At 67.0% G+C, this 53,911-nt stretch carries 60 protein-coding genes (2 of these 60 cut by a window edge); 29 read left to right on the top strand and 31 right to left on the bottom strand.

The annotated features are described in order from the left end of the window. The 5 genes from atpA to Q8S30_RS12705 all read left to right on the top strand — a co-directional run. Positions 1-1,108: the 3' portion of a F0F1 ATP synthase subunit alpha gene (gene atpA, locus Q8S30_RS12725; protein ID WP_305666384.1), read on the top strand. It extends 431 nt beyond the left edge of the window; 1,108 of the gene's 1,539 nt are visible here — the last part of the coding sequence; its start codon lies off the left edge, out of view; the stop codon is at positions 1,106-1,108. Between the two features lie 20 nt (positions 1,109-1,128). Next, the gene (locus Q8S30_RS12720; RefSeq protein WP_305666383.1) at positions 1,129-1,998 is read left to right on the top strand and encodes a F0F1 ATP synthase subunit gamma; all 870 of its coding nucleotides are present in this window, start codon (positions 1,129-1,131) and stop codon (positions 1,996-1,998) included. Between the two features lie 18 nt (positions 1,999-2,016). Further along, positions 2,017-3,441 (top strand): F0F1 ATP synthase subunit beta, encoded by a 1,425-nt coding sequence (atpD, locus tag Q8S30_RS12715; RefSeq protein ID WP_161344971.1) that lies wholly within the window; start codon positions 2,017-2,019, stop codon positions 3,439-3,441. Positions 3,442-3,450: 9 nt separating this feature from the next. Continuing rightward, positions 3,451-3,882: a F0F1 ATP synthase subunit epsilon gene (locus tag Q8S30_RS12710; protein ID WP_305666382.1), complete on the top strand. Its 432-nt coding sequence runs from the start codon at positions 3,451-3,453 to the stop codon at positions 3,880-3,882. A 109-nt stretch (positions 3,883-3,991) separates the two neighbouring features. Then, on the top strand, positions 3,992-4,342 hold the full coding sequence (locus tag Q8S30_RS12705) for an H-type lectin domain-containing protein (RefSeq protein ID WP_305666381.1): 351 nt from the start codon (positions 3,992-3,994) through the stop codon (positions 4,340-4,342). Positions 4,343-4,355: 13 nt separating this feature from the next. Here Q8S30_RS12705 and Q8S30_RS12700 read toward each other — a convergent pair whose 3' ends face one another. Further along, complete coding sequence (locus Q8S30_RS12700; RefSeq protein ID WP_305666380.1) at positions 4,356-5,375, bottom strand: ribose-phosphate pyrophosphokinase; 1,020 nt, start codon at positions 5,373-5,375, stop codon at positions 4,356-4,358. A 149-nt stretch (positions 5,376-5,524) separates the two neighbouring features. Here Q8S30_RS12700 and Q8S30_RS12695 point away from each other — a divergent pair, with 149 nt between their 5' ends. Continuing rightward, entirely contained in the window at positions 5,525-6,343 is an 819-nt protein-coding gene (locus Q8S30_RS12695) for an alpha/beta fold hydrolase (protein WP_305666379.1), read from the top strand. On the opposite strand, the gene Q8S30_RS12690 is transcribed toward Q8S30_RS12695, so the two are convergent. The 8 genes from Q8S30_RS12690 to Q8S30_RS12655 form a co-directional block, all read right to left on the bottom strand. After that, complete coding sequence (locus Q8S30_RS12690) at positions 6,330-7,382, bottom strand: low specificity L-threonine aldolase (RefSeq protein ID WP_305666378.1); 1,053 nt, start codon at positions 7,380-7,382, stop codon at positions 6,330-6,332. The two genes, Q8S30_RS12695 and Q8S30_RS12690, sit on opposite strands and share 14 nt — an antisense overlap. After that, positions 7,383-7,841: a YcgN family cysteine cluster protein gene (locus tag Q8S30_RS12685; protein WP_305666377.1), complete on the bottom strand. Its 459-nt coding sequence runs from the start codon at positions 7,839-7,841 to the stop codon at positions 7,383-7,385. 46 nt (positions 7,842-7,887) lie between these two features. Beyond that, positions 7,888-8,814, bottom strand: coding sequence for a bifunctional riboflavin kinase/FAD synthetase (locus Q8S30_RS12680; RefSeq protein WP_305666376.1), 927 nt, complete (start codon positions 8,812-8,814; stop codon positions 7,888-7,890). Between the two features lie 31 nt (positions 8,815-8,845). Continuing rightward, positions 8,846-9,289, bottom strand: a complete 444-nt coding sequence (locus Q8S30_RS12675; protein WP_305666625.1) for a MaoC family dehydratase — start codon at positions 9,287-9,289, stop codon at positions 8,846-8,848. A gap of 143 nt (positions 9,290-9,432) precedes the next feature. Further along, on the bottom strand, positions 9,433-10,311 hold the full coding sequence (locus tag Q8S30_RS12670; protein WP_305666375.1) for a TIGR01459 family HAD-type hydrolase: 879 nt from the start codon (positions 10,309-10,311) through the stop codon (positions 9,433-9,435). A 122-nt stretch (positions 10,312-10,433) separates the two neighbouring features. Next, positions 10,434-11,351: a manganese-dependent inorganic pyrophosphatase gene (locus Q8S30_RS12665; RefSeq protein WP_305666374.1), complete on the bottom strand. Its 918-nt coding sequence runs from the start codon at positions 11,349-11,351 to the stop codon at positions 10,434-10,436. A gap of 219 nt (positions 11,352-11,570) precedes the next feature. Beyond that, on the bottom strand, positions 11,571-11,906 hold the full coding sequence (locus Q8S30_RS12660; protein WP_305666373.1) for a DUF4440 domain-containing protein: 336 nt from the start codon (positions 11,904-11,906) through the stop codon (positions 11,571-11,573). A gap of 34 nt (positions 11,907-11,940) precedes the next feature. Then, positions 11,941-12,999 (bottom strand): TraB/GumN family protein, encoded by a 1,059-nt coding sequence (locus Q8S30_RS12655; protein WP_305666372.1) that lies wholly within the window; start codon positions 12,997-12,999, stop codon positions 11,941-11,943. 227 nt (positions 13,000-13,226) lie between these two features. On the opposite strand from Q8S30_RS12655, the gene groES reads away from it, so the two are divergent. The 5 genes from groES to Q8S30_RS12630 all read left to right on the top strand — a co-directional run bounded on the left by groES (position 13,227) and on the right by Q8S30_RS12630 (position 18,145). Then, complete coding sequence (gene groES, locus Q8S30_RS12650; RefSeq protein ID WP_066810924.1) at positions 13,227-13,514, top strand: co-chaperone GroES; 288 nt, start codon at positions 13,227-13,229, stop codon at positions 13,512-13,514. Positions 13,515-13,625: 111 nt separating this feature from the next. Further along, positions 13,626-15,272 carry a chaperonin GroEL gene (groL, locus tag Q8S30_RS12645; RefSeq protein WP_305666371.1) on the top strand — a complete coding sequence of 549 codons (1,647 nt, stop codon included), beginning with the start codon at positions 13,626-13,628 and terminating at the stop codon, positions 15,270-15,272. Positions 15,273-15,433: 161 nt separating this feature from the next. Beyond that, entirely contained in the window at positions 15,434-16,258 is an 825-nt protein-coding gene (locus Q8S30_RS12640; RefSeq protein WP_305666370.1) for a GGDEF domain-containing protein, read from the top strand. An 84-nt stretch (positions 16,259-16,342) separates the two neighbouring features. Beyond that, positions 16,343-17,482, top strand: coding sequence for a putative zinc-binding metallopeptidase (locus Q8S30_RS12635; protein WP_305666369.1), 1,140 nt, complete (start codon positions 16,343-16,345; stop codon positions 17,480-17,482). 180 nt (positions 17,483-17,662) lie between these two features. Beyond that, positions 17,663-18,145 carry a GNAT family N-acetyltransferase gene (locus tag Q8S30_RS12630; protein ID WP_305666368.1) on the top strand — a complete coding sequence of 161 codons (483 nt, stop codon included), beginning with the start codon at positions 17,663-17,665 and terminating at the stop codon, positions 18,143-18,145. Here Q8S30_RS12630 and Q8S30_RS12625 read toward each other — a convergent pair. The 4 genes from Q8S30_RS12625 to Q8S30_RS12610 all read right to left on the bottom strand — a co-directional run bounded on the left by Q8S30_RS12625 (position 18,142) and on the right by Q8S30_RS12610 (position 20,545). Then, a complete protein-coding gene (locus tag Q8S30_RS12625) occupies positions 18,142-18,642 on the bottom strand; it encodes a GreA/GreB family elongation factor (RefSeq protein WP_305666367.1) in 501 nt (166 codons plus the stop codon). The genes Q8S30_RS12630 and Q8S30_RS12625 overlap by 4 nt on opposite strands. An 80-nt stretch (positions 18,643-18,722) precedes the next feature. Then, complete coding sequence (locus Q8S30_RS12620; protein ID WP_305666366.1) at positions 18,723-19,802, bottom strand: 5-(carboxyamino)imidazole ribonucleotide synthase; 1,080 nt, start codon at positions 19,800-19,802, stop codon at positions 18,723-18,725. After that, on the bottom strand, positions 19,795-20,280 hold the full coding sequence (purE, locus tag Q8S30_RS12615; protein ID WP_305666365.1) for a 5-(carboxyamino)imidazole ribonucleotide mutase: 486 nt from the start codon (positions 20,278-20,280) through the stop codon (positions 19,795-19,797). The genes Q8S30_RS12620 and purE overlap by 8 nt, the downstream gene beginning before the upstream one ends. 64 nt (positions 20,281-20,344) lie before the next feature. Further along, on the bottom strand, positions 20,345-20,545 hold the full coding sequence (locus tag Q8S30_RS12610; protein WP_371135512.1) for a YdcH family protein: 201 nt from the start codon (positions 20,543-20,545) through the stop codon (positions 20,345-20,347). A gap of 249 nt (positions 20,546-20,794) precedes the next feature. On the opposite strand from Q8S30_RS12610, the gene Q8S30_RS12605 reads away from it, so the two are divergent. Then, positions 20,795-21,208: an Hsp20 family protein gene (locus tag Q8S30_RS12605; protein WP_305666364.1), complete on the top strand. Its 414-nt coding sequence runs from the start codon at positions 20,795-20,797 to the stop codon at positions 21,206-21,208. An 18-nt stretch (positions 21,209-21,226) separates the two neighbouring features. Beyond that, complete coding sequence (locus Q8S30_RS12600; RefSeq protein WP_305666363.1) at positions 21,227-21,454, top strand: DUF1150 family protein; 228 nt, start codon at positions 21,227-21,229, stop codon at positions 21,452-21,454. A 110-nt stretch (positions 21,455-21,564) separates the two neighbouring features. Here the strand turns inward: Q8S30_RS12600 and Q8S30_RS12595 are convergent, their stop codons facing one another. From Q8S30_RS12595 to trxB, 4 genes are all read right to left on the bottom strand, one after another. After that, the gene (locus Q8S30_RS12595; RefSeq protein WP_305666362.1) at positions 21,565-22,002 is read right to left on the bottom strand and encodes a response regulator; all 438 of its coding nucleotides are present in this window, start codon (positions 22,000-22,002) and stop codon (positions 21,565-21,567) included. Positions 22,003-22,006: 4 nt separating this feature from the next. Further along, positions 22,007-23,239: an HWE histidine kinase domain-containing protein gene (locus tag Q8S30_RS12590; protein WP_305666361.1), complete on the bottom strand. Its 1,233-nt coding sequence runs from the start codon at positions 23,237-23,239 to the stop codon at positions 22,007-22,009. Between the two features lie 234 nt (positions 23,240-23,473). Then, entirely contained in the window at positions 23,474-25,183 is a 1,710-nt protein-coding gene (locus tag Q8S30_RS12585; RefSeq protein WP_305666360.1) for a bifunctional sulfate adenylyltransferase/adenylylsulfate kinase, read from the bottom strand. Positions 25,184-25,339: 156 nt separating this feature from the next. After that, entirely contained in the window at positions 25,340-26,284 is a 945-nt protein-coding gene (gene trxB, locus Q8S30_RS12580) for a thioredoxin-disulfide reductase (protein ID WP_305666359.1), read from the bottom strand. 304 nt (positions 26,285-26,588) lie between these two features. Here trxB and Q8S30_RS12575 point away from each other — a divergent pair, with 304 nt between their 5' ends. Beyond that, positions 26,589-27,089, top strand: coding sequence for an Lrp/AsnC family transcriptional regulator (locus Q8S30_RS12575; protein ID WP_305666358.1), 501 nt, complete (start codon positions 26,589-26,591; stop codon positions 27,087-27,089). 11 nt (positions 27,090-27,100) lie between these two features. On the opposite strand, the gene Q8S30_RS12570 is transcribed toward Q8S30_RS12575, so the two are convergent. From Q8S30_RS12570 to lgt, 5 genes are all read right to left on the bottom strand, one after another. Beyond that, the gene (locus tag Q8S30_RS12570; RefSeq protein WP_305666357.1) at positions 27,101-27,940 is read right to left on the bottom strand and encodes a Hint domain-containing protein; all 840 of its coding nucleotides are present in this window, start codon (positions 27,938-27,940) and stop codon (positions 27,101-27,103) included. Positions 27,941-28,172: 232 nt separating this feature from the next. After that, positions 28,173-28,334, bottom strand: coding sequence for a hypothetical protein (locus tag Q8S30_RS12565; protein WP_305666356.1), 162 nt, complete (start codon positions 28,332-28,334; stop codon positions 28,173-28,175). Positions 28,335-28,455: 121 nt separating this feature from the next. Continuing rightward, complete coding sequence (gene pgeF, locus Q8S30_RS12560; protein WP_305666355.1) at positions 28,456-29,211, bottom strand: peptidoglycan editing factor PgeF; 756 nt, start codon at positions 29,209-29,211, stop codon at positions 28,456-28,458. A gap of 4 nt (positions 29,212-29,215) precedes the next feature. Then, a complete protein-coding gene (locus Q8S30_RS12555; protein WP_305666354.1) occupies positions 29,216-30,295 on the bottom strand; it encodes a class I SAM-dependent methyltransferase in 1,080 nt (359 codons plus the stop codon). Beyond that, complete coding sequence (gene lgt / locus Q8S30_RS12550; RefSeq protein ID WP_305666353.1) at positions 30,292-31,188, bottom strand: prolipoprotein diacylglyceryl transferase; 897 nt, start codon at positions 31,186-31,188, stop codon at positions 30,292-30,294. The genes Q8S30_RS12555 and lgt overlap by 4 nt, the downstream gene beginning before the upstream one ends. A 174-nt stretch (positions 31,189-31,362) precedes the next feature. Between lgt and Q8S30_RS12545 the strand changes: the two genes are divergently transcribed. From Q8S30_RS12545 to Q8S30_RS12525, 5 genes are all read left to right on the top strand, one after another. After that, complete coding sequence (locus Q8S30_RS12545; RefSeq protein ID WP_305666352.1) at positions 31,363-31,614, top strand: accessory factor UbiK family protein; 252 nt, start codon at positions 31,363-31,365, stop codon at positions 31,612-31,614. Between the two features lie 230 nt (positions 31,615-31,844). Next, complete coding sequence (locus Q8S30_RS12540) at positions 31,845-32,348, top strand: YbjN domain-containing protein (protein WP_305666351.1); 504 nt, start codon at positions 31,845-31,847, stop codon at positions 32,346-32,348. Positions 32,349-32,386: 38 nt separating this feature from the next. Continuing rightward, positions 32,387-33,199: a pyrroline-5-carboxylate reductase gene (gene proC, locus Q8S30_RS12535; RefSeq protein WP_305666350.1), complete on the top strand. Its 813-nt coding sequence runs from the start codon at positions 32,387-32,389 to the stop codon at positions 33,197-33,199. After that, positions 33,196-33,552, top strand: a complete 357-nt coding sequence (locus Q8S30_RS12530) for a tRNA-binding protein (protein ID WP_305666349.1) — start codon at positions 33,196-33,198, stop codon at positions 33,550-33,552. The genes proC and Q8S30_RS12530 overlap by 4 nt, the downstream gene beginning before the upstream one ends. 75 nt (positions 33,553-33,627) lie before the next feature. Further along, positions 33,628-33,831, top strand: a complete 204-nt coding sequence (locus Q8S30_RS12525) for a CsbD family protein (RefSeq protein WP_305666348.1) — start codon at positions 33,628-33,630, stop codon at positions 33,829-33,831. Positions 33,832-33,874: 43 nt separating this feature from the next. Here the strand turns inward: Q8S30_RS12525 and Q8S30_RS12520 are convergent, their stop codons facing one another. After that, positions 33,875-34,462 (bottom strand): thymidine kinase, encoded by a 588-nt coding sequence (locus Q8S30_RS12520; RefSeq protein ID WP_305666347.1) that lies wholly within the window; start codon positions 34,460-34,462, stop codon positions 33,875-33,877. A 63-nt stretch (positions 34,463-34,525) separates the two neighbouring features. Beyond that, complete coding sequence (locus Q8S30_RS12515) at positions 34,526-35,833, bottom strand: DEAD/DEAH box helicase (RefSeq protein WP_305666346.1); 1,308 nt, start codon at positions 35,831-35,833, stop codon at positions 34,526-34,528. Between the two features lie 321 nt (positions 35,834-36,154). Between Q8S30_RS12515 and Q8S30_RS12510 the strand changes: the two genes are divergently transcribed. Continuing rightward, positions 36,155-36,751: a hypothetical protein gene (locus Q8S30_RS12510; RefSeq protein ID WP_305666345.1), complete on the top strand. Its 597-nt coding sequence runs from the start codon at positions 36,155-36,157 to the stop codon at positions 36,749-36,751. 107 nt (positions 36,752-36,858) lie between these two features. Further along, entirely contained in the window at positions 36,859-37,290 is a 432-nt protein-coding gene (locus Q8S30_RS12505) for a BrnA antitoxin family protein (protein ID WP_305666344.1), read from the top strand. Positions 37,291-37,640: 350 nt separating this feature from the next. On the opposite strand, the gene carB is transcribed toward Q8S30_RS12505, so the two are convergent. Beyond that, positions 37,641-40,970, bottom strand: a complete 3,330-nt coding sequence (gene carB, locus Q8S30_RS12500; protein ID WP_305666343.1) for a carbamoyl-phosphate synthase large subunit — start codon at positions 40,968-40,970, stop codon at positions 37,641-37,643. 184 nt (positions 40,971-41,154) lie between these two features. On the opposite strand from carB, the gene aspS reads away from it, so the two are divergent. From aspS to Q8S30_RS12480, 4 genes are all read left to right on the top strand, one after another. Continuing rightward, complete coding sequence (aspS, locus tag Q8S30_RS12495; RefSeq protein WP_305666342.1) at positions 41,155-43,179, top strand: aspartate--tRNA ligase; 2,025 nt, start codon at positions 41,155-41,157, stop codon at positions 43,177-43,179. Positions 43,180-43,326: 147 nt separating this feature from the next. Next, positions 43,327-44,715, top strand: coding sequence for a DUF1800 family protein (locus Q8S30_RS12490; protein ID WP_305666341.1), 1,389 nt, complete (start codon positions 43,327-43,329; stop codon positions 44,713-44,715). A gap of 9 nt (positions 44,716-44,724) precedes the next feature. Next, positions 44,725-45,912 (top strand): DUF1501 domain-containing protein, encoded by a 1,188-nt coding sequence (locus tag Q8S30_RS12485; protein WP_305666340.1) that lies wholly within the window; start codon positions 44,725-44,727, stop codon positions 45,910-45,912. Between the two features lie 279 nt (positions 45,913-46,191). Beyond that, complete coding sequence (locus tag Q8S30_RS12480; protein ID WP_371135511.1) at positions 46,192-46,902, top strand: GNAT family N-acetyltransferase; 711 nt, start codon at positions 46,192-46,194, stop codon at positions 46,900-46,902. Between the two features lie 347 nt (positions 46,903-47,249). Here Q8S30_RS12480 and Q8S30_RS12475 read toward each other — a convergent pair whose 3' ends face one another. Next, on the bottom strand, positions 47,250-48,065 hold the full coding sequence (locus Q8S30_RS12475; RefSeq protein ID WP_305666622.1) for a response regulator: 816 nt from the start codon (positions 48,063-48,065) through the stop codon (positions 47,250-47,252). A gap of 275 nt (positions 48,066-48,340) precedes the next feature. Between Q8S30_RS12475 and mce the strand changes: the two genes are divergently transcribed. Continuing rightward, complete coding sequence (mce, locus tag Q8S30_RS12470; RefSeq protein ID WP_305666339.1) at positions 48,341-48,745, top strand: methylmalonyl-CoA epimerase; 405 nt, start codon at positions 48,341-48,343, stop codon at positions 48,743-48,745. Further along, on the top strand, positions 48,745-49,044 hold the full coding sequence (locus Q8S30_RS12465; RefSeq protein ID WP_161345081.1) for a DUF1467 family protein: 300 nt from the start codon (positions 48,745-48,747) through the stop codon (positions 49,042-49,044). Before mce ends, Q8S30_RS12465 begins: the two co-directional genes overlap by 1 nt. Positions 49,045-49,047: 3 nt before the next feature. On the opposite strand, the gene Q8S30_RS12460 is transcribed toward Q8S30_RS12465, so the two are convergent. From Q8S30_RS12460 to Q8S30_RS12445, 4 genes are all read right to left on the bottom strand, one after another. Then, positions 49,048-49,599, bottom strand: coding sequence for a hypothetical protein (locus Q8S30_RS12460; protein ID WP_305666338.1), 552 nt, complete (start codon positions 49,597-49,599; stop codon positions 49,048-49,050). Positions 49,600-49,677: 78 nt separating this feature from the next. Beyond that, on the bottom strand, positions 49,678-50,394 hold the full coding sequence (locus Q8S30_RS12455; RefSeq protein ID WP_305666337.1) for an EI24 domain-containing protein: 717 nt from the start codon (positions 50,392-50,394) through the stop codon (positions 49,678-49,680). Then, a complete protein-coding gene (locus Q8S30_RS12450) occupies positions 50,379-50,954 on the bottom strand; it encodes a nitroreductase (protein WP_305666336.1) in 576 nt (191 codons plus the stop codon). Before Q8S30_RS12450 ends, Q8S30_RS12455 begins: the two co-directional genes overlap by 16 nt. A 17-nt stretch (positions 50,955-50,971) precedes the next feature. Beyond that, positions 50,972-52,075 (bottom strand): class II histone deacetylase, encoded by a 1,104-nt coding sequence (locus Q8S30_RS12445; protein ID WP_305666335.1) that lies wholly within the window; start codon positions 52,073-52,075, stop codon positions 50,972-50,974. A gap of 83 nt (positions 52,076-52,158) precedes the next feature. Here Q8S30_RS12445 and Q8S30_RS12440 point away from each other — a divergent pair, with 83 nt between their 5' ends. After that, positions 52,159-52,410: a DUF167 domain-containing protein gene (locus Q8S30_RS12440; protein WP_305666334.1), complete on the top strand. Its 252-nt coding sequence runs from the start codon at positions 52,159-52,161 to the stop codon at positions 52,408-52,410. Here Q8S30_RS12440 and Q8S30_RS12435 read toward each other — a convergent pair. Continuing rightward, positions 52,407-52,652: a hypothetical protein gene (locus Q8S30_RS12435; RefSeq protein WP_161345093.1), complete on the bottom strand. Its 246-nt coding sequence runs from the start codon at positions 52,650-52,652 to the stop codon at positions 52,407-52,409. The genes Q8S30_RS12440 and Q8S30_RS12435 overlap by 4 nt on opposite strands. A 588-nt stretch (positions 52,653-53,240) precedes the next feature. Here Q8S30_RS12435 and Q8S30_RS12430 point away from each other — a divergent pair. Continuing rightward, on the top strand, positions 53,241-53,911 hold the 5' portion of the coding sequence (locus Q8S30_RS12430; protein WP_305666333.1) for a M48 family metallopeptidase. Its footprint extends 97 nt past the window's final position; 671 of the gene's 768 nt are visible here — the first part of the coding sequence; its start codon is at positions 53,241-53,243; its stop codon lies beyond the right edge, outside the window.

Genomic DNA, 53,911 nt, shown 5'->3' with positions numbered 1-53,911 from the left:
ACCGATGGCGACCGGCCTGAAATCGGTCGACGCCATGATCCCGGTCGGCCGCGGCCAGCGCGAGTTGATCATCGGTGACCGTCAGACCGGCAAGACCGCCATCGCGCTCGACACGATCCTGAACCAGAAATCCTACAACGAAGCCGCCGGCGACGACGAGAGCAAGAAGCTCTACTGCGTCTATGTTGCCATCGGGCAGAAGCGCTCGACCGTGGCGCAGCTGGTGAAGAAGCTGGAAGAAAGCGGCGCGATCGCCTACTCGATCATCGTGGCTGCCACCGCCTCGGACCCGGCGCCGATGCAGTTCCTGGCGCCCTATTCGGCGACCGCCATTGCGGAATTCTTCCGCGACAACGGCCGCCATGCCCTGATCATCTATGATGACCTTTCCAAACAGGCCGTCGCCTACCGCCAGATGTCGCTGCTGCTGCGCCGTCCGCCGGGGCGTGAGGCCTACCCGGGCGACGTGTTCTACCTGCACTCCCGCCTGCTGGAGCGTTCGTCGAAGCTGAACGAGGATTTCGGCTCGGGCTCGCTGACCGCCCTGCCGATCATCGAGACGCAAGCCGGCGACGTGTCGGCCTATATCCCGACCAACGTGATCTCGATCACCGACGGCCAGATCTTCCTGGAAACCGAGCTGTTCTACCAGGGCGTCCGCCCCGCCGTGAACACCGGTCTGTCGGTGTCGCGCGTCGGCTCTGCCGCCCAGACCTCGGCGATGAAGTCGGTGGCCGGCCCGGTGAAGCTGGAACTGGCGCAGTACCGCGAGATGGCGGCCTTCGCGCAGTTCGGTTCGGACCTCGACGCCTCGACCCAGCGGCTGCTGAACCGCGGCGCGCGCCTGACCGAGCTGATGAAACAGCCGCAATACTCGCCGATGACCAACGCGGAAATCGTGATCGTCATCTTCGCGGGCACCAAGGGCTATATCGACGGCGTCCCGGTCAAGGAAGTCGGCCGCTGGGAAGCGGGCCTGCTGTCCTATCTGCGCAACAACCGCAAGGACCTGCTGGACGACATCACCCGGAACGACCGTAAAGTTGCGGGCGATCTTGAAAAGTCGATCCGCGCTGCTCTCGACGAGTACGCGAAAACCTTCGCCTGAGCGGGGGAGAGGACAGGGTTATGCCTAGCCTTAAGGACCTGAAGAACCGGATCGGAAGCGTGAAATCCACGCGGAAGATCACGAAAGCGATGCAGATGGTCGCGGCGGCAAAACTGCGCCGTGCCCAGGAGGCCGCCGAGGCCGCGCGTCCCTATGCCGAGCGCATGAACGCCGTCGTCGCGGGGCTTGCCTCCTCGGTCGCCGGGTCCGAAGGCGCGCCGCGCCTTCTGGCCGGCACCGGCGCCGACAAGGTGCATCTGCTTGTCGTCATGACCTCGGAACGGGGTCTGTGCGGCGGTTTCAACACCGTCATCGTCCGGCTGGCCCGGGCGAAGATCAACGAATTGCTTGCGGCCGGAAAGACGGTGAAGATCATCACCGTCGGCAAGAAGGGCCGTGAGCAGCTGAAGCGTGACTATGGCCAATACGTCGTCGGCCATGTTGACCTGTCCGAGGTCAAGCGCATCGGCTATGACAACGCGCAGGGCATCGCCCGCGACATCCTCGCCCGCTTCAATGCGAACGAGTTCGATGTGGCGACGATCTTCTACAACCGCTTCCAGTCGGTGATCAGCCAGATCCCGACCGCGCAGCAGGTGATCCCGGCGGTGTTTGACGGTGGGGCAGAAGCCTCGTCGCTTTATGACTACGAGCCTTCCGAGGAAGGGATCCTGGCCGATCTGCTGCCGCGCTCTGTCGCCACGCAGATCTTTACGGCGCTGCTGGAGAACGCAGCTTCGGAACAGGGTGCGCGGATGAGCGCGATGGACAACGCCACCCGCAACGCGGGCGACATGATCAACAAGCTGACCATCGTCTACAACCGCTCGCGCCAGGCCGCGATCACCACGGAACTCATCGAAATCATCTCGGGCGCCGAAGCGCTCTGACGGAACCGGAGAAACCACATGGCAAACGCAACTGGCAAAGTCACGCAGGTGATCGGCGCCGTCGTCGACGTGCAGTTTGAAGACAAGCTGCCGGCTATTCTGAACGCCCTCGAAACCGTCAACAACGGCAAGCGCCTGGTTCTGGAAGTCGCCCAGCATCTGGGCGAGAACACCGTGCGGACCATCGCCATGGACGCCACCGAAGGCCTCGTGCGCGGCGCCCCGGTGACCGACCTTGAAATGCCGATCTCGGTTCCGGTGGGCGACGCGACGCTTGGCCGGATCCTGAACGTGATCGGCGAGCCGGTGGATGAAAAGGGCCCGGTCAACGCGACCGAAACCCGCGCCATCCACCAGCCGGCCCCGCTGTTCGACGAGCAGTCCACCGAGAGCGTGGTGCTGGTCACCGGCATCAAGGTGATCGACCTGCTGGCCCCCTATGCAAAGGGCGGCAAGATCGGCCTGTTCGGCGGCGCCGGCGTGGGCAAGACGGTTCTGATCATGGAACTGATCAACAACATCGCCAAGGTGCACTCGGGTTACTCCGTGTTCGCCGGCGTGGGCGAGCGGACCCGTGAAGGGAACGACCTTTACCACGAGATGATCGAGTCGGGCGTTATCAACCCCGACGATCTGACGGCCTCCAAAGTGGCCCTTGTCTATGGCCAGATGAACGAGCCGCCGGGCGCCCGTGCCCGCGTTGCGCTGACCGGCCTGACCCTGGCCGAGCAGTTCCGCGACCAGTCCGGCACCGACGTTCTGTTCTTCGTGGACAACATCTTCCGCTTTACCCAGGCGGGTTCGGAAGTGTCGGCTCTGCTGGGCCGGATCCCCTCGGCCGTGGGCTATCAGCCGACGCTGGCGACCGACATGGGCGCCCTGCAAGAGCGGATCACCTCGACCAAGAAGGGCTCGATCACCTCGGTTCAGGCCATCTACGTTCCGGCCGATGACCTTACCGACCCTGCGCCTGCCGCATCGTTCGCGCACCTCGACGCCACCACGGTGTTGTCGCGTGCGATCTCGGAACTGGGCATCTACCCGGCCGTCGACCCGCTCGACTCGACCTCGCGCCTGCTCGACCCGGCCGTGATCGGGGAAGAGCACTACAAGGTTGCCAACGACGTGCAGCAGATCCTTCAGCGCTACAAGTCGCTGCAGGACATCATCGCCATCCTCGGGATGGACGAGCTGTCGGAAGAGGACAAGCTGACCGTGACCCGCGCGCGGAAAATCCAGCGCTTCCTGTCGCAGCCCTTCGACGTGGCGAAGGTCTTCACCGGCGCCGATGGCAAGCAGGTTCCGCTGGAAGACACCATCAAATCGTTCAAGGCGGTTGTGGCCGGTGAATACGACCACCTGCCGGAAGCGGCCTTCTACATGGTGGGCGGCATCGAAGAAGTGATCGCCAAGGCGCAGCGTCTCGCCGCCGAAGCGGCGTAAGGAGGCACAATGGCCGACACGATGCAGTTCGACCTCGTCTCGCCCGAACGGAAGCTGACTTCCGTTCAGGCGCGTGAGGTGCGCATTCCCGGGGCGGATGGCGATCTGACCGCCATGCCGGGCCATGCGCCGATGATCACGACGCTGCGGCCGGGCATCCTGACCGTGATCTCTGCCGAGGGCAGCACCGAGTATGCGGTGACCGGCGGGTTCGCCGAGATCACCGGCGACAGCGTCTCGGTTCTGGCTGAGCGCGGCCTGCCGACGACCGAGATGACCCAGGAAGTCTATACCTCCATGGTCGTCGAGGCGAAGCGGCATCACGAAAGCGCCCGCGAGGAAGCCGGCGAGGAAGCGGTGGAAGCCGCGGCCAAGCTGCTGGCCGACATGGTGGCGATGGGCACCCATATCGGGCTCGACCCGCACCAAGCGTCGCTCTGACGCTGGATGAGGAAGTTGTCGCAAGGCCCCGGGAAACCGGGGCTTTGTGCTTTTCAGCGGAGCCTTTGCAGGTCAGACTTGCAGAAGGCAGACAGGGCAGGGGCGGTCGATGCGGCGTCTGAGCAAGTTTCTCGTAGGGGTCGATCAGGGCTCCATAGTTCTGTTTTCCGACTACCAGCATGGCGGCGCGATGTGGACGGGATCGGGCCCGCGCGAGCTGCGCCAGCTGGTGTCGTTCTCCGAACGCTATGCCACGCCGCCTGCGGTGCAGGTGACGATCTCGATGTGGGACATGGACAAGAAGTCGAACCAGCGCGCCGACATTTCCGCCGACATGGTCACGGAAGAGGGCTTTGCCGTCGTGTTCCGCACCTGGGGCGACACGCGGGTCGCCCGGGTGCGCGCCGACTGGCTGGCGATCGGCGAACTGCCCAGTGACGATGACTGGGACGTCAGCTGACCGCCACGCAGGTTCAGCCGCGGGTGTAGAGGCCTTCGTAGATCGGCACGAGGGTGTCGGTCTCGAACAGTGAGGACACGCTGGTGCCGTTCCAGGTGTTCAGGATCGCTTGGGCAAACATCGGCGCTGTCGGCACGATGCGGATATTGGCGCAGGCCTTGACCGCTGCGGTCGGTTCGATGGAATCGGTGATCACCAGGTTCTTCATCACCGATTTGGAAATGCGCTCCACCGCCGGGCCCGACAGCACGCCATGGGTGATATAGCTGTGCACTTCCGTTGCGCCGGCTTCCATCAGCACCTCGGCGGCCTTGCACAGTGTGCCGGCGGTGTCGCACATGTCATCGACGATGATGCAGGTCTTGCCCGCCACTTCGCCGATCACCGTCATGCCCGCCACCTCGCCGGCCTTCTCTCGTCGCTTGTCGACGATGGCTAGCGGGGCGTTGATCCGCTTGGCCAGCTCGCGTGCCCGGGCCACGCCGCCGACGTCGGGCGAGACGATCATCAACTCGTCCATCCGGTTCTTGAAATTGTGCTCGATATCCAGCGCGAAGATCGGGGAGGCATAGAGGTTGTCCACCGGAATGTCGAAGAAGCCCTGGATCTGGGCGGCGTGCAGGTCCAGCGTCAGCACCCGGTCGATGCCAGCCTCGGTGATGAGGTTCGCGACCAGCTTGGCCGAGATCGGCGTGCGGGCCTTGGAGCGGCGATCCTGCCTTGCGTAGCCGAAATAGGGGATCACCGCGGTGATGCGCGCGGCCGAGGAGCGGCGCAACGCGTCGGTGATGATGAGCAGTTCCATCAGGTTGTCATTGGCGGGGTTGGAGGTGGACTGCACGATGAACATATCCTCGCCGCGGACATTCTCGAACACCTCGACGAAGATTTCCTGGTCGTTGAACCGCTCGACCCTGGCGTCGACCAGCCCCACGGACATGCCGCGATGCATGGACATGCGGCGGGCGATGGCGGTGGCGAGCGATCGGTTGGCATTGCCGGAGATGATCTTCGGCTCGGTGATGACAGGCATGAGGGCGGTCCTTCGGGGCGGTCGAATGACGGATTCGTGACGTTGCCCCCGCCTTAGCACCCGGCTAGCCTTGCCGCAAACCGCTCCTGCGGTTTTCGCGGTGCCGGGGTGAAGATCGGGCGAACGTGTCACGGGGAAACGAGGGCGCCATGCGCGATGAGATCAGGCCGGGGCCGGCCTTTGTGCAGCAGTTCGGGCAGGGGGCGCGGCGCGCGCTTGGCATCCATTGCTCGCTGGCGCATTCGGGGGCCTGGGCGCCGCTGATGGCAGAGCTGGGGGCGGCGCTGTCGATGACCGCCTTCGACCTGCCGGGGCATGGGCGGTCGGCGGCGTGGGAGCCGAGGCTGTGGGGCGGCGCGGATTACATCGGTGCGGCCTGCGCCACCGCGCTGGACCTGCTGCGGCAGGCAGAGGGGCCTGTGGATGTGATCGGCCATTCCTTCGGCGCGCTGGTGGCGCTGGCGGCGACGCTGGAGGAACCGGAGCTTGTGCGCACCCTGACGCTGATCGAGCCGGTGCTGTTCGCGGCCCTTAGGGACGGGCCGCACTGGCCGGCCTATCTGGCGGAGGCCGCGCCGTTCCGTGCCGCGATGCTGGCGGGCGATCACGCTTTGGCGGCAGAGGTGTTCGTGGGGCTCTGGGGCAATGGCCAGCCTTGGGAGAGCATCGACCCCCGCCAGCGCGGCAACTTCATCCAGCGGATCGGGCTGCTGGCCGATATCGCCCCGGCGAATGAGGGGGATTCGGCACGGCTGATGCTCCCTGGGCGGCTGGAGGCGCTGGCGATGCCGGTGCTGCTGATCCGTGGCCACCAATCACCGGCCTCGATCCCGGCAGTGATGGAGGTGCTGGCGGGCCGGATCCCCGGCGCGCGGCTTGAGGTGGTGGCGGGGGCCGGGCATATGCTGCCGCTGACCCATCCGGCGCCGGTGGCGGCGCTGATCGCCGCCCATCTCAGCCCCGGATAAGCGCCACGAAAGCGTCCACGTCGGCGTCGGTCGTGGACCACGAACAGACCAGCCGCGCCGCCAGTGCCTCATCGTCCGGCCCTTCCATCGACTGGTCGCCGGGCCAGAGGTAATAGGCGGCCCCCGCCGCCTGCGCCCTGCGGTGGCCCGCACGGGGGAAGGCGGCGAAGACCGAGTTCGCCTCGCATGGATGCACCAAGCTGGTCTGCGGGGCCGCCAGCAGCGCCGATGACAGCCGGGCAGCCGCAGCATTGGCCTGCGCCGCCAGCCGCAGCCAGAGCCCGTCCGTGAGGTAGGCCTCCATCTGCGCCGAGAGGAACCGGTGCTTGGAGAAGAGGTGCCCGCCACGCTTTCGCCGCAGCTCGAACTCCCGCGCGCGGGCGGGATCGAAGATCACCACCGCCTCGACCCCCATGCAGCCATTCTTGGTGCCGCCGAAGGACAGCACATCGACGCCGGCCTTCCAGGTCATCTCGGCCGGGGTGGCGCCGGTGGCGACGATGGAGTTGGCAAAGCGCGCGCCGTCCATGTGAACGGGCAGGCCGAAGCCGCGGGCGACGGCGGCCAGCGCCTTCACCTCCGACGGGAAGAACACGGTGCCATTTTCGGTGGCGTTGGTGATCGTGACCATGCCGCGCTGAACGTTGTGGATCCCGCCCCGGCCGATGAAGTTGATCGCCTTGTGTAGCGCATCCGGCGTCATCTTGGCATGGGCGCCTTCCACCAGCACCAGCTTGGCGCCGCCCGTGTAGAACTCCGGCGCGCCGCATTCGTCTTCTTCCACATGCGCATTGCGGTGGCAGAACACCGCGCCCCAGGGCTGGGTCAGGATCGCCAGCGACAGCGCATTGGCCGCGGTGCCGGTCGCCACCAGATAGACCGCCGCCTCGGGTGCCTCGAAGATCTCGCGGATCTTGGCGCGAACCCGGTCCATGATCTCGTCATTGCCATAGGGCGCGGCAAAGCCGGTATTGGCGGCCTGCAGCGCGGCCATCACCTCGGGCGCGGCGGCGGAGGTGTTGTCGGAGGCGAAGTTCATTCAGAGGTCCTCGATGATGTAGTCGTCCCAGTCTTCTTCGGGAACGTTGAATTCCGGCACCGTCCAGCCCTGCACCGATTGCCCGGCGGCATGGACCGAGTCCGGGTCGCCCGAGATCAGCGGGTGCCAGTCGAACAGCGGCTGGCCCTGATGGCGCAGGCGGTAAGCGCAGGTGGAGGGCATCCAATAGGCGATCTTGCTGATGGTCTTGGGCGACAGGCGCACGCAATCGGGCACGAACTGGTGGCGGATCTCGTAATTGGAGCAGCGGCAGCTTTGCCCGTCCAGCAGCTTGCAGGCGATATTGGTGAAGGCGATCTCGTTGGTGTCTTCGTACTCGATCTTGTTCAGGCAGCATTTGCCGCAACCGTCGCAGAGCGCCTCCCATTCGGTGGGATTCAGGCGGTTCAGCGGCAGCGTCCAGAACTCGGGGCGGAGGGGAGGGGCAGGGCGGGTCATCGCGCGGGACAGTGCAGTATGCGCGGACGGAAGGGAAGGGGCGGCCTTAGAGGCCGGCCAGGATGGCGCGGGCCTGTGCGCAATCGGCGGCCATCTGGTCCATCAGCGCGGGAAGCCCGTCGAATTTCAGCTCGGGGCGCAGGTAGTCGACGAAGGCGACCGACAGGTGCTTGCCGTAGAGGTCGCCGGAGAAGTCGAAGAGGAAGCTTTCAAGGTTCGGGGTGTTCGTCCCGAACATCGGCCGTACTCCGAGGCTGGCGGCGCCACCGTAGCTGCCAGCCTGCGGGCCCTCCAGCACGTCGACCTTCACCGCATAGACGCCAAGGCGCGGCAGGTGCAGCCCCTCGACGCCCATGTTCGCGGTCGGATAACCCAGCTCGCGCCCGCGCTTTTCGCCGTGGATCACCTCGCCCTCGATCCGGTGCCAATGGCCCATCATCCGGGCGGCATCGCGGGGGCGGCCTTCGGACAGGGCGGTGCGGATGGCGGTCGACGAAATCTCCTGCCCCTCCAGCCCCACCAGATCGGCAATGGTCACGCCAAAGCCGAAGCGGGCCCCGAACTCCTGCAGCCTGGCGACGGTGCCGCGGCGGCCCTTGCCGAAGCAAAAATCGGCGCCGACGGTTACGTGGGAGACGCCGAGGCCCTCGGCCAGAACCTCGCGGGCGAACTCATCGGCCTCCATCCCGGCCAGCTGGGCGTTGAAGGGCAGCTCGTAGAGCCAGTCCACCCCCAGCTTTTCCAGCCGGTTCGCGCGCGATTCGGCGTTCATCAGGCGGAAGGCGGGCGCACCCGGGGCAAAGTATTCGCGCGGATGCGGCTCGAAGGTCAGCACCCCCAGCGGGGCGCCCGGCTGGCGGGCCTGTGCGAGAACGGCCTGGTGGCCGATATGCACACCGTCGAAATTGCCCATGGCAATCGAGGCGCCGCGGTCGGCATCGGTCAGCCCGGTCCAGTCGGTCAGTCTGCGCATCGTCCCCCGGGGCGGGGAGCGGCCCGCCGGATCAGTCGAATTTGCGGCTTGGCGCCAGAACCACGGCCTCGCCCTTCAGGACGACGGTATCGCCCACGGCGCAGTGGGTTTCAAGGGTCACACGGCGCTTGGCATGGTCGATGGCGACCACCTTCACCTCGGCATAGACCATGTCGCCGGGGCGGACGGGGGCCATGAACTTCAGCGTCTGGCCCAGATAGACGGTGCCGTGGCCGGGAAGCTGCTCGCCGATCACCGCGGAGATGAGGCCGGCGGTCAGCATTCCATGGGCGATGCGCCCCCCGAAGATGGTTTCCTGCGCATAGGCTTCGTCCAGATGCACCGGGTTGCGGTCGGTCGAGACCTCGGCGAACAGCTCGATGTCGCGGTCGGTCACCTCCTTGCGGAGAGAGCGGACCATGCCGATCTCGAGATCCTCGATGCAGATCGTGCCGCGGGGGAAGTTGTCCAGCATGGTCATGAGTCCCGGCCCTGGGGTTTTGTTGCAGTGCAGCATAGCACTGCGGTGCCAACAGGCGCAACAGCCATCGGGTAACTAATTATCGTTTTGTGGCCATATATGGCAATAATGTTACTTTGCTAGCCGTGGCGGCCTGCTCAGCGCAGGCGGCCAATCGCGTATTGGGGCACCAGCTGTAGCGCTTCCAGCCAGCTGTCCAGCGCAGCGGATTCCGGATTTTCCACATCATTTCCAAACTCTTCCGCGGCGAGGCCCCCGGTGATGAATACCGTGTCGATACCCTCGCCAAGCCCGCCTTCGACATCGGTGCGGATGCCGTCGCCGATGGCGAGGAGGCGGGGGCTGTCGGTGCCGCCGAGAGCCGCGAGGCGGCGGCGGGCGAGGTCGTAGATCGGGGGGTGCGGTTTGCCGAAATAGAGGCTTTCGCCGCCCATCTCGGTGTAGAGTTGCGCCAGGGCTCCGGCGCAGTAGATGCGCTGGTCGCCCATGTCGACGACGATGTCCGGGTTGGCGCAGAGGAGCTTCAGACCGCGGGTCTTGGCCAGCAGGAACTGGGCGCGGTAGTCGTCAGGTGTCTCGGTCAGATCGTCGAACAGGCCGGTGCAGACGATGCCCTCGGCCTCTTCCAGCGGCACCCGCTCGATGGCGGGGGCATCCGCCCATTCCGGCGGTATCTCATTGAAAAAGTTCAGGTCCTTGTCGGCGCCGATGAAAAACACCTTGCGGCCGACGGCGCCTGCGAACATCGCATCCTGCGCGGCGTCCCCGGAGGAGACGACCACGTCCCAGGCATCGCGGGGCACGCCCATCCGGTCCAGTTGCACGATCACGTCGGCATTGGGGCGGGGGGCGTTGGTCAGCAGAACCACCTTGCCACCCCCGGCGCGGAAGGCCTGCAGCGCGGCCACGGCGGCCGGGTAGGGGGCGATGCCGTTATGGAGGCACCCCCACAGATCGCAGAGCAGCGCGTCATACTCCGCGGCGATTTCGGAGAGCGAGGAGAGGATGCGGGTCATGGGGAGGAACCTTCGGGGGAGGGTATGGAAAGCATATGGGAACGATATGGTTCCCGTATGGCAGGTCTGCGGGCATCCCCGCGAGGCAGGAAGGGGCGCCCGCGGGGGCGCCCCTCGAGCGATCAGAGCTTCAGCGCCGGGATGATCTGCTTCTTGCGGCTCATGATGCCGGGCAGCACCACGGTGTCGCCAGTGACGGTGCAGCCGAAGCTGGCCTCGGCGATGCGCTTGACCAGATCGTTCGGGACCAGCAGCGTCGCCTCTTCGCGCAGGATGTCGATCACGAACAGCATGACATGCTCGGCGCCGTCTTCGGCGGCGACGGCGGGCATGGCAGCCATCAGGCTGGCCTTGCGGTCGAGCACGATGCGGGGTGCGGTGGTTTCGAGAACCGAGATCCGCAGCTCGGTGCCGTCGATGGTGTATTCCTTGGAGTCCATCCGCAGCAGTTCCGCGTCCGAGAAGGCCGAGACATCGGATTTGGCGGCGAAGAGCTCGGCGGCAAATTCGGGGATCGAGACGCCGAGATCGGCGGCCAGCGCTTCCGCCACGGCCCGGTCATGCGGGGTGGTGGTGGGCGAGCGGAATTCCAGGGTATCCGACAGGATGCAGGACAGGATCGCACCCTTGATGCCGCGCGGGGCGCGGGCCAGATCGGCGCCGATCAGGTCATGCAGGATGGTCGCGGTGCAGGCCAGCGGGCGGATGGTGATGTCGATCGGGGTGCGGGTCTTGAGCCCGCCGACCAGCATGTGATGGTCGATGATGCCGAGGATCTTGGCGTCATTGATCGAGGGCGGCAGTTCGGCGGGGTTGTTGGTGTCGACGATGACCACGCTGTCATCCGCGGTGACATCGGCGATGATCTGCGGCTTGGGCAGGTCCCAGTGGGTCAGCATGAAGGCCGCTTCGGTGTTCGGTTCGCCGAGCAGCACCGGGATGGCGGGGGTGCCGTTCACCTCGGTCAGGTACCAGGCCCAGATGATGGGCGAGCCGGTGGAGTCGGTGTCGGGGGATTTGTGTCCGAGAACCTTGATCATGAAATAGTCCCTTCGGGTCGTGCCGCGCTGGCACAATGGAATGCGCCCGCCTTATAGGCGCTGCAGCATGGGTTGTCACCGGGGAAGGGCGCGCTGCGTCGCCCGTGGACAAGAGGGGGCGCTGCCCCCCGTCGCCCGCGGCGACTCCCCCCGGGATATTTGGACAAGGCAAAGCGGGGCGGGGGGGCGGACAGGGGAGGGGGGCGCGATCTAGGCGGATCAGTCGAGCGGGGTCTGGTGGTGCTGAAGGAGTTTCCAGTCCGTCTCGCGCCGGGCCCAGGTGGAGGAGCAGGCGGCGCGGAAGGGGGCGCCGTCGCTTGTGGCGGTGGCGATGTAGCCGAGGATGCAGAGGCCGTCGGTTTCCGCGAGGCGTTGGCCGGCCATGTCCACCTCGCGCCAGCGGGGGGCGGCTTCGAGATGGGCGGCGATGGCTTCGCCTTGCAGGATGCCGACGCCCGGCAGGACCATCAGGCAGGACGGGTCCATCAGCTTGGGCAGGTCGGGGAGGCCGCCAGTCCAGAGGGCGGTCTCGAAGGTCCAGATCGGTGAGGTCATGGCGGGGCTCCTGTCTTCTGGCGGGTCAACGCCGTCAGAAGGGCTGGCGTTCCAGCTCCCAGCCATCGGCGGCGAGCAGGGTCAGCACGCCATCGGGGCCGGAGAGGTGCGCGGCGCCGGCGGCGACCACCAGTTTGCGGGGGGCGGTGCCGTCCCCGGCCTCGGCCTCGATCACCTCCATCCAGGCGCGGTTGCGTTCGGTGAGGAGCGCGCGTTCGAGGAGGTCGAAATCCGCCTCGGCCTGCACCGGATCGGCCCCGGGGGCGCTCAGCGTCATCAGGCGGGAGAACTCCCAGATGCGGCGGTGCTCCTCGGCGAAATAGGCAGCGGTGAGGGTGGCGAAGACATCCTCGGCGGCATCGGCCAGCGGCAGCGAGGCGCGGATCATATCGAGCTGCTGGTCGATGGTGAAGCGGGAGAAGATGTCGAAGACGGTGTCATAGGCTTCGAGCGCGCGGGTGGGGGTGCCGGCCTCTGCGGCGCTGTCCATCAGCATCTTGTCGAGGCCCTGCATCGCCTCGCCGGCCTGCGGCATGGCGCAGGCGGGCATGCCCAGCATCATCGCCACATACCAGGGCTGCATCTTGGCGGCCATCATCCCGGGGATGCCGCGTTCGGTGAGTTCGCCCGAGAGTTGCGCCCATTCCGCGGGGGTGAGGCGTTCGAGGAGGCTCGGGCCCTCGGTGAGGAACAGCAGGTCGGGGCGGCGGCCGATCTCGGCCTGCATCTTGGCCATCTCGGCCTCGGTCGCCTCGACCAGCAGGACATCGGCTGCCTCTACCGCGGGGGCGAGGTTGTCCATGATGGCGGTCATCCGCGGGTCGAACATGTGCAGGGTGCCGATGACGGTGATCTCGGCCACGCCCTTTCGGGCCAGCCAGTGGTTGCCCTCAGGGTAGGACTGCCCTTCCATCGCGGCGGCCAGTGCCTCGGCTTCGGGCGCGGGGAGGTCCACGAGGAGGTCGGTGCCGGCGCAGGTGGGGCGGGCGGTTGTCTGGGGTGCCGTCTGGCCCCCGGTCTGGCTCTCGGTCTGTGCCAGAACGGCGGCGGGCAACGCGACGAGGGCGAGGGTGCAGAGCAGGCGGCGGAGCATCGGGAACCTCGCGGATGGCCGGGGCGGGTGGAGGGCGGACACGGCCCCACTCCCAAGCTGGCACCTGCAGCGGCGGGTTTCCAGACCGGGGCGGCGAATATCGGATCAATTTGCCGGGGGCGGGGAGTTGACACGGGATGGTGACCCGCTTACCTCTGCATCGCGTTAGCACTCACCCAAGACGAGTGCCAACGGATCTCAACCTGGAACCTAGGGAGTGTTACCAGATGGCTTTCAAACCGCTGCATGACCGCGTGCTGGTCAAGCGTGTGCAAGGCGAAGAAAAGACCAAGGGCGGTCTTATCATCCCCGACAATGCCAAGGAAAAGCCTGCCGAGGGCGAAATCGTCTCTGTCGGCGAGGGCGCGCGCAAGGATTCGGGCGAACTGATCGCAATGTCGGTGAAGGCGGGTGACCGCGTTCTGTTCGGCAAGTGGTCGGGCACCGAAGTGACCGTCGATGGCGAAGAACTGCTGATCATGAAGGAAAGCGACATTCTGGGCATCCTCTCCTGAGGGCTTTCGGGTTCGGCCGCCGGGCGATGCCCGGTGTCCTGAGCCCGGCCGTCAGGCCGATGCAAGAACCGCTTTCCTCCCCGTAACCCAAGACAACCAGGAGCAAATCCAATGGCTGCCAAGGACGTCAAATTCGATACCGATGCCCGCAATCGTATGCTGCGCGGCGTCAACATCCTCGCGGATGCTGTCAAAGTGACGCTCGGCCCGAAAGGCCGTAACGTCGTCATCGAGAAATCGTTCGGTGCCCCGCGCATCACCAAGGACGGTGTCTCGGTCGCCAAAGAGATCGAACTGGAAGACCGGTTCGAGAACATGGGCGCCCAGATGGTGAAGGAAGTCGCTTCCCGCACCAATGACGAGGCCGGCGACGGCACCACGACCGCCACCGTGCTGGCCCAGGCCATCATCAAGGAAGGCCTGAAGTCGGTTGCAGCGGGCATGAACCCGATGGACCTGAAGCGCGGCATCGATCTGGCCACCACCAAGGTCGTCGCGGCGATCAAGGCGGCTTCGCGTCCGGTGAAGGACACCGACGAAGTTGCCCAGGTCGGCACCATCTCGGCCAATGGCGAGGCCTTCATCGGCCGCCAGATCGCCGATGCGATGCAGAAGGTCGGCAACGAGGGTGTCATCACCGTCGAAGAGAACAAGGGGATGGAGACCGAGGTCGAAGTCGTCGAGGGTATGCAGTTCGACCGTGGCTACCTCTCGCCCTACTTCGTGACCAACCCCGAGAAGATGGTTGCGGATCTGGAAGACGCCCTGATCCTGCTGCACGAGAAGAAACTCTCGTCGCTGCAGCCGATGGTTCCGCTGCTGGAAGCCGTGATCCAGTCGGGCAAGCCGCTGATCATCATCTCTGAAGATGTCGAAGGCGAGGCTCTGGCCACGCTGGTCGTCAACAAGCTGCGTGGCGGCCTGAAGATCGCTGCCGTCAAGGCTCCGGGCTTCGGCGATCGTCGCAAGGCGATGCTGCAGGATCTGGCGATCCTGACCGGTGGTCAGGTCATCAGCGAAGACCTCGGCATGAAGCTGGAGAATGTCACCATCGACATGCTCGGCAAGGCCAAGAAAGTCTCGATCACCAAGGACAACACCACCATCGTTGATGGCGGCGGCGACAAGGCCGAGATCGAAGCCCGTGTGTCGCAGATCCGCGCGCAGATCGAGGAAACCACCTCGGACTACGACAAGGAAAAACTGCAAGAGCGCGTGGCCAAACTGGCTGGCGGCGTTGCGGTGATCCGCGTTGGCGGCATGACCGAGACCGAAGTGAAAGAGCGCAAGGACCGCGTCGATGACGCCCTGAACGCGACCCGTGCGGCCGTGCAAGAAGGCATCGTTGTCGGCGGCGGCGTGGCGCTGATCCAGGCTGGCAAGGTGCTTGAAGGCATGACCGGTGCGAACAGCGACCAGACTGCCGGTGTGGCCATCGTCCGCAAGGCGCTGGAAGCTCCGCTGCGCCAGATCGCGCAGAATGCTGGTGTCGACGGTTCGGTCGTGGCTGGCAAGGTGCGCGAGTCGAATGACCCGGCCTTTGGCTTCAACGCCCAGACCGAAGAATATGGCGACATGTTCGCTTTCGGCGTGATCGACCCGGCGAAAGTCGTGCGGACCGCGCTGGAAGATGCAGCCTCGATCGCGGGCCTGCTGATCACCACCGAAGCCATGATCGCTGAAAAGCCGCAGGACAAGTCGGGCGCCGGCGCTGGCGGCGGCATGGGCGGCATGGGCGGCATGGACGGCATGATGTAACTACGGCAGATATTCTGCCGTAACGGAAAGGGGCCCCCGGGGGCCCCTTTTGCTTTTGCAGGCGACGGCCCTGCCGCATAAGCTGCGGCTTGGGGCGCTAACAGGGAGGCGGGGGCATGTGGCTCTATTCCGCGATGTCTGGTGTATTTCCTCGTAGTTTCATGGCGAAGGTGTTCTTCGTCGCGTTCGTTGGAACGCATCTTCCGCTTCTGGCGCTGATCGGATGGATGCTGGCCGATCCCGATGTCTTTGCCGGCTCGCGCTTTCAGGTGCTTGGGGGCGCAGTGGCTGCCACGGTGTTTGGCACCCTGGCCACGCTGCTGGCGCTGCATGAGATCCTGAAGCCGATCTACCGCGTCGAAGAGACGATCCGCACCTTTGAGGTGGCGGGCACCGCCCCGCCCTTGCCGTTCGGGTTTCAGGATCAGGTCGGGCGGCTGATGGCCAGCACCAACCGATTGATCCTGGCGGTGGATGACCGGATCGACACCGAACGCCGCGCCGCCGAGACGGATCCGCTGACCGGCCTGCTGAACCGCCGCGGCTTTGATGCGCGGGTCAACGATGGCGCGCCGGGGGCGATGCTGATGCTGGATATCGACGGGTTCAAGGCGGTCAATGATCACTTTGGCCATGCTGTCGGGGATACCGTGCTGCGCGATGCGGCGGTGATCCTGTCGGGCGCGGTGCGCCGGCGCGACGTTCTGGCCCGGTTGGGGGGCGAAGAGTTCGGGGTGTTCCTGCCTGGCCTGACCATCGGCGATGCGCGCGAGGCCGCAGAGCGGCTGCGCTCGGCGGTGGCAGGCCAGCTGCGTGCCCAGACCGAGCCGGTGACGGTGTCAGTGGGCGTGGCGATGTCGCGCCCGGGCCTGAGCCGTGATGCGATGATCGCCGAGGCCGACCGTGGCCTTTACGCCGCAAAGCAGGGCGGACGGAACCGGGTCTGCATGGCCGTCGTTGCCCAAGGCGGTATGGCGACGGCGTAAGCACCCTCGCGCCGCGATTGCGGCGGTGTCCCGGCGGAAGTGCGGGCGGCCGGACATCAGGGGCGCTGCCCCGGGAAGGGCGCGATGAGACTGTTCCAATGCCAATGCTGCGGCCAGGTGCTGCACTTTGAGAACACCAAATGCCTGCGCTGCGGGCGCAATGTCGGCTATCTGCCGGAACGCGGCCAGATGCTGGCGGTCGAGCCCGAGGGCTCAGTCTGGGTGATTGCGGGGGATGCGGTGCCCGGCGAGGCCAAACCCAGCGATGACCGGAAGAACGATCCCGAAACCGCGGGCGATCTTGGTGATCATGAAGCCGGGTATCGCTTTTGCGCCAACTGGGAGCGGAGCGCCTGCAACTGGATGCTGCCGGCGGGCGAGGGCGAGGCGTTCTGCCTGGCCTGTTGCCACAACCGCACTGTGCCAGACCTCTCGGATGCGGTGAACCATACCCGCTGGCAGAAGATCGAGGCGGCAAAGCGCCGGCTGGTCTATTCGTTGCTGCGCCTTGGCCTGCCGCTGCCGCGGCCCGGGGAGGGGCATCCCGAACCGCTGGTCTTCGACTTTCTGGCCGATGCGCCGGGCGCCACCGAACGGGTGCTGACCGGCCATGCCGACGGAGTTGTCACCATCTCGCTGACCGAGGCCGATGATGCCACGCGCGAGAAGATGAGGACGGATATGGGTGAGGCTTATCGCACGCTGCTGGGGCATTTCCGCCACGAGGTCGGGCATTACTACTGGGATATCCTCGTGCGCGATGGCGGGCATCTCGAGGAGTTCCGGGCGCTGTTTGGCGATGACCGCGAGGATTATGCCGCGGCGCTTGGCCGGCACTATGCCAATGGCGCGCCGACGGGCTGGCAGGAGTCGCATGTCAGCGCCTATGCCACCATGCACGCCTGGGAGGACTGGGCCGAGACCTGGGCGCATTATCTGCATATGGTCGATACGCTGGAAACCGCGGCGGCCTTTGGCCTCAGCGTCGAGCCAGAGCTGGACGATGATGGAGAGCTGAGCACCGAGCTGGATTTCGACCCGCACAAGGTGCGGCGGGTCCGCCGGCTGCTGGGGGCCTGGATGCCGCTGACGGTGGCGCTGAACGCGCTGAACCGGTCGATGGGGCAGGCGGACCTCTACCCCTTCGTGCTGCCCCCGGCCGTGCTCAAGAAGCTGAGCTTCGTGCATGACCTTGTTGCACAGGCGCGCAGCGCCCCAGCCTAGCGCGAATTTTGCACAAATTCGGTGCGACTGCTTGCGGAAGCGGCGATAATCCTGCATCGATTTCTCTAGGAGCCATGCTGCGCCGCGGCGTGGATTGCGCCTGCGCGGCATGGATGCAGACTGCGGGAATGCAGACTGGCTGCGCGGGCCAGATTTTCTGACGGGGACTGGGGAAAGCCAATGGAACTGCGCGAAGTTGAAGAGCGGGACCACATTTTCGTGTCGGTCCTGTTGCAAACCGCTTTCGAGCGGCCCGAGGAATCACGTCTGGTTGAGGCGCTGCGCAGCGCGGGCGATCTGGCGCTGGAACTGGTGGCCGAGGAAGACGGGCAGGTGATGGGACATATCGCCTTTGCCCGCCTGACGGCCCCGGAAGACTGGTGGACGCTGTCCCCGGTCTGCGTGATGCAAAGCCGGCAGGGCCGCGGGCTTGGCGGCGAGATCATTCGCCATGGGCTGGACCTGTGCCGCCAGCGCCATGCCAAGGCGGTGGTCGTGGTCGGCGGGTCTGCCTATTACGGGCGCTTCGGGTTTTCGCTGAAGGCGGCAGAGCATCTTTCCACGCCTTTCGCCCGCGAATACACGCTGCTCTATCCGATCGCCCCCGGCACCGCCGGCGCGCGCGAGCGGCTGGTTTATCCCGAGCCATTCTCGGCGCTTTAAGCGGCCGGATAGCGGATCGCCACGATCTCCAGCGTCACCGCTCCGGCGGGGCGCGGCCAGTCGACCAGATCGCCGACCTCTGCCCCGATCAGCGCCTGCGCCAATGGCGAATGCGGCGCGATTTGGCGGTGGGCGGCGTCGGCCTCATCCTCCCCCACAATCGCATAGATGGTGGTACGGCCCTCCTCGTCCTGCACCGTGACCTCTGCGCCGAACGCGACCCGGTCCTGCGGCTGGCTGCCTGGGTCGAACGGGATCGCGCTGGCAATGCGGGCCGACAGGTAGCGGATGTCCCGTTCGGCGGTGGCTTCGGGCAGCTTGTCGAGCCGCTCCGGCCGGGCACGCAGCCGCGCCAGCTCCTCCTGTGCCTCGGCAAGGCGGGCGTGGAGCTGCGCAAGGCCGGCGGGCGTCACATGGTTCGGATGCGGGCTGGCCGGCAGGTCGGGCAGCTGCGGCGTGGCATCGGGCGCATCCTCGCGGACGAAGGCGCGGCTCATCGGTCGGAACGGGACTGGGGCAAACGGGACTGGGGCATCGGCCAAGACTGCGCCAGTGCGCGGAGGATGTCCATGCCGGGTCAGCCGCGGCGCGGGGTCACGCGGTTGACATGGCCCATCTTGCGGCCGGCGCGGGCCTCTGCCTTGCCATAGAGGTGGATCGCCGTGCCCGTTTCGCGCGCAAGTGCCGGGACCCGCAGCACATCATCGCCGATCAGGTTCAGCATCTCCACATCCGCAAAGCGGCTGCCATCGCCAAGCGGCCATCCGGCCACGGCGCGGATATGCTGCTCGAACTGGTCCACGGCGCAGCCATTCTGCGTCCAGTGGCCGGAGTTATGCACCCGCGGCGCGATCTCGTTGACGATCAGGCCCTTGGGGGTCACGAACAGCTCCACCCCCAACACGCCGACATAGCCAAGCGCGTTGAGGATACGCGCCGCGATCAGCACCGCATCGCTGCGAAGGGTGGGCGGGATATGGGCGGGCACGGTGGTGGTGTGGAGGATGCCGGATTTGTGGACATTCTCGCCGGGGTCATAGGCGGCAATCTCGCCGGTCACGCCCCGGGCGGCGATCACCGAAATCTCGCGGCTGAAGTCGATGAACCCTTCCAGCACCGCGGGCTGGCCGGCCATCACCGCCAGCGCCTCGGCGGCATCCTCAGGCGCCATGATCCGCGCCTGGCCTTTGCCGTCATAGCCAAGCCGGGTGGTCTTGAGGATGGCGGGGGCGCCGATCCGCTCCAGCGCCGTGGCCAGATCGCCAGCATCCTCAACGGAACACCAGGGGGCCGTCGCCAGCCCCTCGCCGTTCAGGAAGGTCTTCTCCAGCAGCCGGTCCTGGCTGATCGCCAGCGCGCGGCGGTTGGGGCGGATCGGGCGCTGGCTCTCGATCAGGTCCAGCGCCGAAGTGGGGATATTCTCGAACTCATAGGTCACCACATCGACCGAGGCGGCGAAGGCGGCCAGCGCCTCTGCATCCTCATAGGGCGCAGTGGTGACGCGGTGGGCGACGTCGGCAGCGGGCGGGTTGGCGGCGGGTTCGTAGATATGGGTGCGCAGGCCGAGGCGGCTGGCGGCGACTGCCAGCATCCGGCCCAGTTGGCCGCCGCCAAGGATGCCGATGGTCGCGCCGGTGGGCAGGGGGGCATCAGTCATCGGTGGGTTCCTCGGGGATCGAGGCGGAGAGGGCCTCGCGCCAGGCATCGAGCTTGGCGGCGAGGGCGGGATCGTTGAGCGCGAGGATGCCAGCGGCCATCAGCCCGGCATTGGCCGCGCCCGCAGCCCCGATGGCCATGGTGGCGACGGGGAAGCCCTTGGGCATTTGCACGATGGAATAGAGGCTGTCGACGCCCGACAGAGCCCGTGTCTGCACCGGCACGCCGACAACCGGGATCCGGGTCTTGGAGGCCATCATGCCGGGCAGATGCGCCGCGCCGCCAGCGCCCGCGATGATCACCTGCAACCCGCGCTCCGCCGCCGTCTTGCCATAGGTCCAGAGCCGGTCCGGGGTGCGATGCGCCGAGACGATCCTGGCCTCATAGGCAATGCCAAGCTCATCGAGGATTACCGCCGCCTCTTTCATCGTGGGCCAGTCCGACTGGCTGCCCATGATGATTCCGACCTTCACGCCCATGGATGCCCCCCGGAAAATGCGAAGTGCGCACTATAGCGGGGGCGGGGCGGGGTGCAATGGCAGGTCAGGCGATGATATCTGGCGTCAGCACATCCTCGATCCGGGCGATCTGATCCTTGAGGCCGAGCTTTTGCTTCTTCAGCCGGCGCAGGGTCAGCTGGTCGCCGCGACCGCTGGTTTCCAGCGCGTGGATCGCCTCGTCGAGGTCGCGGTGCTCGCGGCGCAGCACGCCGAGTTTCACCCGCAACACATCGTCATGGTTCATTTCCCCGGGCGCGTGCATGTCCATATGGGCGTTCATCTCGATCCTGCTGGCAGCTGAGTCGGTTGCGCGGGCGTTTTTGAAACATAGCGTTTTCCGCTGCTTGCGGGAAGCGTGCTGTAGGGCGGCGCAAGCGGCGCCTTGCCGAGGAAAGCCTCTTGCCGAGCCCCGGGTCCGTGCCCATATCTTTAACGAAGGGGCTGCCGCACTCGGGGCCCTGCCTGCAATGTCGCTTGGACGAGGACTTGCCCGATGACGAAACTGACCTTTGGGGCGCATCCCTACTTGCTGGGCTTCGATCAGCTGGAACGGCTGGTGGAGCGCACGGCGAAAGCCGGCAGCGAGGGCTATCCGCCGTTCAATATCGAACAATCGGGCGAGAATGCCTATCGGATCACCCTGGCCGTCGCCGGGTTCCGCGAGGAGGATCTGGCGATCACGGTCGAGGATCGGCAGCTGCTGGTCCGGGGCCGTCAGGGCGAAGAGGATGCCGCGCGCATCTACCTGCATCGCGGCATTGCCGCGCGGGCCTTCCAGCGCAGCTTCGTGCTGGCCGAGGGGGTCGAGGTGGCAGGTGCGGCGCTGGAGAATGGCCTGCTGCATATCGATCTGAAGCGGGCAATCCCCGAGCCGGTGGTGCAGACCATCCGCATCGGGCGCAAATAACAGGAAAGGGGAAACGCGATGAACACCACTTTTGAATTCGGCCCCGAAGCGGGCGAGCGCATCGTCTATGTCCGCAGCGTGGCGGTGACGGACCTGCCGGGCGAGGTGCAGGCGCAGGCCGAGGGGCTGGCGACGCTTTATGCCGTGCATGATGCTGCGGGGGAGCGGCTGGCGCTGGTGCGCGACCGGAAAATGGCCTTCATGCTGGCGCGGCAGAACGATCTGGCGCCGGTCAGCGTTCACTGACTTCGGGCAAATGGACACGACAACAGGCGGCCCATGCAGGGCCGCCTTTTTGCTAGCGAGGGGATGGCGGGACGGCAGGACACGTCGGCGCGCAAATCTGGTAGGCCGGCCTAGGCTTGCTGCGAGCTTTCGCTGCTGCCGTCCTGCGCATAGGCCGGCGCGTAGTTCTGATTGTCGGACCTGCGATCCGCGTCGGCCAGCGCCTCGGCGAGGCAGGCGGCGAGGCGTTCTGGCGTGCTGGGTTTGGTGCAGATCCGCGCCCGGCTGAACGCTTCCAGCAGGCTGGCCGGATCGGCGCGGCCGGTGTGGAAGACGAATGGCACGCCCTGCTCGTCCAGATAGCGCGCCAGCGGGAACACCGTTTCGCCGTTCAGATCCACATCGAGGATCGCGCCATCCACCTTCATCTTGCGAACAAGGTCGAGCGCCGCACCTAATCGATAACAAGGGCCGACAACTGCCGCGCCCAGATCTTCCATCGTCATGGCGAGGTCGAGCGCCAAAAGCGCCTCGTCCTCGACCACCATGATCTTCTTGCCTTCGAGCATGTTCCTAGTCCTTGCCTGTCGCCGTGACCTCGACCTTGTCTGCCCCGCTGAATGGAAATCTCAGCCTTGCAGTCAGTCCTTGTTCGCCCCAGCGTCGTTTCATCGTGGCCTTGGCCTGTTGCAGCGACAGGTCTATCATCGTCGATCCGAAGCCTTCGCGTCCGGGCTGTGGCGGTCCGTACTCGGCAAGCTGCTCTTGCCATACCACAATCAGTGTTTCGTCGGAAGCAAACGTCCAATCGACAGTCAGGGTTCCCAAAGGTGAGGACCAAGCCCCATATTTCACACTGTTGGTTGCCAACTCGTTAAAAATCAGGCCCATCGGCGTCAGCAAACGTGCGGGCAGCACCAGTTTCGCTCCGCTCAGGCGCAGTGTGGCCCCCGGCGGGCAGTAAGGCCGAACCACAGCCTCCAGGAGATCGCCGAAAGGTGCGGTGCGCATCAGGTTCTGGCCGCTCGACAGTTCATGCGCGCGGGCGAGGGCCTGGATGCGTGAGCGGGTCTTTTTCGCAGCGATCTTGGGGTCCGTCTCGCTGCGCCCGGTGACCGAGATGATCGACATCGTCACCGCGAACAGGTTCTTCACCCGGTGGCTCAGCTCATGCGAGACCAGTTCGGCCCGGTCGCGCTGCACTTCGATCTCGCGCCGGTAGCGCAGACGGGATTCGGCTCGGGCGCTGCGGAAGGCCAGCATCGCCGCCAGCACGATCAGCCCCAGCACCGTTAGCCCGATCATCCCCAGCGTGCGCTTGGCCCGCAGCCGCTCGGCATCGGCCCGGGTATAGGCGGCATCCATCAGCGCGCGTTCCTCGCGCCGGATCGCGGCGCTGGCCTGTCGCAGGTCATCCATCGCGGTGCGGGGGCTGGCGGTGGTAGGCGCTGGCACCACTGCGGGCGATGCGGACAGGTCCGCCATCCGCTCCCCGGCGAGCGCGCCAAGCCGGCGCCCCTGCACGGACAGATCGCTGCCGGCACGGTCGAGCGAGGCCTGCATCTGCGCCGTGGCCCCGGGCAGAGCCGCCTCGGCGGCGCGGAACGGGTCCGCGGCGCTGGGGTCGCCGAGCAGGACACTGCGTTGCGCCGACTCGGCCTCATAGAGGATCAGCATCAGGTCATTGACCTGCGACAGGGCCTCGCGCGCCTCTGTCATCTCTTGCCGGGCCACATTCTCGGCGTGGAAAGCGCGGGTCACCGTCAGCGCCCCGGCGGCGAAGAGCACGGCCAAAACCACCAGCATCAGCAGGCTGACGGTCGCACGCGGGGCGAATGACCAAGGCGGGCGCGCTGCATTCCTCACGAGGCTGCCCCCCGGGGCGGGTTGGGGGCGGTGGCGCACCGCCGGTCGACTTGCAGTTGTCAACGCGGGGGGGCGGGATCGGGTTTCGCCTGCAGCATATCGGCCCGCGAAGCCCAGACATGCAAACGGCGCGGCAACCTTCGTCGCCGCGCCGTTGCTTTGTGGTTCGGGGGATCAGCTTCTGCCGATCAGGCCCATGCTTTCCAGCTTCAGGATCACCTGATGCGCGCAGTTGTCGACATCGACATTCTCGGTCTCGACGCGCAGTTCGGGGCTTTCGGGCACTTCATAGGGGTCGGAAATCCCGGTAAATTCCTTGATCTTGCCTTCGCGCGCCAGCTTGTAGAGGCCCTTGCGGTCGCGTTTTTCGCATTCCTCGATGCTGGTCGCCACATGCACTTCGACGAAGGCGCCGTATTGCTCGATCATCTCGCGCACGGCACGGCGGGTCGCGGTGTAGGGCGCGATCGGCGCACAGATGGCGATGCCGCCGTTCTTGGTGATCTCGGAGGCGACATAGCCGATCCGCTTGATGTTGATGTCGCGGTGCTCTTTCGAGAAGCCAAGCTCCGAGGACAGATGCTTGCGCACCACGTCGCCGTCCAGCAGCGTGACCGGGCGGCCGCCCATCTCCATCAGCTTGACCATCAGCGCATTGGCGATGGTGGATTTGCCCGAACCCGAGAAGCCGGTGAAGAACACCGTGAAGCCCTGGTTGGCGCGGGGCGGACGGGTGCGGCGCAGTTCGGTGACGACGTCGGGGAAGGAGAACCATTCGGGGATCTCAAGCCCCTCGGCCAGCCGGCGGCGGAGTTCGGTGCCCGAGATGTCGAGGATCGTGGCGCCGGCCTCGACCTCGTCGCGCGGTTCGTACTGGGCGCGCTCTTGCACAAACACCATCTGTTTGAAATCAACCATCTCGACGCCGATCTCAGACTGATACTTTCCGAACATTTCCTGTGCGGCATAGGGATCGTAGAAATCCTGCCCCGCAGAGTTCTTGCCCGGGCCCGCATGGTCGCGGCCGACGATCATATGGGTGCAGCCGTGGTTGCGGCGGATGATGCCGTGCCACACCGCCTCGCGCGGGCCGGCCATGCGCATGGCAAGGTTCAGCAGGCTCATGGTGGTGGTGGTGGCGGGGTACTGGTCCAGCACCGCTTCGTAGCAGCGCACGCGGGTGAAGTGGTCGATATCGCCCGGCTTGGTCATGCCGACGACCGGGTGGATCAGCAGGTTGGCCTGCGCCTCGCGCGCGGCGCGGAAGGTCAGTTCCTGATGGGCGCGGTGCAGCGGGTTGCGGGTCTGGAAGGCGACGATGCGGCGCCAGCCCATCTTGCGGAAGAAGGCGCGCAGTTCATTCGGGGTGTCGCGGCGGGCCTTGAAGTCATAATGCACGGGTTGCTGGATGCCGACCACCGGCCCACCCAGATAGACCGGGCCGGCCTGATGGTGCAGGTAGTTCACCGCCGGATGCGCAAGGTCATCGGCGCCGAAGACCATCTCGGCCTCGCGTGCCTTGTTGGGGGTGTATTTGTCGGTCACCGACAGGATGGCAAGGATCACGCCTTCCTGATCGCGCAGCGCGATGTCCTGGCCGGGTTCGACCTGGCCGGCAAAGGCTTCGCTGACATCGAGGGTGATCGGCATCGGCCAGAGCGTGCCATCGGCCAACCGCATCTCCTCGACCACGCCGGTGTAATCCGCCTCGGTCAGGAAGCCCTTCAGCGGGTTGAAGCCGCCGTTCATCAGCAGCTCCAGATCGCAGACCTGGCGCGGGGTCAGATCCCAGGAGGCAAGCGTCCCGGCCTCATGCTTCAGCTTCTGGGCGGATTCGTAGGAGACATACAGCTCCGGGATCGGAGCGAGGTTCGGAAGGGACATGGGCGGCTTGCCTTCGGTTGGAAATGCACGGATCGGCACCGGAAAGTCCCGGTTTCAAGGGCACCTATCGCCGGAATATGGCGGATTTCAAGCTTTCCCGAGGGTTTACGGTGAAAAACGGGCCATTGTGGCCCGCTTTCCCCGCCGCGCGGAACGTCATTCCGCCTCGGCCGCCAAAAAGCGTTCAGCGTCCAGCGCGGCCATGCAGCCCATGCCGGCCGAGGTGACGGCCTGACGGTAGATATGGTCGGTCAGGTCGCCCGCGGCAAAGACGCCGGGAATCGAGGTGGCGGTGGAGCCCGGTTCCACCTTCACATAGCCGCCCGAATGCAGCTCCAGCTGGTCCTTGACCAGTTCCGATGCGGGGGAGTGGCCAATCGCCACGAAGAAGCCCGCGCAGGGAATGTCGGTCACTTCGCCGGTCTGCACGTTGCGGGCGCGCACGGCTTCGACCCCCAGCGGTGCCTCGGTGCCCAGAACCTCGGTCACCTCGGTGTTCCAAAGCACCTCGATCTTCTCATGCTTGAAGAGACGGTCCTGCATGATCCGCTCGGCGCGCAGGCTGTCGCGGCGGTGGATCAGCGTGACCTTGCTGGCGAAGTTGGTCAGGAACAGCGCCTCTTCGACCGCGGTATTGCCGCCGCCGATCACGACGACCTCTTTCCCGCGATAGAAGAACCCGTCGCAGGTGGCGCAGGCCGAAACGCCAAAGCCCTTGAACTTCTCTTCCGAGGGCAGGCCCAGCCAGCGCGCCTGCGCGCCGGTCGCCAGGATCACCGCATCGGCGGTATAGGTGGTGCCGCCGTCGCCTATCGCGGTGAAGGGGCGCTGCGAGAGGTCCAGCGACAGGATGGTGTCGCCGATGATTTCCGTGCCCATGGTGCGGGCATGGGTTTCCATCTTGACCATCAGATCAGGCCCCATGACCGAGGACTCGCCCGGCCAGTTTTCCACATCGGTGGTGATGGTCAGCTGCCCGCCCGGCTGGATGCCCTGCACCAGAACCGGCTTCAGCATCGCCCGCGCCGCATAGACGGCCGCCGTGTAACCCGCGGGGCCCGAGCCGATGATCAGAACCCGGCTGTGCTTGGTCTCGCCCATGATGTCGTTCCTCCTGCGAGGCACCCTTGCGCCCCGGTTCTGGCCGATATAGAGCCGCCGGCGCGGCACGAAAACCCCGGATCTTGCCGCAGCGGGTTGGTGCTGAGGGCAGGGCTTGCACCTTAAGGGTGGGCCCAAAGGTCCGGCAGCCCGGGCCGCAAGGTGCGCAATCGCGCGCCGGTTGGTGGGAAAGGGTCGGTTTTGCCGCCCCATGTGTCGCAATGGCGCAGCGCGCCCGTGAAACTTTATTGCGCCGCCCCGGTTGCAGGGGTAAGTAACGACAAAAATCCGAAAGAGGAACGCAATGGCTGGCCACAGACTCGACGAGATCGACCGCAAGATCCTTGCCGAGCTGCAGGCGGACGGGCGCATGACCAACGTGGAACTGGCGCGTCGGGTGGGCATTTCGGCGCCGCCCTGCCTGCGCCGGGTCCGTACGCTAGAGGAAACCGGCTTCATCCGCGGCTTTCATGCCGACGTGAACCCGCGCGAACTGGGGTTCGAGGTCGCAGTGTTTGCGATGGTGCGGCTCCACAGCCAGGCTGAGACTGACCTGTCCGCCTTTGAGGCGCGCTGCAAGGCCTGGCCGCTGGTGCGCGAGTGCCACATGCTGAACGGCGAGATCGACTTCATCCTGAAATGCGTCTCGCCCGATCTGTCCAGCTTCCAGACCTTCCTGACCGGCGCACTGACGGCGGCCGACAACGTGGCCAGCGTCAAGACCAGCCTGGTGATCCGCTGCGCCAAGGACGATCCGGGCGTGCCCTTCGAGGTGCTGGAAGACCGGTTGAACCGGCTGGCCTAGGCTGGGGGCGTTCAGCCCGCCAGCAGGTCTTCGGCCTCGAATTTGGTCAGGCGCGGGAAGGACGGCGCGCCAAAGCCATCCAGCGCCATCCCGCGCTCGCGGATATGCGGGAACAGCGACAGGAACAGCGCCAGAAGCTGCGGGTCCATCATCTCGGCAAAGCCCATCCCGGGGTGGAAGCTTTCAATCTCGATCCCACTGGCGCTGAGCGTGGCCTGCTGGCCAAGCACAAGGTGATGCACGGTGACGGGCGTTGCCGGGGCAACCTCGATCACGCTGTCACCGTCTTGCAGGGCGCGCACCGGCACATAGGCCTCGGTCCCGCCGACCACGGGGCGCAGGCGCGGATCTCGGCGCAGCACCCGGGCATGGGGCCCCAGCACCACATCGGTGATCGGCCGGGCCATGCCGAAGCTGTCGGCCATGATCCGCGTCAGCCGGGCAGGCTCTGCCGACGGCACCGGGGCGCTGCTGCCGGTATCGGTGTTCGCGGCGGGGTAAAGCGTGATGCTTCCGGACCACAGCAGCGGTTCTGGATCCCCCTCGGTCGTGGTCAGCAAGGTTCCGGGCAGCAGATCCTCCACCGCGACCGGGCCTTGCGGCGTGGCGATCAGCGTCCCGCGGGCGACGGCGGAAAAAGCCTGCTCGAACAGCGGCATCGCCGGAGCGAGGCGAGAGAGGGTGCCGATTTCACCAGAAGCTCGCAGGAAGGACGCCTCGTACCGCCGCGCAAGCGGCATGGCGCGCAGGGGACGGCGTTCAGCGCGCGTGGCCCAGTCGGGATGGGCCTTCGAGAGGGCTTCTGTATTGGGCGTCGCAAGGCCGGCGACGGCGCGGTTGGGATAGGACATGCGATCAGCCTTTCGCTGGCCACATCTGCATCAATCCCCGCGCGGCGCAGGGACGGGGGAGATCGCAGAGGCGGCAGGATCTGTCAGAATCGTTGCAAGGGTGCCGGTGGCTCGGGGCCATATTGAGGCAGGGCTGCGGCATTGTTTCGGCAGGGCCGCAGAGGGCGCGGAATGTCGCCGATTTGCGCGGCGCTGCGGGCGAATCGGGCAGTCTGGGAAGAGCGCGGCGCTGTCAGGCGCGGGCTGCAGCGCGGAGCGGCGGCACGGCGGCGGCGCGCGGCGCGCGGACCGGGGCGGCGGCCTTCTTGCGCTGCCAGGGCATGAGGGTCGGGTTCGCGGCTTCACGGGCGGCTTCGGCCAGAACGGACATCATCCAGCGGCGTTGCGGTTTCATCTTTGTGCTCCCTCGTTGCTGCGGGCGCCTCATGCCCGTCTTGCCGCCTTTGTCGCCCGCCTTTGCGGCAGCGGCATGGCAACAGCGCGGCACGGATCGGGTGGTTCCGCGGCGGGCTGCGTCAGAGCCGGATGGCAGATATCAGCCGGCCATAATCCGCCTCGCCGGCATGAACGGAGCGGCGGTAGGAGTAGAAGCGCGCCGGGTCGGAATAGGTGCAATGGCGCGTCCATTCCGCCTCGGCCACGCCCGCTGTCCGCAGGCGGTGCAGCGAGAAGCCCGGCAGGTCGAACTGCATCCGGTCGCCGGTGCCCCCCGCGAAGAAGCGGACATTCTCGGCATCCTCGGCCAGGAACTCGGCCAGGAACTCGGGGCCGACCTCATAGGCGCGCTGGCTGATGGTGGGGCCGATCACGGCCACGATACGCTCGCGCCGGGCACCAAGTGCCTCCATCGCGTCAAGTGTTTCCTCGAGGATGCCGCCAAGTGCCCCGCGCCAGCCGGCATGGGCAGCGCCGATCACGCCGGCCGAGCTGTCGGCGAACAGCACCGGCTGGCAATCGGCGGTGAGGATGCAAAGCGCAAGGCCCGGCACCGCGGTCACCAGCGCATCGGCACGCTGTGCGACAGTCAGCGGGCCGGTGACCGTCACCACCTCGGCGGAATGAACCTGATGCACCCCGATCAGCTGCGCCGGCTGCACTCGCATCGCGGCGGCGACACGGGCGCGGTTCACCGCCACAGCTTCGGTCAGGTCGGTGGAGCCATGCCCGCAGTTCAGCCCGGAAAAGATGCCTGATGACGCACCTCCCCTGCGGGTGAAAAAGCCGTGGCGCAGGTCGCCGAGCGCGGGGACGGTCAGAATTTCAAGGGTCATGTCATCAGGCGGAGGGCTCGAAACCGGGGGGAGGAGATTGGGTTTGCGGGTGGATGGCCAGTGCCTTGAACACCCTTCCCATTTCGCCGGGGTGGGTCAAGCGGCGATGCGCGGCGAGGTGGCTTTCCAGCGCGCTGCCGCCGAGGCCCCGCGCCAGCCGCTCGGCCCGGGCGGCGATCCCCAGCCGCTCCAGCAGCACGCCTTGGGGGATCAGCGCGCTGGCTGCGGCCCCGGCGCTGCGGGCGGCGGCGGCGAGGGGCTCGAAATCGACATGGGCGGTCAGGTCGGCTTCGCCGGGGGCGGCGAAAGGATCGGCTGTGGCATGGCCCTGCACGGCCTGAAAGGTGTCGCCCAGACTGTGCCAGCCGCCATAATCCACGATCAGCGCCGCGCCGCCATGGCGGGCGATGCGGGTGGCGATGCTGGCGGCGATGGACGGGGCGGCGGGGCAGATCTCGACCACATCGCCCGTCGCTGTATCGGTCAGCCTATGGGCCAGCGCCGCTAGCGGGGCAGGGGGGGAGAGGCCGGGTTGCAGGGCGCCGTCGGCCGAAAGGCCCACCAGCCGCTCGCACCAGCCGGGGCCAGAGCGGACGAACTGGCGGATCGGCAGCGCGTCGAAGAACTCGTTCGCCAGCAGGAACAACGGCGCTTCGGGTAGGGTGTCGATGCTGTCGTGCCAAGCCACTTGATGCCCGGCGAGGGTTTCCCGCTGCCGGGCGCGCAGGGTGGCCGAGGCCTCGACCAGATGCACCTCCGCCGCCGCTTCCATCCCCGGCACGGGGCGGATGGTGCGCAGCACATCGGCCATCAGCGTGCCGCGGCCCGGGCCAATCTCAGCCAGCACGAAGGCCGTGGGGAAGCCTTGGTCCAGCCAGGCCTGCGCCAGCGCCAGCCCCAGCATCTCGCCGAACATCTGGCTGATCTCGGGCGCGGTGGTGAAGTCGCCGCCACGGCCGAAAGGATCGCGGGTGCTGTAATAGCCATGCTCAGGGTGCAGCAGGCATTCGGCCATATACTCCGCCAGGGTGATCGGCCCACCCGCTTCGATGCGGCGGGCGAGGAGACCCGCCAGAGGGGTCATGCCGGGGCGGCGGTCTGCCGGCGCGCGCGCAGCACCAGCCAAACGCCTATGGCGATCATCGGCAGCGACAGCAGTTGCCCCATCGAAAGGCCCGTGGCGCCCAGTTGCAGCGCATTGCCCATCGGATTGTCCGGGGTGATGAATTGCGGATCGGCCTGCCGGAAGAACTCCACGAAGAACCGCGCCGCGCCATAGCCGGCGATGAAGAGGCCAGTTACGGTGCCCGGCAGCTTCAGCGCGCCCGCCCGCACCGCCAGCAGCAGCACCAGGCCCAGCAGCAGCCCCTCCAGCCCCGCCTCGTAGAGCTGCGAGGGGTGGCGCGCGCAGAGGCCATAGGCGATGCCCTCGCAGGTCTGCGCCGCCTCGCCGGGGAAGATCACGCCCCAGGGCATGTCGGTCGGGCGGCCCCAAAGCTCGGCATTGATGAAATTGGCGATGCGGCCGAAGAAAAGCCCCGCCGGGGTGGCAAGGGCCAGCGCATCCGCGAGTTGCAGCATCGGCACGCCGTGGCGGCGGCAGAACCAGATCCCCGCCACCACGACGCCCAGAAAGCCGCCATGAAAGGCCATGCCGCCCTGCCAGACCTTCGGGATGTCCCAGGGGTTCGCCAGGAAATACCCCGGCTGGTAGAACAGCACGAACCCCAGCCGCCCGCCGAGGATCACGCCGATGACGATGGCGGTCAGCAGATCCTCGACCCGCTCCACCGGCATCGGCGCCCGCCCGGCGGGCCAAAGCCCCGACCGCCGCATCAGCGCCACCACGATCCGCCAGCCGGCGATCAGCCCCGCGATATAGGCCAGCGCATACCAGCGCAGCGAGAAGGCGAAGCTGCCGATTTCAATCGTGAAGATCTCGGGCGACAGATCGGGAAAGGGGATGCCTGAAGTCATGTCGGTCCTTATGGCCGTCCGTCTGCGGCGGCACTTTCGGCGCGAGGAGTGCCCGCCCCGGGGGGGCGATGTCAACCCGGCTGCCGCGCACGATTCCCTGACCGGGCTGGCCCTGCGGCTTGCCTCGGCGCCCCGCTGTGCCCATATAGGCTCAAACCCCTCGGGAGATCCGCGATGCAGAGCAACAACAAGTTCTTCGACGACATGTCCAAGCTGATGACCAACGCCATGGGCGTGGCCCAAGGCGCCAAGACCGAGGCCGAGACGGCGATGAAAAGCTGGTTCGACCGCTGGCTGGCGGATCGCAACTTCGTGACGCGCGAGGAATTCGACGCGGTGCGCGCCATGGCGCAGAAGGCGCGCGAAGAGAATGAGGCGCTGTCGGCGCGCCTTGCCGCGCTGGAATCGGCAGCCAAACAGGTCTGAACCGCGCCTAACTTAAAGAACACCGCAATTCGGGGGCAGCGCACCCGATTGCGGTGTTTTGCTTTTCGTCCACAACATATCGTGGGCCGCCCCCAGAATCCGCTTTACACAAGCGGCCCGCCCTTGCACCATATGTTGTAAGGGCAATCGGAGAACACCGCCTGTCCTTGTGAATGCACCCTGCCGCTAGGCGATCCTCCTCGTCTCCGGCACAAGGCAAGAGGCGCGGCATGTCGCTTTCCGAAGACTTCCTGCTCTCCGACGACCTTCACCCCATCGACATTGTCGAGACGCTGGCCGAACACCATGAATGGGATTTCGACCGCGTCACCGAAGATCAGATCGCCATGGCCGTTGAGGGCCAGTGGCGGACCTATTCGCTCACCCTCGCCTGGTCGCCCCAGGATGAGACGCTGCGGCTGATCTGCACCTTTGAAATGGAGCCGCCGGCGCACCGGATGGGCGAGCTCTATGAGGTGCTGAACCGCATCAACGATCAGGTCTGGTCCGGCGCCTTCACCTATTGGGCCGAGCAGCGGATGATGGTCTGGCGCTATGGCCTTGTTCTGGCAGGCGGACAGGTCGCCGGGCCCGAGCAGATCGACAAGATGATCGGCACCGCGGTGATCGCCGCCGAGCGCTTCTACCCCGCCTTCCAACTGGTCGGCTGGGGCGAGCAGACGCCCGAGTCGGCGATGAAGGTCGCCATTGCCGAGGCCTACGGGCGCGCCTAAGCTCCGGCCCCGTCAGGGATCACCGGAAGGACGGGCGAATGGATATGGAAACGGTGAAGGCCCGCGGCCTGGTTCTGCTGGGCTGCGGCAAGATGGGCTCGGCGATGCTGGAAGGCTGGCTGAAGCAGGGCCTGCCTGCCGCCAGCGTCTGGGTGATCGACCCGCGCCCCTCGGACTGGCTGATGGCAACCGGCGTTCAGATCAACCAGCCGCTGCCGGGCAGCCCCGCCATTGTGCTGATCGCGGTCAAGCCGCAGATGATGGCCGAGGCGCTGCCGACCCTGCAGGGCATGGGCAACGGGCCGACGCTGTTTCTGTCGGTGGCCGCCGGCACCACGATTTCCCATTACGAGCAGGTGCTTGGGGCTGGCACGCCCATCGTGCGGGCGATGCCGAACACCCCCGCCGCCATCGGCCGCGGCATCACCGCGATCACCGGAAATGCGCAGGCGAGCGAAGAGCATCTGGCCTTGGCCGAGGCGTTGCTGGCGGCCGTGGGCCAGGTGGTGCGGCTGGAGGGCGAGCATCAGATGGATGCGGTCACCGCCGTGTCCGGCTCCGGCCCCGCCTATGTGTTCCACCTGATCGAGACGCTGGCGGCCGCGGGCGAGGCGGAGGGGCTGCCGCCCGCTTTGGCGCTGCAACTGGCAAAGGCGACCGTTGGCGGGGCGGGGGCACTGGCCGAGGCTTCGCCGGAAACCCCGGCGCAGCTGCGCATCAACGTGACCTCGCCTGCCGGCACCACGGCGGCGGCGCTGGAGGTGCTGATGGATGAGGAGACGGGATTCCCGCCCTTGTTGAAAAAAGCCGTGAAGGCGGCGGCGGATCGTGGGCGGGAACTGGGGAAATGACGGAAAAAGACAAGCCCGCCGAGATCGGCTTTGACGATTTCCTGAAGGTGGATATCCGCGTCGGCCGCATTACCCGCGCCGAACCCTTCCCCGAGGCGCGCAAGCCTGCCTACAAGCTGTGGATCGATTTCGGCCCCGAAATCGGCGAGAAGAAATCCTCCGCGCAGATCACCAAGCACTATCAGCTGGAGGAGCTGGTGGGCCGGCAGGTGCTGGCGGTGGTGAACTTCCCACCGCGGCAGATCGGCCCCGTTCGGTCGGAAGTGCTGACGCTGGGGGTGCCCGATGCCGAGGGTGAGGTGGTGCTGATCGGCCCGGGCCATGACGTGCCGATCGGCGGGCGCTTGTACTGATTCCGTGGCTCTTTGCCGGAACCCCGCGGGCTGTTTCGGAGTTGCTTTGGCATAACCTTATCAAGGAGAGATGCCATGAACTGGGATATCGTTGAAGGCAACTGGAAGCAGCTCAAGGGCTCGGCCAAAGAGCAATGGGGCAAGCTGACGGATGATGACCTCGACGTCGCCGCGGGCAAGCGCGACAAGCTGGTCGGCCTCGTGCAGGAAAAATACGGCAAGGCCAAGGATGAGGCCGAGCGTGAAGTGGATGGCTACTTCCGCGACCGCGAACTCTGATCTGATCCGCGCTGTGGAAAAAGGGGCCTTCGGGCCCCTTTTTTCATGCGCGGGCGTCGCCCGTGGCGATGCGCCAATGGCGGCGGCAAAGCGATTCATAAGTCTCGTTGCCGCCGATCTGCACCTGGTCACCGGCCATCACCACCTGGCCGTCAGAGCTGCGGCGCACCACCATCGTGGCCTTGCGCCCGCAATGGCAGATCGTGCGGACCTCGCGCATTTCATCGGCGAGGGCCAGGAGCGCGGCAGAGCCGGGAAACAGCTCACCACGGAAATCCACCCGCAGCCCGTAGCACATGATCGGCACGCCCAGATCATCGACAGCACGGGCCAGCTGCCAGACCTGCGCCGGGGTCAGGAATTGTGCTTCATCAACGAAAATGCAGGCGCAGGGGCCCAAAGCCATCCGATCCTTGATCTTTTCGAACATATCGGCGGTTGCGTCGAAGCTGTCCGCCTCTGTTCCGATGCCAATGCGACTGGCAATGCGGCCGGGGCCGGCGCGGTCATCGAAGCGGGCGGTCAGCAGATAGGTCTGCATTCCGCGTTCGTGGTAGTTATGCGACGCCTGCAGCAGCATCGTGGATTTGCCGGCATTCATCGTCGAGTAATGGAAATAGAGCTTGGCCATGCCGAAACCCCATAAAGCGCGGGGCGAAACGCTGCAAGCGTTCCGCCCCGGTTACCTGATGGCTCAGGCGGCCTGTTCGCTGCGCGGGCGGCGCGAGGGGCGCTTGGCCGGGCGCTTGCGGGCGCCGTCAGCAGCCATCGGCTTGCCGTAGCCGCCCTGCTTGGGCGCGCCGGAAGGCTTCTGCCCCGGTTTGCGCTGCGGGCGGGCGCCCGGCTGCGGGGTTTGCGCGATCGGAACCTCGCCGCCGATCACCGGGATCGGGGCCTTCATGGCCTTTTCGATGGCGCGCAGATCGCCGACTTCCAGCGGCGAGCAGAAGGCAACCGCGCTGCCATCCTTGCCGGCGCGGGCCGTGCGCCCGATGCGGTGCACGTAGTTTTCCGGCACGTTCGGCAGGTCGTAGTTGTAGACGTGGCGCACGTCCGGGATGTCGAGCCCGCGGGCGGCGACGTCGGTGGCGACCAGCACCTTGATCTCACCGGCGCGGAACTGCGCGAGGGTGCGCTCGCGCTGGCCCTGGCTCTTGTTGCCGTGGATGGCGCCGACCGAAAAGCCCCATGAATCCAGCAGCTTCATCAGCTTTTCCGAGCCATGCTTGGTGCGGCCGAAGACCAGCGCCAGCTCTCCCGGATGCTTGGCGACATAGTCGGCCAGCAGTTTGGCCTTGTCGCCCTGGTTGATGAAGTGCACGCCTTGAACGATCTTCTCGGCAGCGCGGCCCGGCGGGTTGACGGCGACGCGGACCGGGTCGGTCAGGTAGCTGTCGGCCAGCTCTTCCATCAGCTTGGGCATGGTGGCCGAGAACAGCAGCGTCTGGCGGTCGCGCGGCAGCAGCCGGGCGATCTGGCGCAGGGTGTGGATGAAGCCGATGTCGAGCATCTGGTCGGCCTCGTCCAGCACCAGATATTTGGTGTCGGCGAGGGTCAGGGCGCCGCGGTCCAGAAGGTCCATCAGGCGGCCCGGGGTGGCGATCAGAACATCGACGCCGCGCTTAAGCTTTTCAACTTGCACGTTAATCGAGGCGCCGCCCACCACGCGAAACACGCGGATCGGGGTGCCGTCGGCATAGGCGGTGATGTTGTCCGAGATCTGGGTGGCCAGTTCGCGCGTCGGGGCAAGGATCAGCGCGCGGACCGATTTGGGGGTCGGGCGCTTGCCGTATTCGATCAGCCGCGTGACCATCGGCAGGCCGAAGGCGGCGGTCTTGCCGGTGCCGGTCTGGGCGAGGCCCAGAAGGTCGCGGCCCTTGACGATATAGGGGATGGCTTCCGCCTGAATCGGCGTCGGCTTGGTCAGGCCAATGCCGGCCAGATTGTCGAGGACCTGTTTGGACAGGCCGAGATTGTCGAAGTTTTCCAAAGGTATATCCATAGCGTGCGCCAAGGCGGGCGCAGTAACATGTCAACCCCGGAGATGTCCGGGGCAGTGCGGCGGGGCGCGGGCAGACGTGCCCGCTGGACCCCTGGCGTGACATGGGAACCTGGTCTCCGAGCCTGTCGCCTTCAAGATGGCGGGGCTGCTCACGCGGCAGCGGGCTTCGGGTGAGTGGCAGATGGGGCAGATTGCCGCGGAAGTCAAGAGCGCTGCTGACCCGGATGTGACCGGAGGGCGGCTGTTGGCTGGGGGCAAGCTGGGGTAGACTGGCCGCAACAAGGGACGCCGGAAAGGCGCCACGAGCAGAACGGAGCCAGGATGTTCAAGCGATTTCAGATGGTTGCAGCCGCTGCGCTGCTGGCCGTGCCGATGGGTGCAGGCCCGGCGCGGGCCGAGCCGCAGATGTGTTCGGCGGTGGTCGAGGGCGTGGCGGTGACGCTGGGCTACAATGACGAGGCGGATGTGTGGTCCTCGCGCCGCGAGCGCTGGGGGCTGGACAAGGGCACCTGCCCGGCGCGGGTGATCATCGCCCATATGGCCCCTGAACTGACCGAGCAGGAGCGGGGGGTGTTCTGCCTGCAGCATGACCCTATTCTCAATGGTTTCAGTGGCTTGGCCATGGGAGAGCGCGACGCTTACGGGCTGTGCGAGACCACGGGCCGGGCCTGCAAGTTCGTCAATTCCACCGCCGAGGGCGCCCGCGATGTGGCCGGGATTGCGGTCACGACAGGGGTGGAGGCAGTGCGCCACAACTCCGGCGCGGTGATCCTGTCGGGCACCTCCTCGGGGCTGGCGGCGACGCTGTCGGGGCTGGGAACGACGGTGGCGGGGGTGATGAGCGCGCCCGTGGCACTGGCCGGAGCGGCGGCGAGCGTGGTGGTGGTTGGCGGGGCTGTGTGGGTCTGTTCGGAGTGATCCGGGGGTGCTGCAATCCATGCAGAACCCATGCGGACGTTATATGCAAAGCTTTTTAATCAACCATTGGCAGTCTTGGGGGCAGATGTTCGCCCCGGAGACTGCCGATGACTGACCTCGCCAAGCTGACCAAGACCCAGCGTGAGAACTATCACTACATGGCCGATGCGATGCGCCGGCTGGAATGGGATCTGCATCATACCATCGAGCAAACCCGCAAGATCCCGCTTGGCTGGCACGCCATCGCCGAGCAGCGCTACCCCAAGCGCAAGGTGCGGGTGACGATGCTGGTCGAGGAAGACGTCGTGCGCTTCTTCAAGTCGATGGGCACCGGCTATCAGGGCCGGATGAACGAGGTGCTGCGGGTCTGGATGCATGGGCGGCTGGCCGGGATCATCCGCGGGGCCGACACGATGGATTACTACAAGCGCCGGGTGGTCGATCTGGAATGTGACGGCCCGCGCCCGGAATGGGGCGAGATGCAGGAGGCCGAGGACCGGATGGCAGAGGAGATGGACAGGTTGTTGGGGAAGGGGTGAGGGTGCTGACTGCCCCGTGTCATTGGCGAAGGCCATCGCCTTCGCCACGCTGTGCCATGTCCACTTGCACCGGACGGGCCCCCAAAGGGCCCGGCCAGCGCCCGCCCTCCCGGCCACGGGCCGGGCGTTCTTCGCGGAAATCCTCCACTGGAGGATTTCTTCTCGCTCATCACCCCTCGGCGGGCGCTTCTCGCCCGCCAGGTCGGGCGCTGCCCTCATTCGGTCTCGTGCTGCCAGTGGCACAGGGTGAGAGGTTCCGCGCGGGCGGGGGCGAGGCAGTGCCTCGCCTGTTCCCGCCCGAAGCGAGGGGGCGGAATCTGCCATCGCCCCGGCAGAGCCGGGGCGGCAAGCTACCCCTGCAGCGTCCGCACCCCGATCCCCTCATCCCGCGCCTTCATCGCCTCCACCGCGGCGATGCTGGCGGCGGCGGTGGTGAAGTAGGGGATCTTGTCATAGAGCGCGACGGCGCGGATGTCGCGGCTGTCGCTGATCGCCTGGCGGGTGTCGGTGGTGTTGAGCACCAGCGCGATATCGCCGTTCTTGAGCATGTCCACGATGTTCGGGCGGCCTTCATAGACCTTGTTCACCAGTTCCGACGCGATGCCGGCCTCGGTCAGGAAGCTGGCGGTGCCGCGGGTGGCGACGAGGGTGAAGCCCATCGCAACCAGATCGCGGGCGGCGGTGGCAAGCTCTGTGGTCTTGTCCATGTCCTTGACCGACAGGAACACCCGACCGGAGTCGGGCAGGATCGTGCCCGCACCCATCTGCGCCTTGAGGAAGGCGAGCGGGAAGGTGCGGTCCCAGCCCATCACCTCACCCGTCGAGCGCATTTCCGGCCCCAGCAGCGTGTCGACGCCGGGGAAGCGGGCGAAGGGCAGCACCGCCTCCTTGACCGAATACCAGGGGGTCTGCGGGTCGGCGAGGGTCATCGGGTCGGCATAGGGCAGCGGCGTGTCGGGGCCGACGCCTTGCGGGTAGGGGGCGCGCATCGGGAAGGAGGCGAGCTTTTCCCCCGCCATCACCCGGGCGGCGATGGAGGCGATGGCCGAATCGGTGGCCTTGGCGACGAAGGGCACGGTGCGGGACGCGCGGGGGTTCACCTCCAGCACATAGATCTCGCCGTCCTTGATCGCGAATTGCACGTTCATCAACCCGACGACGTTGAGCCCGCGGGCCATTGCCTCGGTCTGCACCTTCAGCTCGGCGACGGTTTCCGCCGACAGCGAGTAGGGCGGCAGCGAGCAGGCGCTATCGCCGGAGTGCACCCCGGCCTCCTCGATATGCTGCATGATGCCGGCGACATGCACGTCGGTGCCGTCGCAGATGGCATCGACATCCACCTCGATGGCACCCGAGAGGTAGCTGTCCAGCAGCACCGGGCTGTTGCCCGAGACCTGCACCGCCTCGCGGATGTAGCGTTCCAGCTGGGCATCGTCGCGGACGATTTCCATGGCGCGGCCGCCAAGCACATAGGAGGGGCGGATCACCAGCGGATAGCCGACGCGGGCGGCGATGGCGAAAGCCTCATCGCGCGAGCGGGCCATGCCGTTGATGGGCTGGCGCAGGCCAAGCTGGTTCAACAGCTGCTGGAAGCGCTCGCGGTCTTCGGCAAGGTCGATGGCGTCGGGCGTGGTGCCGAGGATCGGGATGCCCTCGGCCTGCAGCGCCTGGGCGAGTTTCAGCGGGGTCTGGCCACCGAACTGCACGATGACGCCGTGAAGGGTGCCGTTCTCCTGCTCCACCCGCAGGATTTCGAGGACGTGTTCAAGGGTCAGCGGTTCGAAGTACAGGCGGTCCGAGGTGTCATAGTCGGTGCTGACCGTTTCCGGGTTGCAGTTGACCATGATGGTTTCATAGCCGGCCTTGGTGAGGGCAAAGCAGGCATGGCAGCAGCAATAGTCGAACTCGATGCCCTGGCCGATGCGGTTGGGGCCGCCGCCGAGGATGACGACCTTCTTGCGGTCCGACGGGCGCGCCTCGCATTCCACGTCGCCCATCGCGGGGGATTCGTAGGTGGAATACATGTAGGGGGTCTGCGCCTCGAACTCGGCGGCGCAGGTGTCGATGCGCTTGAAGACCGCGGTGACGCCAAGGTTGCGGCGGGCGCGGCGCACCTGTGCCTCGTCCCGGCCCGTGAGGGTGGCGAGGCGGGCATCGGTGAAGCCCATCATCTTGAGCTTGCGCAGGCCGGGCGCGGTGATCGGCAGGCCGCCGGCGCGGATCGCGGCCTCGGCTTCGATGATCTCGCGGATGCGGGCGAGGAACCACGGATCGAAGCTGGTGGCGCGGTTGATCTCGTCATCGCTGAGCCCGTGGCGCATGGCCTGCGCGATCAGGCGGATGCGGTCGGGGGTTTGTGCGCTGATCGCCTTGACGATGGCGGCGCGTTCGGGGGCGCCGGGGATGGCGATCTCGTCGAAGCCGGAGAGGCCGGTTTCCAAGCTCGCCAGCGCCTTTTGCAGCGATTCGTGGATGGTGCGGCCGATGGCCATGACCTCGCCCACCGATTTCATCGCGGTGGTGAGTTCGACCTTGCTGCCCGGGAACTTCTCGAAGGCGAAGCGCGGGATCTTGGTGACCACATAGTCGATGGTGGGTTCAAAGCTGGCGGGGGTGACCTTGGTGATGTCGTTGTCGAGCTCGTCCAGCGTGTAGCCGACCGCCAGCTTGGCGGCGATCTTGGCGATGGGGAAGCCGGTGGCCTTGGAGGCCAGCGCCGAGGAGCGGCTGACGCGCGGGTTCATCTCGATCACCACCATGCGGCCATCCGCCGGGTTGATCGCCCATTGCACGTTGGATCCGCCGGTTTCCACCCCGATCTCGCGCAGCACGGCGATGGAGCCGTTGCGCATGATCTGGTATTCCTTGTCGGTGAGCGTCAGGGCCGGGGCGACGGTGATGCTGTCGCCGGTATGCACGCCCATCGGGTCGATATTCTCGATGGCGCAGACGATGATGGCGTTGTCGGCGGTGTCGCGCACCACCTCCATCTCAAATTCCTTCCAGCCCAGCAGGCTCTCGTCGATCAGCACCTGCGCGACCGGCGAGGCATCGAGGCCGGAGCGGACGATGGCCTCGTAGTCATCGCGGTTATAGGCGACGCCGCCGCCGGTGCCGCCAAGGGTGAAGGCGGGGCGGATGATGGCGGGCAGGCCGACATATTCGATGGCGGCGATGGCCTCGGCCACGCCGGCGTTGATATCATACTTGCCGTTCGGCAGTTTCGGCGCGGCGATGATGGTGGCCTTGGGGTTTTCGAGGCCGATGCGGTCCATCGCCTCGCGGAACAGCTTGCGGTCCTCGGCCATCTCGATGGCCTCGCGCTTGGCGCCGATCAACTCCACCCCGAACTTCGCCAGCACGCCCATGTCGGCCAGCGCCAGCGCGGTGTTGAGGCCGGTCTGCCCGCCCATCGTCGGCAAGATCGCGTCGGGGCGTTCCTTTTCCACGATCTTGGCGACGATTTCCGGGGTGATCGGCTCGATATAGGTGGCATCGGCCATTTCCGGGTCTGTCATGATCGTGGCGGGGTTGGAGTTCACCAGGATGACCCGGTAGCCTTCCTCGCGCAGCGCCTTGCAGGCTTGGGCGCCGGAATAGTCGAACTCGCAAGCCTGACCGATGACGATGGGTCCGGCTCCGATGATCAGGATAGACTTGATATCGGTTCTTTTCGGCATGGTTGGACCCCCGGGTGCGCAAATTGTCGGCGTTATATCCGTGCCGGGCGTCGGCGCAACCCCAGATGCCCGCTTTGCCGTGCCAAGCGGGCGAATAGGCGGCGCTGTGGCGCGGTGCTTGACTTCCCCGGCCCGCCGCGGTGTATCGGCCCCGACGCCAGATGCCTCGGGGAAGGGGACGACCATGCACGCCTATCGCAGCCATACCTGTGCCGCACTCAACAAGGATCACGCCGGCGAGGCCGTGCGCCTGTCGGGCTGGGTCCACCGGGTGCGCGACCATGGCGGGGTGCTGTTCCTCGACCTGCGCGACCATTACGGGATGACGCAGATCATCTGTGACGGCGACAGCCCGGCCTTTGCTGCGCTGGAAAAGGTGCGCGCCGAATGGGTGGTGCGGATCGACGGCACGGTGAAGCTGCGCGATGCGTCCCTTGTGAATGCCAAGATCCCGACCGGCGAGATCGAGGTCTATGCGCGTGAGATCGAGGTGCTTGGCCCGTCGGAAGAGCTGCCGCTGCCGGTGTTCGGCGATCAGGAGTACCCGGAGGAAACCCGGCTGACCTATCGCTTCCTGGACCTGCGGCGCGAGGGGCTGCATCGCAAGATGATGCTGCGGTCGAACGTGGTGCGGTCGATCCGGGGCCGGATGTGGGACAGCGGGTTCACCGAGTTCCAGACGCCGATCATCACCGCCTCCAGCCCCGAGGGTGCGCGCGACTTTCTGGTGCCGAGCCGCCTGCATCCGGGCAAGTTCTATGCGCTGCCGCAGGCGCCGCAGCAGTTCAAGCAGCTGATCATGGTGGCGGGGTTCGACCGCTATTTCCAGATCGCGCCCTGTTTCCGCGACGAAGACCCGCGCGCCGACCGCTCGCCCACCGACTTCTACCAGCTGGATGTCGAGATGAGCTTCGTGACGCAGGAGGACGTCTTCGCTGCCGTGCAGCCGGTGATCCAGGGGCTGTTCGAGGAATTCGCGCCGGAGAAGACGGTGCATGCCGACTGGCCGCTGATCCCCTACAAGGACGCGCTGCTGAAATACGGCTCCGACAAGCCCGACCTGCGCAACCCGATCGAGATGCAGGTGGTGAGCGAGCATTTCGAAGGCTCCGGCTTTGCGATCTTCGCCAAGCTGCTGGAGCAGGAGGGGACCGAGGTCCGCGCCATCCCGGCGCCGAAGGGCCCGAACGGCGAGCCCGTTGGCCGCAAATTCTGTGACCGGATGAATGCCTTTGCGCAGCAGCAGGGGCTGCCGGGGATGGGGTATATCTTCTGGCGCGAGCGAGAAAAAAGTAACCTGCAACTCGGAATGGAAGTCTTGAGGCCTCTGGCAGCCACAATGGAGGCTATGGAGAAGACCAACTTCGGTGGTCCCGCGTATGACAAGCTGGCGATTGCAGCGCGCGAACTAATGAACGAACTGACTCCGCAACTTCTTGAGGAAGAAGGTGCTGTCAGAAAGTACAAAGAGGCTGTTCAATCTGGCAACTTCAGAAGAGCATCTTTGATCTTCAACGCCTACATGAGTGACTTTGAAGCCGCGGGGCCGTTGGCGAAAAATATCGGCCCAGAGCGCGCTGAGGCGATCCGGACGCAACTCGGCCTTGGAAAAGGCGACGCCGCCTTCTTCCTCGGCGGCAAGCCCGAGACTTTCGAGGCCGTGGCAGGGCGCGCGCGCAACGAGATCGGGCGCGAGCTGGGGCTGGTCGAGGAGGGCTGCTTCCGCTTTGCCTGGATCGTCGATTTCCCGATGTTCGAGAAGACCGACGAGGGCAAGATCGACTTCAGCCACAACCCGTTCTCGATGCCGCAGGGAGGCCTTGCCGCGTTGCAGGGCGACCCCTTGAAGGTGCTGGCCTATCAGTATGACCTCGCCTGCAACGGCTATGAGCTGATTTCGGGCGGCATCCGCAACCACACGCCCGAGATCATGTTCAAGGCCTTCGAGATTGCCGGCTACCCGGCCTCGGAAGTGGAAAAGCGCTTTGGCGGCATGGTGAAGGCGTTCAAGTACGGCGCGCCGCCGCACGGGGGCTGCGCGGCGGGCATCGACCGGATGGTGATGCTGCTGGCCGATGAGAGCAATATCCGCGAGGTCATCATGTTCCCGATGAACCAGCGCGCCGAGGATCTGATGATGGGCGCGCCGAGCGAGCCGATGAACGAGCAGCTGCGCGAGCTGCGGCTGCGGGTGATCCCGAAGGACTGAATTGGAGCGTTCAGGCAAGGGCCCGGCCATCGCGCCGGGCCTTTTTGTGTCTGGGGCGTTGCCAGGGATGCTGCACAAGCGAATTTTACCGCGCTGCGGCGGGTTCTCTGGCAGGGTGCGCGGAACCCTTTCCCAGCCGGATTCGCCATGCCCTCGGTTTCCACCATCGCCGCGATCCGATTCGGCACCGGCCTTGTGCCGCGCAAGGCCGGGCCTGCGCCCGCGCCGCTGGATGCCGCGGCGCTGCTGGCGGAGCTGAACGGGCCGGACACGCTGCCCGCGCGCTTCCCCATGATCACCCGGGCCGAGGCCGAGGCGCTGGCCCAGCAGGTGCGACCCGCCCGCCGCGCGGCCGAAGAGGGCACGCGGGCCGGCGATCCGGCGCCCGACATCGCCTACCGGGCGCTGCGGCAAGAGCTGCGCTTTGTGGGCAATCGCGGCGCGCAGATGGCGATTGCGCGGGCGGTGGATGCGCCGATTGGTTTCCGCGAGCGGTTGCAGCAGTTCTGGGGCGATCATTTCGCCACCCGCGCCCGCAATGCCGAGATGGGGCCGATGGCGCAGGTCTTTGCCGAAGAGGCGATCCGCCCGCATCTGGCGGGGCGGTTCCCGGATATGCTGAAGGCCGCAGCGCTGCATCCGATGATGCTGACCTATCTGGACCAGACCGTCTCGGTCGGCCCCAACTCCAAGGCCGGGCGCAAGGGCGGCGGGCTGAACGAGAACCTGGCGCGCGAGATGCTGGAGCTGCATACGCTGGGTGTGGGCGGCAGCTATGCGCAGGCCGATGTGCGGCAGCTGGCGCTGCTGCTGACCGGGCTGTCCTTCACCTATCGCGCCGGCTGGCAGTTCGATGCCGCCAAGGCCGAGCCGGGGGCGGAGACGGTGCTGGGTGAAGCCTATGGCGGCGCGGTGCCGGCCGAGGTGTCCGAGATCCATGCGGTGCTGGAGGATCTGGCGCTGCATCCCGAAACGGGGCGGCATCTGGCGCGGAAGCTGGCGGCGCATTTCACCAGTGATGATCCCGATGCGGGGATGGTGGAGGCGATGGCGGCGGCCTATGCGGCGGGGGGCGGCGCGCTGGTGCCGGTCTATGCGGCGATGCTGGAGCATCCCGCGGCCTGGGCGAGTTTTGGCGCCAAGGCCCGGCAACCGCTGGATTTTCTGGTGGCTGCGCTGCGGGCACTGGGGGTGACGGGCGAGCGGGTGGCGGGGCTGGCACCCGGCGGCGTCAACAATCAGCTGCTGGCGCCGCTGCGGCTGATGGGGCAGCCCTTCGCCGCGCCGCCCGGCCCCGATGGCTGGCCCGAAGAGGCCGCCGACTGGATCAACCCGCAAGGCCTTGCGGCGCGGATCGAATGGGCGATGAAGGGGCCGCGGTCCTGGGCCAAGCCCTTGCCCGACCCGCGCCGCCTGCTGCGCGCTGCGCTGGACGATGCCGCGGGCGAGCGGCTGACCTGGGCCGTCAGCCGGGCCGAGACCGCAAGCGAAGGCGCGGGGCTGATCCTGGCCTCGCCCGATTTCAACCGCCGATAGGAGGATGCGATGCTGAACCGACGGCTGTTCCTGCAAGGCTCGGCGCTGATCGGCTGCTCTGCCGCCGCGCATCCCTTGATGTCCACCGCCACCTTTGCCGCTGCGCCGGGCGAGAACCGGCTGGTGGTGATCATCCTGCGCGGGGCGATGGACGGGCTGGACCTGGTGCAGCCGCGCGGCGATGCGGGTTTTGCGCGCTACCGCCCCGGCCTTGCCGCGCTGGCGGTGGGGGAAGAGGGAGGCGCGCTGCCGCTGGATGACTTCTGGGCCGCGCATCCGGGGTTGGCCAAGCTGATGCCGCTGTGGTCCGCCGGGGAACTGGGGTTCGTGCACGCGACATCGACCCCCTACCGCGACAAGCGCAGCCATTTCGACGGGCAGGACCTGCTGGAGGCGGGCACCGGCATGGATGTGCCGGTGGGCATGGCGCGCGAGGGCTGGCTGAACCGGATGCTGCAGGCGATGCCGGGGGTGCAGTCGCAGACGGCCTTCTCGGTCGGCGCCGAAGAGATGCTGATCCTGTCGGGCGCCGCGCCTGCCTCGAACTGGGCGCCGGCCTCGCGGCTGGACCTGTCGGCACAGGCGCGGCTGCTGCTGGACCATGTCTATCACGATGACCCGCTGTTCCGCGATGCCGCGACCGAGGCGGTGGAGCTGAGCGCGGATATGGCGCCGGGCGAGAAGATGGGGGGCGATGCGAACCGCCAGCCGCTGAAACTGGCCGAGTTTGCCGCGGCCCGGCTGCGCGAGGAGACGCGGATCGCCTCCTTCTCGGTCGGGGGCTGGGACACCCATCGCAACCAGCCCGGCGCGATGAAGGCGGGCCTTCGGCGGCTGTCGGAAACCGTGCTGGCGCTGAAGGACGGGCTGGGGCCGGTCTGGGGCAAGACCACCGTGCTGGCGATGACCGAGTTCGGCCGCACCGTGCGCGAGAACGGCTCCAATGGCACCGACCACGGCACCGGCGGCGCGATGCTGGTCGCCGGCGGCGCGGTGCGCGGCGGGCGGGTGCATGGAAGCTGGCCGGGGCTGGCCGAGGCCGACCTCTATGCTGGGCGCGACCTGATGCCGACCAGCGATGTGCGCGCCTGGGCCGGCTGGGCGATGCGGGGGCTGTACGGGCTGGACGCCTCGCTGATCGAGGGCAGCGTGTTTCCGGGGCTGGAGATGGGGGCGGATCCGGGGCTACTGCTGTAGGCGGTGCGCTGCTTGGCTGGCCAAGGCGGGGGGCTGTCTGCCCCGCATGAAACGAAAGAAGGCGGGGGGCCTTCTGCCCCCCGCGCCCCCCGAGGATATTTGGAAAAAGCAAGGGGGAAGGGGGCGCGTTTGGGGGCGGCGGGGGCAGGCAACTCCTTTCGGGCGGCGCGAAATCCCCCCGTGACGGCGCTGCGGCGGCGGCATAGGATCGGGGAAGGGCGGACGGGCAGGGGCCCCCGGAGCCCGATGCCGGACAGGCCTTGAGCGGAGAGACAAGAGATGCAGCGCATGTTCGGCGAGCCGGTGGTGGATTGGACGGCGCCGCCGCGCCCGGGGCCAGAGGCGCTGGAGGGGTTCTGGTCGCGGCTGGAGCGGCTGGAGCCAGAGGATCATGCCGCGGACCTGTTCCGCGCCAATTCCGCCGATGACCGGATCTGGGATTATCTGCCCTATGGGCCCTTCGCCTCTTCCGCCAGCTATCACCGCTGGATGCGCGAGATGGCAGGGCAGGCGGACCCGTTCTTCTATGCGATCCGCGATCTGGAAACCGGGCATCTGGGTGGGGTGGCGAGCTATCTGCGCATCACCCCCGAGGTGGGCTGCATCGAGATCGGCCATATCAACCTGGCGCCCGAATTGCAGCGCACCCGGGCGGCGACCGAGGCGTTGGTGCTGATGATGGACTGGGCCTTTGGCGCGGGCTATCGACGGTTCGAGTGGAAATGCGATGCGCTCAACATCCCCTCGCGCCGGGCGGCGCAGCGGCTGGGCTTCAGCTATGAGGGCACGTTCCGGCAGGCGACGATCGTGAAAGGCCGCAACCGCGATACCGCCTGGTTCGCGGTGACCGATGGCGACTGGCCGGCGCTGGCCGAGGCGTTCCGGGTCTGGCTGTCGCCGGGGAATTTCACCGATGCCGGGATGCAGATCGAACGCCTGTCGGACCTGACGGCGCTGGTGCGGGTGAGCTCGGACCCGGTGCTGGGGTAAGGCTTGGCGCTGTTGGCAGGAGCTGTCGGCCCTTGAGGTCAAGGAAGGCGGGGGGCTGTCTGCCCCCCGCGAGGCCAGTTGGGCCTCTCCCCCCGAGGATATTTGGGCCAGCAAGAAGGGTGGGGGCGCGACCGGGCGTGGGGGCGTTGGGATTAAAAGCCGCATCTCGGGGTGGGGGCTGGCCGTTGCCGCACCCATCCGGGTTGGCTGCGGCAGCGGCGGCGCGCGAGGTCAAGCCGTTCTGTAGCGGCGCAGACCCTCTTTGAGGGCTTTCGGCCTCAGGTATCTGTCTGCCCCACGTCTGCCCTGTCTGCCCCACGTGGTGCGTTCATTCGTTGCCCCCGCCCCTAGATCGGGGCGCCGGCCGCGAGGCGGGCTTGGACGAGGCGGCTGAGGCGGGAGTGGTCGGCACGGGTTTCGCGGCCCGCTGCGCGGTCCTGTTGCAGGGCGGTGGCGGCTTCGGCGAGAGGGCGGTCATGGCTGATCCGGGCGAGTCCCCCGAGGAATTGGGCGACATAGTCGAGGGTGGCGCCCTGGACCCTGGCTTGGGCGTCATGGGCCGGGTCGGAGCCAGCGCTGGTGTCTCTGGCGCGGGGAGGCGTGGCGCGGCCTTCGGAGAGGCGCGCGGCCTCGGCTGGCGGGGTTTCGCTGCCGTCCTCGGTTCCGGCGAGCAGGCCCGCGGCCAGCACCAGATCGTCGCGCAGGGCCAGAAGGTCGGGATGGACGATCTCGCCGGGCAGGGCGCGGGGGCCGATGGGCCGCTGTGCGGCGGGGAGGGCGGCCAGCACGGCGGTCTGGAACAGGGCGAGGCTTTCGACTGGCTTGGGGAGGAAGCCGTCGGCGCCTGCCGCCAGCGCCAGCGCTTCGAGATCATCCGAGCCCGAGGTGCCGAGGATCACCGACATCCGCGGCTGCAACGCCGCAAGCTCGCGGATCAGGTCGGCGCCGGAGCCGTCGGGCAGGCCCATGTCGACGATCACCGCCGAGGGGCGGTAGGTTGCCAGATGCCGGTGGGCGGCGCGCAGGCTGTCGGCACGGCGGATGCGGGCGCCGGAGCGCAGGCAGAGGAGCCGCATCGCCTCGGAGGCGAAGCGGCTGTCCTCGACCAGAAGCACGGTCAGCCCTTGCAGCGGGCGCGCGGCCGATGGCGCGGGATGGGTCATGTAGGCGGAGATGTCATGATGCGGGGCGGGCGGCAGGTCATCGGTCATGGGGGCAGCCTTTGGGGGTGTTTCAGGGGGGGTGTCCTTCTGGTCATCCACGAGTCGCAGTAGAGCGCGGCAATGGCTAACGGGCGGTAAATGGGCCTGCGGCAGCGCGTGTTCGGGCGGGCGCGTGGCGATGCGTCGCTTGCACATTCCGGCGAGAACCGCGCGCACCGCTTGCGTGAGGGGCCGCCCCTGCCGCATAAGGCGGGCAAAGCGCGAGGAGAGCCATCATGATCGGACGCCTGAACCATGTCGCCATTGCCGTGCCGGACCTGACGGCGGCGGCGGAGCAATATCGCAGCACGCTTGGGGCCGCCGTCGGTGCGCCGCAGGACGAGCCGGACCACGGGGTCACCGTGGTGTTCATCGAGCTGCCGAACACCAAGATCGAGCTGCTTTATCCGCTTGGCGAGAACTCCCCGATCACCGGCTTTCTGGAAAAGAACCCGGCCGGGGGCATCCATCACATCTGCTATGAGGTCGATGACATCCTCGCTGCGCGCGACCGGCTGCAGGCGTCGGGCGCGCGGGTGCTGGGGTCGGGCGAGCCGAAGATCGGCGCGCATGGCAAGCCGGTGCTGTTCCTGCATCCCAAGGATTTCAACGGCTGTCTTGTCGAGCTGGAGCAGGTCTGATGTCGATCACCTCTGCCATCGTCCTCTTCGCCGTGCTGTGGTTCCTGACCTTCTTCGTGGTGCTGCCGATCCGCTTTCAAAGCCAGGCCGAGGCCGGGTCTGTGGTGCCGGGCACTCCGCCCTCGGCGCCCTCCACCGAGATGGTGGGGCGCAAGGCGCGGCTGACGACGCTGATCGCGGCGGGGCTGTGGTGCGTGCTGGCCGGGGTCATCGTGTCGGGCTGGATCACCGTGCAGGATTTCGACTGGTTCCACCGGATGGGGCCGGGCGGCGGCTGGTACGGGAACCAGCCAGACTGACCTTCAGCTGAGATCCATCCGCAGCGAGCCGCTCCGGTAATCGCCGCGGATGATCCAGCCGGGCTCCTGGATTTCCGGGTGCCCGTCCGCCCAATCGCGGTAGCGGTCATTGCTGACGATCCGCGCCCCCAGATCGCGGGCGGCGGCCAGGACCGTGGGGTCGGCAGGCTCTCCCTTTGGCACCACCATCACCCGGTCTATCGGCAGCCCCAGCATCCGGGCCAGCGCCCGGTCATTGAGGTGCCGACCCGAGATCAGGTAGCCGGCATTGGCGTCGAACACGACGCCCGGGGTGTAGCCGTGGCGGATGAGCTGATCCAGCACCTCCTGCAGCGTCTCGATCTGCGGGACATTGCCGTTCCAGTGCATGACGTTGGAGCCGTCGACGACGATCCATTTCTGCCGGTCCCGCCCAAGCGCGGCGCGCAGCAGCAGCCAGAGGCTGGCCAGCGTACAGGGCACGGCCAGCAGCAACAGGTCCGCCAGCCCCGGCAGCGCGAAACCGGCGGCGAGGGCGGTGAGGGAGAGGCCAAGCAGGATCAGCGGAGGGGTCATGGCGCAGGAGTAGCGCGGGGCCCGGCGGCTGCCAAGCCGCCATTAGAGCTGCATCGGCTGCCAAGCCGGCTGTAGCGGTCAGCCTGCCCGGGCCTCGGCAGCCACCGTCTTGTGGTAGAGATGGGTGAAGGTCGCGGCCCCCAGCAGCGGCACCAGCAGGTTCACCACCGGGATCGACAGCGGCATCGCCATCAGCACGCCGGCCAGCCAGATCCGCCCGGAATAGCGCCGCCGCATGGCGGCCGCGCCCTGCCGCCCGATGCGGCGCATCGCCACCAGCGTGAAATATTCGCGCCCCAGCAGATAGCCGTTCACCGCCCAGAACAGCACCGGGGCGAAGGGCCCGACGAAGAAATAGGCGATCATCGCCAGCAGGTTGACCGCGACCAGCACGCCGAAGAAGTTGATGGCGTCGATCATCCCGTCGAAGAAGGGCGTGCCTTGGGCCGGGGGCAGGCCGGGGTAATGCTTTGCCTCCACCGCCTCGGCGACGTCATCGAGGAAGAAGCCGGTGAAGGCCGAGGCGACGGGGACCATCAGGAAGACCGACAGCGCGATCATCAAGAGGATCGAGCCCCAGGACAGCAGGTCGTCGATCCAGCCGACCTCACCGACGATGGGCAGGGTCATGGTGTCGGGTGTGGCCCATCCGATCAGATAGACGAAGGCGGTGTAGAGCGCGAAGAGCAGCGCCAGCGTGAGGGCGAGGCCGAGCAGCAGCACGCGCAGGAAGCGCCGGTCGGTCAGCTGGCCGAGGGCGGCGGTGAAGCTGGCGAAGATCATTCCGACGCCCATGTCACGGTGGCGGCAAGGTCGGGGCGAGGGCGGTCGGGCGGAGCCACGGTCTCGGTGCCGATATGGACGAAGCCGGCGATGCGCTCGCCCTCGCCAAGGCCGAGGCCGGCCCGGAAGGCCGCGTCATAGGCGGGCCAGCCAGACAACCAGCACGCGCCCCAGCCGGCGGCGAGGGCGGCGTTGACGAGGCTGAGGCAGACGCAGCCCACCGACAGCTCCTGCTCCCAGGCCGGCACCTTGTCGGTGGGGCGCGGCACGGCGACGACGGCGACGCAGAGCGGGCTTTCGGAGAATTGCGAGACGCCCTTGGCGGTCTGCTCCGGCGGCTTGCCCGAGGCCTCGCCCAGGTCGGCGGCCAATGCCGCCAGCCGGGCCAGGGCAGCGCCCTCCAGCACGATCAGCCGCCAGGGCTCCAGCTTGCCATGATCGGGCACCCGCAGCGCGGCGGTCAGGATCGGTTCCAGCGCGGCGCGGTCCGGCCCCGGCGCGGCGAGGGTCTTGGCGGGGCGCGAGCGGCGGGTCAGCAGGAAGTCGAGCGCGGCGGGATTGGGAGCGGGCATCGTGGTCTCCGGGATTTTTAGAGGAACAGCGCGGCCAGCGCGTCGATCTGGCTGGTGTGGAAGGCCTGCGCGGCGGGGCCGGGCTGGCGGGCGGCGAGGGTGGCGGCCAGCGGGTCGGGCGCGCGAGTGCTGCTGCCCGACAGCTCCTCCATCACCGCATGGCCGCAGAAGGGCACATGCACCTCGGAATAGCCGCCCTCATGCGCCAGCACGAGGCGGCCGCCGCAGAGTTCCCCGGCGGCGGCCTTGGCCATCCGGGTGAGTTCGCGGAAGGTCTCGGCGGTGGCCAGCATCCGCCCCAGCGGGTCCATCGCCGAGGCGTCATAGCCGCAGGCGACCACGATCACCTCGGGCCGGAACCGCGCCAGCAGCGGCAGGATGATCTTGTCCATCACCTGCAGATAACTGTCATGCCCCGCGCCGGGCGGCAGCGGCAGGTTGACGTTGAAGCCATGCCCGCGCCCGGCCCCCCGCGCCATCGCATCGCCGGTATCGAGCGGATAGTTGCGTTCCTGATGGATCGAGAGGGTCAGAACCTCCGGATCCTCCCAGAAGATCGCTTCCGTGCCATTTCCGTGATGCACATCCCAGTCGATCACCGCGACGCGGCGGGCCAGCCCCTCGGCCTGCACGGCGCGCACGGCGATGGCGATGTTGTTCAGCAGGCAAAAGCCGTTGGGGAAATCGGGCAGCGCATGATGCCCCGGCGGGCGCGAGAGGGAATAGGCATTGGTCAGTTCGCCCTTCAGCACCGCGCGCAGCGCCCCGGTCGCCAAGCCTGCCGACAGCGCCGCAATCTCATACCCGCCGCGCCCAAAGGGGGTGCGCAGGCCAAGCTCGCCGCCGCCCGCGTCGGAGGCGGCCTTGAAGGCGTCAAGATAGCTGGCGGGATGGACGCGCAGCAGCTCCTCGCGCGTGGCCTCTGGCGCCGATTGCACCGACAACTCGCGCATCAGGCCGGTCACCTCCAACAGGTTCTTCAGCCGCCGCTTGGTCTCGGGGCTCTCCGGCAGCCCGCCGCCGGGTTGCACGAAGCCGCCCACGGGCAGGGTCAGGGCGTAGTTTCCGCCGCCATGCCAGAAGCAGCGCTCGTCGGTGAAAAAGCCGGTGGTGGGGGTCATCTGGGCCTCCGGGGGAAGGGGACGGATCTGGCGCGGAGACTAGCCTTGGGCTACCCCAGTGACCAGAGACGAAAGGACTGCCGATGGCCGATGACCTGACCGCGCTGGCGGTGCCGGGCGCCGAGTTCGCGGTGCGGGTCACGCCCCGCGCCTCGCGCAATGCCCTGCTGGCGGAGGGGGGCGAGATCCGGGTCTATGTCACCGTGGTGCCCGAGGATGGCAAGGCCAATGCCGCGGTGCAAAAGCTGCTGGCAAAGGCGCTTGGCGTGGCGAAGTCCCGGCTGGTGCTGATCCGCGGCGCCACCTCGCGCGACAAGCTGTTCCGGCTGGATTAGCCGGTCTTGAGGGTCGCCTTCATCCGGTAGACGCCTTCGGGCAGGTCCAGCGAGGCCGCCAGTTCCCGCACCTGCGCCAGCGACAGGGTGATGGTCACCACCTCGTCGCGGCGGGCATCGTATTGCTGGACGGTCACGCAATCCTCGAAGCCCTGCACCGTCACATCCTCTTGCAGATGGGTGGAGCCCTCATCGACCAGGGTGATGACTGTCGCGTCGAAATCGTGCTCGATGGTGAACATGGTGGGCCTCCGTGGGGACGCTGGATGGGGGGATGATGGCAGGGTTCGGGCGGGACTGCACGTGCTGATGGGGGATGGGTGTCTCTCTTGCTTGAGACTGTCCCTTCCATTTGCGGCCTTCATCCCATCAGTTCGGGCGGGAACAGGCGAGGCACTGCCTCGCCCCCGCCCGCTGCGAGACCGTTCACTCAGAGCTGCCGGCAGCGAGAGACCGTATGAGGCCAGCGCCCGCCGAGGGGTGATGAGCGAGAAGAAATCCTCCAGTGGAGGATTTCCGCGAAGAACGCCCGGCCCGTGGCCGGGCCGGGAGGGCGGGCGCTGGCCGGGCCCTTTGGGGGCCCGTCCGGTGCAACTGGATATGGCATCGCGTGGCGAAGGCGATGGCCTTCGCCAAGGAAAGCTTGGGACGACTGGAACATCGACGGTTGCGAGGCCGCGTCTTTCTCACATGCTGCGAGTGCTCCCATCACCCCCGCGTGAGCGCTGCAAGAGCCCCTTCCCCCGCCCCGCAAGCATCGGTAATTTCCCCGCCAGAGGTCCGCGCCCCCCGCGCCCCCCAGACTGGACCTGACAAGGAGCCGACCCCGGATGCGCTTGCCTGACTTCCTGCCGTCTCTGCCCGGCCTGCGCCTGGCACCAGTCCTCGCCGCCGGCCTCCTCGCGCTCGCCGCCTGCGCGCCGCTGCCGGCACCCTCCCCAGTCTACACGCCCGCCCCCGATCCGGTCCATGAAGGTCCGGCGCTTTCGGCGACACAGGCGGCGCAGAACTTTGTCGCCGTGGTGAACCGGATGGAGCCGGTGATCCTGTCGGAATGCCTCAAGCGCGCCCGCGGCGCGAATTGCGACTACCAGATCGTGGTCGATGACCGCCCCGGCCAGTCGCCCAACGCCTTCCAGACGCTGGACGAGGCCGGCCGCCCGGTCATCGCCTTCAACCTGCCGCTGATCGCCGAGGTCCGCAATGTCGACGAGCTGGCCTTCGTGATGGGGCATGAGGCCGCGCATCACATTGCCGGCCACATCCCCCGCCAGCAGCAGACAGCCTCCACCGGCGCGATCCTTCTGGGCGGGCTCGCGGCAGCCTATGGCTATGACGAGGCGACCGTGCGCAGCGCCCAGAATATCGGCGCGGGCATCGCCGGGCGCGCCTATGCCAAGAACTACGAGCTGGAGGCCGACCAGCTTGGCACCGTGATTGCCTGGAATGCCGGCTTCGACCCAGAGCGCGGCGCGATGTTCTTCACCCGCCTGCCCGATCC

The sequence above is a fragment of the Frigidibacter sp. genome (assembly GCF_030695035.1).
GTDB lineage: Bacteria > Pseudomonadota > Alphaproteobacteria > Rhodobacterales > Rhodobacteraceae > Frigidibacter.
This window is presented reverse-complemented; position numbering and strand designations above follow the sequence as displayed.

Coding starts and splice junctions, on each gene's coding strand:
- Q8S30_RS12720 (WP_305666383.1), top strand. CDS start 1,129: ATGCCTAGCCTTAAGGACCTGAAGAACCGGATCGGAAGCGTGAAATCC.
- atpD (WP_161344971.1), top strand. CDS start 2,017: ATGGCAAACGCAACTGGCAAAGTCACGCAGGTGATCGGCGCCGTCGTC.
- Q8S30_RS12710 (WP_305666382.1), top strand. CDS start 3,451: ATGGCCGACACGATGCAGTTCGACCTCGTCTCGCCCGAACGGAAGCTG.
- Q8S30_RS12705 (WP_305666381.1), top strand. CDS start 3,992: ATGCGGCGTCTGAGCAAGTTTCTCGTAGGGGTCGATCAGGGCTCCATA.
- Q8S30_RS12700 (WP_305666380.1), bottom strand. CDS start 5,375: ATGCCTGTCATCACCGAGCCGAAGATCATCTCCGGCAATGCCAACCGA.
- Q8S30_RS12695 (WP_305666379.1), top strand. CDS start 5,525: ATGCGCGATGAGATCAGGCCGGGGCCGGCCTTTGTGCAGCAGTTCGGG.
- Q8S30_RS12690 (WP_305666378.1), bottom strand. CDS start 7,382: ATGAACTTCGCCTCCGACAACACCTCCGCCGCCGCGCCCGAGGTGATG.
- Q8S30_RS12685 (WP_305666377.1), bottom strand. CDS start 7,841: ATGACCCGCCCTGCCCCTCCCCTCCGCCCCGAGTTCTGGACGCTGCCG.
- Q8S30_RS12680 (WP_305666376.1), bottom strand. CDS start 8,814: ATGCGCAGACTGACCGACTGGACCGGGCTGACCGATGCCGACCGCGGC.
- Q8S30_RS12675 (WP_305666625.1), bottom strand. CDS start 9,289: ATGCTGGACAACTTCCCCCGCGGCACGATCTGCATCGAGGATCTCGAG.
- Q8S30_RS12670 (WP_305666375.1), bottom strand. CDS start 10,311: ATGACCCGCATCCTCTCCTCGCTCTCCGAAATCGCCGCGGAGTATGAC.
- Q8S30_RS12665 (WP_305666374.1), bottom strand. CDS start 11,351: ATGATCAAGGTTCTCGGACACAAATCCCCCGACACCGACTCCACCGGC.
- Q8S30_RS12660 (WP_305666373.1), bottom strand. CDS start 11,906: ATGACCTCACCGATCTGGACCTTCGAGACCGCCCTCTGGACTGGCGGC.
- Q8S30_RS12655 (WP_305666372.1), bottom strand. CDS start 12,999: ATGCTCCGCCGCCTGCTCTGCACCCTCGCCCTCGTCGCGTTGCCCGCC.
- groES (WP_066810924.1), top strand. CDS start 13,227: ATGGCTTTCAAACCGCTGCATGACCGCGTGCTGGTCAAGCGTGTGCAA.
- groL (WP_305666371.1), top strand. CDS start 13,626: ATGGCTGCCAAGGACGTCAAATTCGATACCGATGCCCGCAATCGTATG.
- Q8S30_RS12640 (WP_305666370.1), top strand. CDS start 15,434: ATGGCGAAGGTGTTCTTCGTCGCGTTCGTTGGAACGCATCTTCCGCTT.
- Q8S30_RS12635 (WP_305666369.1), top strand. CDS start 16,343: ATGAGACTGTTCCAATGCCAATGCTGCGGCCAGGTGCTGCACTTTGAG.
- Q8S30_RS12630 (WP_305666368.1), top strand. CDS start 17,663: ATGGAACTGCGCGAAGTTGAAGAGCGGGACCACATTTTCGTGTCGGTC.
- Q8S30_RS12625 (WP_305666367.1), bottom strand. CDS start 18,642: ATGAGCCGCGCCTTCGTCCGCGAGGATGCGCCCGATGCCACGCCGCAG.
- Q8S30_RS12620 (WP_305666366.1), bottom strand. CDS start 19,802: ATGACTGATGCCCCCCTGCCCACCGGCGCGACCATCGGCATCCTTGGC.
- purE (WP_305666365.1), bottom strand. CDS start 20,280: ATGGGCGTGAAGGTCGGAATCATCATGGGCAGCCAGTCGGACTGGCCC.
- Q8S30_RS12610 (WP_371135512.1), bottom strand. CDS start 20,545: ATGAACCATGACGATGTGTTGCGGGTGAAACTCGGCGTGCTGCGCCGC.
- Q8S30_RS12605 (WP_305666364.1), top strand. CDS start 20,795: ATGACGAAACTGACCTTTGGGGCGCATCCCTACTTGCTGGGCTTCGAT.
- Q8S30_RS12600 (WP_305666363.1), top strand. CDS start 21,227: ATGAACACCACTTTTGAATTCGGCCCCGAAGCGGGCGAGCGCATCGTC.
- Q8S30_RS12595 (WP_305666362.1), bottom strand. CDS start 22,002: ATGCTCGAAGGCAAGAAGATCATGGTGGTCGAGGACGAGGCGCTTTTG.
- Q8S30_RS12590 (WP_305666361.1), bottom strand. CDS start 23,239: ATGCTGGTGGTTTTGGCCGTGCTCTTCGCCGCCGGGGCGCTGACGGTG.
- Q8S30_RS12585 (WP_305666360.1), bottom strand. CDS start 25,183: ATGTCCCTTCCGAACCTCGCTCCGATCCCGGAGCTGTATGTCTCCTAC.
- trxB (WP_305666359.1), bottom strand. CDS start 26,284: ATGGGCGAGACCAAGCACAGCCGGGTTCTGATCATCGGCTCGGGCCCC.
- Q8S30_RS12575 (WP_305666358.1), top strand. CDS start 26,589: ATGGCTGGCCACAGACTCGACGAGATCGACCGCAAGATCCTTGCCGAG.
- Q8S30_RS12570 (WP_305666357.1), bottom strand. CDS start 27,940: ATGTCCTATCCCAACCGCGCCGTCGCCGGCCTTGCGACGCCCAATACA.
- Q8S30_RS12565 (WP_305666356.1), bottom strand. CDS start 28,334: ATGAAACCGCAACGCCGCTGGATGATGTCCGTTCTGGCCGAAGCCGCC.
- pgeF (WP_305666355.1), bottom strand. CDS start 29,211: ATGACCCTTGAAATTCTGACCGTCCCCGCGCTCGGCGACCTGCGCCAC.
- Q8S30_RS12555 (WP_305666354.1), bottom strand. CDS start 30,295: ATGACCCCTCTGGCGGGTCTCCTCGCCCGCCGCATCGAAGCGGGTGGG.
- lgt (WP_305666353.1), bottom strand. CDS start 31,188: ATGACTTCAGGCATCCCCTTTCCCGATCTGTCGCCCGAGATCTTCACG.
- Q8S30_RS12545 (WP_305666352.1), top strand. CDS start 31,363: ATGCAGAGCAACAACAAGTTCTTCGACGACATGTCCAAGCTGATGACC.
- Q8S30_RS12540 (WP_305666351.1), top strand. CDS start 31,845: ATGTCGCTTTCCGAAGACTTCCTGCTCTCCGACGACCTTCACCCCATC.
- proC (WP_305666350.1), top strand. CDS start 32,387: ATGGATATGGAAACGGTGAAGGCCCGCGGCCTGGTTCTGCTGGGCTGC.
- Q8S30_RS12530 (WP_305666349.1), top strand. CDS start 33,196: ATGACGGAAAAAGACAAGCCCGCCGAGATCGGCTTTGACGATTTCCTG.
- Q8S30_RS12525 (WP_305666348.1), top strand. CDS start 33,628: ATGAACTGGGATATCGTTGAAGGCAACTGGAAGCAGCTCAAGGGCTCG.
- Q8S30_RS12520 (WP_305666347.1), bottom strand. CDS start 34,462: ATGGCCAAGCTCTATTTCCATTACTCGACGATGAATGCCGGCAAATCC.
- Q8S30_RS12515 (WP_305666346.1), bottom strand. CDS start 35,833: ATGGATATACCTTTGGAAAACTTCGACAATCTCGGCCTGTCCAAACAG.
- Q8S30_RS12510 (WP_305666345.1), top strand. CDS start 36,155: ATGTTCAAGCGATTTCAGATGGTTGCAGCCGCTGCGCTGCTGGCCGTG.
- Q8S30_RS12505 (WP_305666344.1), top strand. CDS start 36,859: ATGACTGACCTCGCCAAGCTGACCAAGACCCAGCGTGAGAACTATCAC.
- carB (WP_305666343.1), bottom strand. CDS start 40,970: ATGCCGAAAAGAACCGATATCAAGTCTATCCTGATCATCGGAGCCGGA.
- aspS (WP_305666342.1), top strand. CDS start 41,155: ATGCACGCCTATCGCAGCCATACCTGTGCCGCACTCAACAAGGATCAC.
- Q8S30_RS12490 (WP_305666341.1), top strand. CDS start 43,327: ATGCCCTCGGTTTCCACCATCGCCGCGATCCGATTCGGCACCGGCCTT.
- Q8S30_RS12485 (WP_305666340.1), top strand. CDS start 44,725: ATGCTGAACCGACGGCTGTTCCTGCAAGGCTCGGCGCTGATCGGCTGC.
- Q8S30_RS12480 (WP_371135511.1), top strand. CDS start 46,192: ATGCAGCGCATGTTCGGCGAGCCGGTGGTGGATTGGACGGCGCCGCCG.
- Q8S30_RS12475 (WP_305666622.1), bottom strand. CDS start 48,065: ATGACCCATCCCGCGCCATCGGCCGCGCGCCCGCTGCAAGGGCTGACC.
- mce (WP_305666339.1), top strand. CDS start 48,341: ATGATCGGACGCCTGAACCATGTCGCCATTGCCGTGCCGGACCTGACG.
- Q8S30_RS12465 (WP_161345081.1), top strand. CDS start 48,745: ATGTCGATCACCTCTGCCATCGTCCTCTTCGCCGTGCTGTGGTTCCTG.
- Q8S30_RS12460 (WP_305666338.1), bottom strand. CDS start 49,599: ATGACCCCTCCGCTGATCCTGCTTGGCCTCTCCCTCACCGCCCTCGCC.
- Q8S30_RS12455 (WP_305666337.1), bottom strand. CDS start 50,394: ATGGGCGTCGGAATGATCTTCGCCAGCTTCACCGCCGCCCTCGGCCAG.
- Q8S30_RS12450 (WP_305666336.1), bottom strand. CDS start 50,954: ATGCCCGCTCCCAATCCCGCCGCGCTCGACTTCCTGCTGACCCGCCGC.
- Q8S30_RS12445 (WP_305666335.1), bottom strand. CDS start 52,075: ATGACCCCCACCACCGGCTTTTTCACCGACGAGCGCTGCTTCTGGCAT.
- Q8S30_RS12440 (WP_305666334.1), top strand. CDS start 52,159: ATGGCCGATGACCTGACCGCGCTGGCGGTGCCGGGCGCCGAGTTCGCG.
- Q8S30_RS12435 (WP_161345093.1), bottom strand. CDS start 52,652: ATGTTCACCATCGAGCACGATTTCGACGCGACAGTCATCACCCTGGTC.